This is a genomic window from Flammeovirga sp. OC4, assembly GCF_000812565.1.
Classification (GTDB): Bacteria; Bacteroidota; Bacteroidia; order Cytophagales; family Flammeovirgaceae; genus Flammeovirga.
Genome location: NZ_JTAM01000072.1, coordinates 1 through 57,671 on the forward strand (window position 1 = coordinate 1; position 57,671 = coordinate 57,671).

Below are 57,671 nucleotides of genomic sequence, written 5' to 3' on the forward strand. Positions count from 1 at the left end.
CAGTCCAAACTAATGGGGTAACTATAAATCACTATGAATATTCTCTTGATTATTATCATTGAAGTTATTATTTCAATAGCTTTTTCTTTTGTTACCTTTTTATATAAACAAATCTTTTATGGCTACGATTACAAAGATTAGGATTGGAATTTTACTATTTACATTATCAATAATTATCTCTATAAAACTCATTGAAAACAACTTTTATAAGCCTCATAAAATAAATGATTGGAAACAACTAGAATGGTCCAATTTTCAAGGAATTCCTAGACCCTTCTCAACATTTACTGCTGGAATAGCTAGTGATATCAAACTTGTAGAAGATTCAACAAGTAAGCATAAATATTATGCAAAAGCATATCAAAATGAAACGCTATCTTGGGTAAATAAAAATGACATTACTCCTAATAACTCTACTCATCTTCTAAAGCACGAACAGTATCATTTTAATATAGCTGAGGTTTTAGCAAGAAAATTAAACCAAGCATTATCTACAGATACTTCTCTTTCCGAAAGTGATTTAATAGACTCATTAGTGAGATATAATATGCTACTAAATACAGAAAACAAAAAATATGATAAGGAAACAGATCATGGACTAATCATTAGTCAACAAAAATACTGGGAATATAAAATTGATTCAGTTTTATTCCGTCAAACTATCAGTATGCAAGAAGGATTGAAAGGACCTCTTTTTGAAGATTACGAGAGATTATCTGATGATGATTTCAAAAATTACAGGTATTATAAATACAATATGGGGTTTAAATTAGGTATTCAATATTTAGGAGAAGAAGACTGGGATATTGACGATAAAATTATAACTTTTTTATCATCTGATAATATTGAAATTCATTATTTAGATAGAGAAACTCAAGCTAATAACCAATTTGGAATACATTCAATATATGTAATGAAAGAACAACAAACTAAGTATAACTTTCATTCAATCAGAATAGATGATATTGTTTATTCTATTATAACTACATATCCTTACAGTTCTGATTCAACAGGGTATGAAAGAATATCAAAATCATTTTTAAGCAGTATTACAATTCATGATAAGCCATTAATAAATTAAACACCACCACAAATACCTCAGAAATATATTTATGATGGTGTTCATTTTTTTTGCTGACAAAACCTATAGGTTTTGCCTCTTAACTTTTTTTTTACTCGCATTGCTTGATTTGGATTCAATACCGTTATCAGTTAATATCTATGCCTTTTCAGAACCGAAAGTTATTAATATCGTTTTGTTACCCTCAAAATTTTTGTTGAATAAAAAGAAAGAACCTTTGCTCATAATAAAGCTTACAAGTGATCATGGAGTGATGTGATGATTAATATTTTGAAGGCACTTTTAGAGGGTATTGAAAAACTTGATGTAAATTAGTTGGTTAAATTTTATTCTGAATTTAGATAAATATTAATCATTATTTGATAGTAATGAGTTTAAATAAAAATATAATAAGATTTTATATAAACATTTGATGTAAAGTGCTTTATTTTTTAACATTGAAAATAAAATGTTTAATATTGGTAATGCTAAACGATTTTTACAGCTAACTATTTATACAAATGCTATTACCGCCAGAACTAATTAGGGTATTATTACCCAAGTACTATACTCAACTTAATAAAAAATCAAGTGTATTATATATTACAATTTTGATTTTTGTGATCTCAGTATTATGTTCATTACCTCTGATTAAGGTCCCGATCACAGTTCAATCACTCGGGTTGATACGCCCTACCTTAGAAAAGTTTGAGTTGAAGTCTCCTTTGACAGAAAAAGTTTCTAAGGTGTTTATCACTGATAATTCTGAAGTAGAGAAAGGTGAAATAATTTTAACTTTAGATACTACAGAACTCTCTCTCAAAAGAGCTTTTAGCATAAAGCATTTTGATATTCTTAATGACCAATATTTAGACTTATTGGATCTCTGTAAAGTTACTAAAAAGGTAAATGTGCTTTCTGAAGTGAAATTTTTAAGAACGAGAAACTACCTAAAGAAGTATGAAGAGTTTTATAATGACATTTTTTTACTTCAAGAAGAAATAGATCTTGCTCAAAAACAACTTCACCGGAAAACAGCATTATTCCAGTCAAAAGCAATTCCAGAGAAAGACGTTGAAGATGCTGAGATTGTTCTTAGAAGAGCACAGACTAGTTTGATCTTGAGGTGGAAGAGGGCACACTCTGAATGGGCTATTGAATTGGATGAACATAAAATAAAATTGGAAAACCTGAACGCCGAAATTCTACAGCTCAATAAACAAATTTCAAAGCATTATATACGGTCAACGGTTTCTGGGGTACTCCAAAATTTCAATGGTATCCATGAAGGAACTATCGTTTTTTCAAATCAAAGTATTGGTGAAATCACTCCAAAATCAGACCTCATTGCCGAATGTTATATTTCTCCTAAAGATATTGGCTGGTTAAAAGAAGAAATGAAAGCTATTATGCAGATTGACGCTTATAACTACAATGATTGGGGTACTTTGGAAGGACAGATTATGGAAGTGTATCATGACGTAGTAATGATAGATCAGCAACCTGTTTTTAAGGTGAAGTGCAAAATACAGCAAGACTACCTCACTTTATCAAATGGTTACAAAGGTTACCTTAAAAAAGGAATGACATTACAGGCTAGATTCGTTGTAACAAAAAGAAGTTTATTTGATCTGATTTATGATCAAACTGATGACTGGTTAAACCCTTCAAGAAATCAATTGCATAGTGTAGCTAAAAAGTAACTTGTACTTAAGAATTTCTCAAAAACGAACTACCGATTAAAATCAATTAAAAAATAAAATTTATGAAGTTGACTAAACTAAAAGTCAAGCAGCGTGATATCACTGATTGTGGAGCTGCTTGCCTCCTCTCTATTTCTAGATATTACGGAGCAGACTACTCCGTGGCTAAAATTCGACAACTTGCATCCACTGATCAAAAAGGAACAAATTTATTAGGACTAATTGAAGCCGCTAAAGCTTTAGGGTTTGACGCTAAGGGAGTGAGAGGTGATATCAAAGCATTACCAGAGGCAACGTGTCCTTCTATTGCTCATGTAGTATTAGAAAATGGTTTACATCACTTTCTTGTCATTATTCAAGTAACTTCCAGTAAGGTAGTAGTAATGGACCCAGGCGACGGGCAATATCATGATTACTCTTTAGATAGCTTCTCAAAATTGTGGTCAGGTGTATTAATATTAATAACTCCTTCTATTTCCTTTGAAAAGAAAAATGAAACGATTTCAATAAGTAGTAGATTTTATGAATTGCTAAGCACACATAAAAGTGTGTTATTTCAAGCTATAATAGGAGCTCTTGTCTTTACTATTTTAGGGCTGAGTACATCAATATATATTCAAAAAATTGTCGATTATGTTCTTGTAGATGGTAATCATAACCTACTTTGGCTATTGAGTATTTCTATGGTCGTTATCTTATTATTTCAAACTATAATAGGTGTTCTTAAAAGCCAACTTGTTTTAAGAACAGGGCAAATGATTGATGCACGTTTAATATTAGGTTACTATCAACACCTTATCAAATTACCACAACGTTTTTTCGATACGATGAGGGTGGGAGAGATAGTGTCTCGTATTAATGATGCTGTAAAAATTAGAGCTTTTATCAATGATAGTGCGATCTCATTAGTGATTAATGTGTGTGTGCTGATCTTTTCATTTTCAGCAATGTTTATCTATTCATGGAAACTTGCTTTGATTATGCTTTTAATACTTCCCATTTCAGGAGGAATCTATTGGTATGTGAACCATCGTAATAAAAAATACCAGAGGCAATTGATGGAAAGTAGTGCTGAGCTAGAAGCTCAATTAGTGGAGTCCATAGATGCAATCCGCACTATTAAGAGATTGGGAATTGAAGATTTTTCAAACTTAAAAACAGAAGTTAGATTTGTAGACACGCTTAAAAACGTATTTAGTATTTCTCAAACCAATATCTTTTCTGAGAATAGTACTCACTTTGTCACAATCATTTTTACAGTGATTGTATTGGGAGTTGGAGCCAATTTCGTCTTATTGAAAGAATTAACACCAGGAGAATTACTTTCGTTTAATGCATTACTAAATTATCTAACAGGTCCTGTCGCTGCTTTAATTGGTATGAATGGCCAATGGCAAAATGCAAAAATTGCAGCAGATCGTTTATTCGAATTATTGGATTTAGACCATGAAATGTCAAACACGAATGAAGAACAAATAGAATTAACACCACAAAACATTGGGTCTATTCAACTGACAGATGTATCATTTAGATATGGTTCAAGAGTTGACGTATTCAAAGGCCTCAATCTTCAAATAACGAAAGGGAGATTAACTGCTATTGTTGGGGAAAGTGGTTCAGGAAAATCGACTTTAGCTTCATTACTTCAAAAAATATATCTAATCCAGAAAGGACAGATTTTAATAGGAGATACTAATATTAATTATTTTTCAAAGCAATCTTTAAGAAAAGCCATAGGTGTAGTACCACAGCAGATAGAGCTATTTAAAGGGAATGTATTGGAAAATATAGCATTAGGTGAGTTAAAGCCTAATGTTGAACGAGTGATTGCCATCTGTAAAGAGCTCGGTATACTTTCATTTATAGAAAATTTACCGAATGGCTTTCAAACAGAGATTGGTGAAAAAGGAACCACTTTATCTGGTGGTCAACGTCAACGTTTGGCGATTGCACGTGCTTTATACAGAGAACCTGAAATATTGATTCTTGATGAACCAACCTCAGCCTTGGATAGTAAATCAGAACAATTTGTACAGGATGTTATCCAAAAATTGATGTTAAAAGGGAAGACCGTTATCATTATTGCACATCGTCTTTCTACAATACAAAATGCTGATAAAATAATAGTGCTAGATAAAGGACAACTGATTGAAGAAGGAAAGCATTTTGAGTTAATGGCACAAAATGGAAAATATCAAGAATTATGGGAATCTCAAACTCCTAAAGAACTAAATCAAATGCTATTATCATAAAATAATTTCACAACCAGTTATGCTACTACAAAAACAACTAGAACGAATTGAGAGGATTGATTATTTAATTCGAAAAAGAGGTACAGGAACTCCAATTGAGTTAGCTGAAAAACTAGAGATAACAGACCGAACACTTCGCACTTTATTAACTCAAATGAGGGAAATGGGTGCGGAAATCTATTACGATCATCACCGAATGAGTTATGTCTACAAAAAGCAGTATTGTTTCTTTTTTGGATTTATTCATGAAGATGCTGTTAAAACCATTAAACAGATTAGCTAATATGAAAAAGTTATTTTCAATGCTAATAATGAGTACTTTCTCTTTTTCATTATTAGGACAATCCTATCAGTCTTTGACTTTATCAAATGCCATAGCAAAGACACTTCAAAACAACTATGATATAAAAATTGATCAGCAAGAGGTTTCTGATGCAAAACAGAAAAATACTTGGGGGAATGCTGGAAAACTTCCTCAAATCAATTTATCTAATAATAATAGGGGGACAGTTCAAGTCAATCAACCTGCTTCTCCTTTCTCTTTGGAAGGGCAAAATGATAATATACAATTAGACGTTGGTATTGACCTTCAATGGACTCTATTCAACGGTCAAAGGGTAAGGTTTCGTAAGGAACAACTAGATAATGAAGAGCAGCTTGCTTTATTAAGACATCAATTGATCATGGAGAACAAAGTGGAAGAAGTAATTTTTCAATATTATAAGGTTTTATTAGAGCAAGAAAAACTAAATGTGCTAATAAAGATTCAGCAAAATGCTGAACATAGAATTCAAAGAATAGAGAAAGGTGTTCAACTTGGTGAAAACTCAAAGTTTGAATTAACGAGAGAAAAGACCACATATTTTACAGATTCTATAAATCTAGTAGATCAGAAGCTAAAGGTTGAAAGTGATCTCCAACAACTAAATTATATCTTGGGGGAAGAGGATATAAATACTCCTTATCAACTTACGGATAGTTTAGAAGTTCCTACTTTAGATTTATCAGCTTCTAGTGTTTTTGACAAGGTCAATACTCAAAACAATCAATTGGGGGTTATTAATACACAACTGAGGCAGCAACAAGTTAATGTACAATTAAGTAAGACCAATAAAATACCTACTGTTTCATTGGAATCGGCTTATCAAGGTAATCTCAATTGGTTGACAGCAGACTACCCTACCATTGAAGGGGAATTAATCACTCAAACGAATAAAGGACATTTGTATGGAGGTTTTATAGGAATCAATGTTACTGTACCTGTTTTTAATGGAGGTCAAAATGAGAGAAAGATACAATCTTCGAAAATCCAATTCCATAAAAAGCAATTAGAGCAGAAGAAGAAAAAGCTAGAGTTAAAAAAAGAGTTCCATCAGCTTTTCTCTAATTATCATTATAACCAAGAAAAAGTAAGAATTGGCTATCTCAGCCAAAAGTCAGCGGAAGAAAACCTTCAATTGTCACAAGAGCAATTGGATTTAGGGAGTATATCAGTTTTTGATTTTCGTCAAGTACAAAACAGCTATATGAATGCTTCTTTAAATTATTTCACTGCACAATATGAATTGATTTTATCACAAGTACGTTTATTAAAAATTTCTGGAGAAATATTAAAATAATTTTCTCGCGGAAGTATTTTTTCCGTGGTAGTCAATACTTTTACAATATCAAAATAAAGCTAGCTAACTATTTGATGATCTGCTTTTAAGGATGCCGAAAATTAAAAGTGGAACAATATTTTTAGAGTAGGTATAAACTGAAAACTAATTATTATGAAATTTCAGGAATTAGAACTTGATGAAGTTCGTGAGGTTAATGGTGGTATGGTACTTGGGTCATCAGCTGCTTGGGGCAGATTTTGGACAGCTATGGGATTTGGAACAGCTGCAGGAGCTGCATTTTACATTAAAAGATACGCATAATAATGAAAGAATTAGAATTAAATGAACTCCAAGAAATTGATGGAGGTATTCTCATTTGGGTAGCTGGTTTCGTAGTTGGTTCCTTTGTTGGGTATGCAGGAATGGCATTATTAGATTATGTCGTTAGTTAATAAATTTATTTTTATTCATCACAGATTTACGTGTTAATCGTAAATTTGTGATGTCTTTATGTTAATTATATATTAAATGGAAAGTCTAAGAAAAAACTTAAAGGAATTATTAATTTATATATTTGGATTTGTAGTAGGAGGATTTATAGGTTATTATCTATTAGATTTTATCTTCAATTTTCTATAGGAGCATAACACTCAACTTTTTATTAATTTACTTGTAATGCATATTTCAACAATAAAAATGCGCATTCGAAAAATAAAACATTCAGAGGTTCATGCCTTCATTAATGAAAGATTTAATAGAAAAAGCAAGCTACTAAAGAGCTATTCATTTGTAGAAAAAATCCAAATATTATTACTCCTTTTAATTATTTTGAAGGTTTTAGTTAGCTGCTACTTTCAAAGTTATTTACCTTTATTTTTATTTGGTTCATCTATTTTCTTCTCATTTTCTATTCTTATTTTTCTGCATGAAGTAATACATTATTTTGGGTACCTAATAGTTGGGAAACGAGATGTATATTTTGGGAAAGTAAAAAAAGAAAAGATCTTTTATGTCACTACTCGGACAAGCAAACTGAATGGATATGAATATATATTTATTTTAATGTTACCTTTTATTCTAATTAGTTTAGTATGTATATTCTTTGCAATAAAATATCACAATATCGAATTATACTTTTTTACTATTCCTGTATTAGTTTGTAATTATTCTTTTTCAAAGGGAGACTTTACCTTTTCAGATTATCTCATACAAATTGGAATCTCAACATCAAGATTATGGAATAATGATAATACAATATTCATTGGAAATTCCACCTCAGAATTAAAGACAGAAAAAGCTACTAAATAAAACAAAGTTAAATGAAAGACTACTACAACTTTATTTTTCTTCTTTTTTATATTTGAAAGGAGAAGTCTTGCTTTAAATAAATTTCTTATAGATAGCTATGTAGGAATATCAAAGTAGTTTGAAATAGTATTGTCGTTTTCATCATATTCAAATTCATACTTATAAAAAATGATTAAAGGGCTTAAATATTCTCAAATTGATTCATTAGAAAAACAATACTTACCATTAACAATAGTTTATATAGTAATTGCTATATTTTGTTTGAATGCTATTACAAATGGTATAAGTTATATTCTTCAGGGAGATTTATCAGAAAATGTAATGAGAGGAGATATGACTTTAACTCAAAAGGTTTTAGGCATGACACTTATCCCAGTCATTGAAGAGTTTATTTTTAGATATTGTTTAAGTTTTAAAAGGTCTAATATTATATTGTCCTTGGCGTTATTTATCTCTTATTTAATAGTAATTATAGGAAGTAGTAATTTCGAAATTAATTTATTGATAAAATTACTTTTATTAGTTTCACTCTCCATTCTTTTGTTTATCCTATTTGATAAACTAATTCCTTTAGATGTGACTTTTAATAAGGAATATATTTTTAAAGCATCTCTGATAATATTTGCATTTATGCATTTAAATAACCTTTCTGATAATCAACTTCGCTTTACGTTCATTCCATATATTATAAGTTATCTTTCATCAATTTTTATGCTTGGTTATCTTTTGTCCTTTATTAGAATAAAATATAGTATGAAATATAGTATTCTATCTCACATGATAATAAATTTCATAGGAATATCTATGATATAATCGGCAACGGTATGTGTTTTTTAGAGAAACACCGCCAAAAATACCTTTTCAAGCATTGATGATGGTGCCTTTATATTCAATCACTAATGTGTGTTCATGAATAACAGAATAAACCAATGTTATTCATCGTATTTTTCTTTAAACTTCTTATACAACATGCTGTGTTTGTTGTTTAAGTCAAGTTGTCTTCCATCGATAAATGCATGGATGATTTTACTTGTTCTCATGTCCAATACATCACCTTGACTGACAATAAAAGTGGCCGACTTACCTACTTGAAGACTTCCGTATTGATCATCAATGCCAAGAATTTGGGCAGTATTGGAAGTAATCATTTTCAATGCATCTTCCTTGTCTACACCATAAGCGACTACAGTTCCTGCGTAGAAAGGTAAGTTTCTGGAATTGGATGGACTAGAATGTGTAAGTCCTACAGTCAAGCCCGCATCTTGTAGCATTTTTGCTCTTTTGTAGGGTAAATCAACATCATCTTGTTCACGGACTGGTAAGCGATGTACGTCAGTCATGAGGATAGAAATGTTGTTTGATTTTAAGAAATCGGTTACAAGCCAAGCGTCAGCGCCTCCTACAATGACTACTTTTTTGATATTATACTTCTGAACTAACTGTATAGCTTCTACAATACTTTTAGCTTCATCTACATGGATGAATAATTGTTCTTCACCTGAGAAAAGTCCTCTCATTGCTTCCAATGGAAAATCAGGAACGGCAGTAGGTTTGCCTTGACTGTATGCTTCCGCATCCATTAAAGTTTTCTCAATCAAAGCCACTTGCTGATGATAACTTTTCGATATAATTAATCCTTTTTCAGGGCTTGTCCATGAGTGACTGTAGTATTTGCTAGGCCAGTGTAGATGCTGACCATCATTTTCTTTAATGAGAGCATCTTCCCAGTTCCAAGCATCTAATTGAACAATGGAAGATCGACCCGAAAAAATACCACCTTTGGGCATTACTTGCTCCACTAAGACCCCATTACTTCTTACGGTTGGAATAACATGAGAGTCGGTGTTGAAAGCAATGACAGAACGTACTTCTGGGTTAATTTTCCCTGTTTCATAATTGTCGTTGGAAGCACTTACTGCTTCAATTTCAACCAAGCCTAATTCTGACGTAGGTAGTACAAAACCAGGGTATACCTTTTGGCCTGAAATATCAATTACTTCATAGCTGTCGTCAGAGAAGTTGTTACCAATGAATGTGATTTTTCCTTCATTAAATGCAATGACAGCATTTGGAAAAACGTTTCCATTTCCATCATGAATTTCGCCCCCTTTTAGAATAATTCCTTTGTTTTGGGCTTTGGCAGGAGATGGGACCTGTGCAGATGCAGTAATAGTTAATAATAAACCGCAAATGACAGAGAATATATAATATGTTTTTTTCATGTTAAATGACTTTTTGACTCAAAGATTAGTGACGTTAAAGTGGAACGTCGAAAATGATAGACCATAGCGTCTATTTCTAATCTAAATGCAGGTGATCACAATGCATATGGTGATTTATTTTTGGAGCTACGTCTTTTGCCTTTGCACCATTTTTAATGGCTTCTTGCATTTTAGCTACTAAACGTGCACGTTCAACTGTCATTTCTTTTCTCAGTTGCTCATCTTTTTCTAAAGAGAAATAAACCGTGCCATCAACCATAGTATAAGCAGGTTTTGCATAAATAGAGAGCGGGTGATCTGTCCAAAGTACTACATCAGCAGATTTTCCAACTTTAATTGACCCGACCTGATCATCAATTCGAAGTAATTTGGCAGGATTCAGCGTTACCATTTTTAGAGCTTCTTCCTCTGACATATTAGCGTATTTTACACTCTTGGCAGCTTCTTGATTTAGTCTTCGTCCCATTTCTGAATCATCAGAATTGATGGCAACGGTAACACCTTGGTCAGCCATTAATGCAGCGTTTTGAGGAATAGCTTCATACACTTCAAACTTATAAGCCCACCAATCAGAGAAAGTAGACGCACCTGCTCCGTGTTTTTTCATTTTGTCAGCCACTTTATACCCTTCTAAAATATGAGTGAAGGTATTTACTCTGAAGTCAAAACTTTCTGCTACTTTCATCAACATGTTGATTTCTGACTGAACATAGGAGTGACATGAGATAAAGCGTTCATCATTTAAGATTTGAGCTAACGCTTCTAACTGAAGATCTTTTCTTGGTTTAGGACCTTGACCCGCGTATTCCTTCTGAGCTTTGTCATAAGCTTTAGCTCTAGCAAAACCATCGTTATAAACGGCTTCAACTCCCATTCTTGTTTGTGGAAAACGATGAGACATTGGCCAGCTAGAACGTTTCACATTTTCACCTAAAGCAAATTTGATAAACGGTTTTGCATTGGGGAATAGCAATTCCTCTGGGTTAGTATGTCCCCACTTCATCTTGATGATAGCAGATTGACCACCAATTGGGTTCGCAGAACCATGTAATAACTGAGCAGAAGTAACGCCACCGGCTAATTGACGGTAGATATCAACATCATTTGGATTCACAACATCTTCCATTCTCACCATTGATGACATGACTGCAACGTCATTTACACTAAATAATGCAATATGTGAGTGCTCGTCAATAATTCCAGCAGTAAGGTGTTTGCCTTTTCCGTCTATTACTCTAGTCTTTTTATTTGCCTTTAAACCTTGACCAATTTTGATGATCTTTCCTTCTTTAATCAAGACATCCGTATTTTCTAATACACCATCGTTTTCGTTCGTCCAAACGGTAGTATTTGTAATTAAAATGTCTTCTTGTTGAGCAATTTTTGTGCTACCGTAAGCACTAAAAGGGTAGATGACCTCACCTAATTCATTGGCACTTTCAGCTTTTTCTTTCTTTGTAGTTTCGGCTTTATCGTTTGTCGATACTGCTTTTACGGCAGTCCAACTTATCCATTCACCTTTGGTATCTTTTCCTTCTCCACTAAAATTACCATTCTTATCTGTCCATCCCGAAAGACGAATTGTTCGAGCATTTTTAGTTGTGTCACTTGCAAATGAAAGTGTAATCATCCCTTGATGAAATGTGGCTTTGGATTCCAGTTTTGTGGAATCATCGATAGAAACCTCCCATTTCGGGGTAGAAGGATTTTCTCCAGAGGCTTTGAGTGTGAAGGTATCATTATTGACTTTCAATGCATAATTGCCAAGTAGGTCATCATTAGACCATTTTTCAATAATGTACTGATGGCCTCTAACCCAATTTTCTAAAACCTTTCCATCCTTAGAAAAAATATTATCTGAAGTGATAATAAAGTTGGCAATTTTACCTGGTTCTAATGTACCTAATCGAGAAGAAGCATTCATGTAGGCCGCAGGAGTTACAGTCAATGCTTCAAGTGCTTTTTCTTCTGAAAGACCTCTTTCTACGGCTAAGCGTAGATTCTTTAAAAATGCGGCTTTTGAAGGAAGTTTTGAGGCAGTAATGGCAAATGAGAATCCTTCTTTTTCTAACATTGCTAAGTTAGACGGAGCCAATTCCCAGTGTTTCATTTCTGAGAAAGGAGCATTCATTGCATCAATAGGGTCTGCAACATTAAGTGCTTGAGGATAACTGATAGGTACAATTAGAGAGGGTTGAAATTGTTTTAAAGTGACCAAGTCTTGGTACTCATCACCGTTACCAACATAGATATAACGCTTGTTGAATTCCTTTGCTACTTTGGCTGCTCTTTCTAAGTCAAAAATATCTTTGGTATCAAAAAATTGAGGGTAAGACTGCGTAGCATTAAATGCTTCTAACGTTAAGTCTGTAAACTTCTCCTTTCCACCTTCAGCATACCATTGTGCATCATAATAGGTTTGTCGGAGTAATGCCACATAGCCCATTGTAGATACAGGGTACATTTGAGCAGAAGACCCTTTATCAAAGGCATAATGAGCTCCCACTTGGTTTTCAAGAATAATTGTATTTGCTCTTCCTTTACCAAATGTCACTAAAGCAGAAGTACCTCTCGCAACACCATCGGGTAAGTAAGTTAAAGCACTTCCAAAGCCAATTTTTCGCATTGCTTCAGCTTGTTTTGAGTCACTTTTAAATAACTCAGCAGCATTATTATTCGCTCTTATGGCGTCATTGGCATTGTATGCTTTAGGGTTTTGAGGACCTATATTTTCAGGTTTGCTCCACGACCAAAAACTTCCTTTTTTTACACTTGGCATACCGTAGTGAGAGTTCGCGTCAATAAAAGAAGCATAGATATGTTTTCCTTCAGCATTAATCTCAGCGGCCCCTTTGGGTACAGAAGTACTTTTGTTGACACTGATAATTTTGCCTTCTTTGATGACCAAGGTAGCATTTTCTAATTTTTCGGAAGGAGAGATGTGAACAGTAGCATTAGTAATAGCATAATAATTACTTCTGTCGTCACGTACACCATTGATCGTAAATGTTTCTTGAGCATAAGTATTGAAACAAGAATAGATCAAGAATAGGACAACACCTATTGTGTTGAGTTTAATCATATTGAAGTTATATTTAATTGAATTGGAGGTTGTGTTATATTGAACTACTAACTTAATCAGTATTGAAAACAAAGCAAAACAAGATCATTATTTAATTGGTTATATTGATATTAAAATAACTATTCATGAAAATACTTATAACAGGAGGTTCAGGACTTGTAGGTAAGGAACTCTCTAAAAAATTAATCAGAGGTGGGCACAAAGTAAGTTGGCTCTCTCGAAAAGAAGATTTATCTAAATCTATTCCTCGTTACAAATGGGATTTAACTCAAAAAACAATAGATAAAAAAGCATTTGAAGGAGTAGATGTTGTGGTTCATTTAGCAGGTAAAAATGTTGGAGAGGGAAGGTGGACATCTAAAGCAAAAGAGGAAATCCTAAATAGTAGGGTGGTAGCCACTACATTATTAATGGAAACTATTAATGCCTTAGAGCACCCTCCTAAAGCGGTAATATGTGCATCTGCGATTGGTTATTATGGAGATAGAGCTGATGAGTTAGTAGATGAAAAAGCAAATGCAGGAACAGATTTTCTAGCGGATGTTGTAAGAAAGTGGGAAGAGACAATGGATATTTTATCTGTAAGCAGATTGGTGAAACTAAGGTTAGGAGTTGTTTTATCAAATCAAGGAGGTGCACTTTCAAAGATGATTCAACCCATTAAAATGGGAGTTGGAGCAGCTTTAGGAAGTGGTGATCAATGGATGTCATGGATTAGTCTGGAAGACATTGTACGTTTAATTATTTTTTCAATTGAAAACGATCAAATGGAAGGAACTTACAATGCGGTTACATCAACCCCTCTGACCAATAAGGAAATGACCAAAAGAGTAGCCAAGTTTTACCATCGTCCTTTAATATTACCAAACGTTCCTGTTTTTGTACTTAAATTATTATTGGGAGAAAGTGTAGCTTTAGTTTTGAATAGTACAAAAGTGAAATCATTGGATAAAAACTTGAATTTTGACTTTAAAAATGAAGAAATTGAAACAGTATTAGTTTAAACTTTTCTTTTGAGACATTTTATACTATTCTAATAAAAGAGGTGATAACATTAAGATTACTACCTCTTTTTTTTGTGATTTTTAGACATTTACACTGCTTAGTGTTATTATCGTTTATAACGAAATCGTACTTATGCTAGTTTTACTAAAATTATAGGCACTGATGCTAAAAATTGAAACCCAAATACTTTAACAACAATCAGTGCCTATAGCATGAAGTACTATCCAATCTCATTATCATGTTTATATCTAAATTAAAACCAATAGTTCTGGGCTATATCATGTATAATTGGTCCCATTCTGCCGACGAAGAAAAGCGCTTGTTTAATGTTATAAGTAGTATTTGTTTACGGATTAAAAAGCGGTAAAATTTACATTCTTATGTAAGTATTCATTGTTATGAGAATAAATAATTTGTATTAAATCAATGTAGTGTTGTATTTCAATAAGTATTGATGTTAATGTTTATCTAGCTGTTAATGAATTGATTAAATTTATGTAAGTCGAAGATGATCGTCATTTTTGGCCAATATATTAAGTCTAACATTAAATGATACACTGCCTTGAAGCAACAGTTTTTCTACTTCTTCTTTGACTCCTCTTAATTCATGAGTTATAGGTCATATGAAGTAAACAAAAATCCAAAAATGAACGAAGTGGAGTTCTTATTGAAGCTTATGTTTAGATACTAAGACAAATCTGATCGAGTATTTAAATTAAATATGAAAATGCACTCAGAATATATCAACAATCATTCGCTCCTGTTTCTGAAGTAGGCTGAAATTATCCGTTCAAAAGCTTGTCGTGGTACTTTCCTCTCAATCTTGAAGTAGAAAGACAAGCATGATTGGGGTTAAATCTTTTCTTTTCAATCCTTTTCGCGTTAGATATCTATCTCTTAATCGTGGTAGTGCTGCTTAATAATGCATTACCTTGGATTAAAATAATAACCTAAAATACCCCGTTTTCATTTGTTCAAGTTAATTAGTTAAATACTATTTCATCTTACTCCACTCAAAGCTCAATTATTTCTTCTAAATTTTTATGAAAAAAATACTTTTACTCTTAGTAGCTGTTACAATTAGTTTTGTAGGAGCATACGGTCAAGAGCGTACCGTGACGGGTACTGTTTCTGACGGAGGAGAACCTTTACCAGGTGTAACAGTAGTGGTAAAAGGAACCTCAAAAGGTACCATCACTAACCTTGATGGTGAATTCACCCTTGATGTTGGTAATGACGATGTCTTAATCTTTAGTTTTATCGGCTACTCTTCACAAGAAATAGCAGTTGGTACTCAATCAGTAATTGATGTACCTATGGAAGTAGATGCTGAAGAATTAGATGAAGTTGTAGTCACTGCAATGGGGCAAACACAAGATAAAAAATCACTTGGTTATGCCGTACAGGAAGTTGCAACAGAAGATCTGCAAAGAACAGGTAACCCTGGGTTAGCTGGATCAATGCAAGGTAAAATCTCAGGTGTGGATATTAAACCATCTTCAGGTATGCCTGGAGCTTCGACTCAAATTAACATCAGAGGAGCAAGATCTTTTACAGGTAATAACGCCCCATTATATGTAATTGATGGTATGCCTATCAGTTCAAATCCCGATTTCAGTACAGGTAGCTCCGTGACAGGTAGTGATATCTCAAATAGAGCGGTTGATATTGACCCTAACGATATTGAAAGCATCAACATTTTGAAAGGACAAGCAGCAGCGGCACTTTATGGTATTAGAGCATCGAATGGTGTAATCATTATCAAAACCAAAAGTGGTAAAGGCAACAAAATGGGTAAGCCAGTGGTGAGAATTAATAACTTTACCAGCTGGGAGACTGTTTCTCGTAAACCAGAATACCAAACAGCTTACTCACAAGGTACTGGTGGCAACTACGTTTCGAATAGTTCTCAAGCTTGGGGTATTCCAATGTCTGAACTACCTGACGATCCTAATGTAGGTGGTAATAATCAAGGGCAACCTGGGAAATATTTTGTAGCACAGAGAGAAGCTGCCGGTTTGGATCCTTGGGTAGAACCTAATACCTATGATAATTTTGGAGATTATTTCCGCACCGGTTCTACAGTCAATACATCAATTAGCGTAAGCCAGTCTACAGAAAATGCGAACTACAGTATTGGCTTGGGTAATACAACTCAAAATGGTGTAGCACCATCTACGGGTATGAATAGATGGAATGCAAAAGGTAAGTTTGATGCGACAGTCAACAACTACTTCTCAGTAGGGGTTTCGGCCAATTATGTGAATACAGACATTGATAAATTATCAGCAGGTAACGATGCGGCACTAGCGGGTGTTTATGCAGCACCAACTTCTTATGATTTGAAAGGTATTCCATTTGCAAACCCTGACAACCCTTACCAACAAATTTATTACCGTTCTCAGACGTTTGATAACCCATACTGGGCTGCTAATAACAATGTATTTAATGATAGAACAGACCGTTTCTTTGGTAATGCTTACGTACAGTATGAAACAGATATTACAGAAGATTTAGATATCAGAGTAAAATACCAATTGGGTGTGGATACTTATACTACGCATTTCCAAGATATATTTGAATATGGTCATAGAGGTGCTGAAGGTAAAATTACCAATAGAGGTGTTACCAATAATATTTTGAATTCATTGACCACAGTGAATTTGAATTGGAAAATCAATACAGATAATAACTTGACGGCCATCATTGGTAATGAAGTCAATGACACAAGAAAAAAGACGTACACTCAAGATGGTCAGCAGTTCAACTTCGGTGGATGGAGACATATTGAAAACACTAAAGTGATCACTGCACAAGAAGAACAAAGAAGAACACGTACGGTAGGTTTCTTTGCAAGTGTTTCTTACTCTTACAAGAGTCTACTTTATCTGACAGCTACAGGGCGTACAGATTATGTTTCTACAATGCCTAGAAACAACAGAAACTTCTTCTATCCTTCTATATCAGGTAGTTTGGTGTTAAGTGAAATGGACTTTATGGATAATGCCGATAAAGTATCATTATTAAAACTGAGAGCATCATGGGCACAAGTAGGACAAGCAGGTGAGTATTTTGAAAACTTTTATTCTTTGCCAACTTATGGTGGTGGATGGTTTGGTTCAGGTCCATTCCCGATCAGTTATCCTTTAGCGATCAATGGAGCAAACGTCAATTCTTATACTCAGAATGCTAAATTATTTGATCCTAATCTGAAACCACAAAATACAGCCTCTTATGAACTGGGTGCTGATTTAGGTTTCTTCAATGATAGAATTACCCTTTCATATACTTATTCGAGGCAAAATGTAACGGATCAGATTTTTGCAGTACCACTTACAGCTTCTACTGGTTTTGAAGAGTTAGAGACCAACGGTGGTAAAATTACAACCAATGCACATGAGGTTACTTTAAATGTGATCCCTGTACAAACGCAAGATTGGACTTGGTCGGTGAATGTCAATTATTCAAGAATCATCAGTAAGGTAGATGAGTTAGCTGACGGTGTAGAAAGTATCTTCTTAGGTGGTTTTACAACACCACAAGTGAGAGCAGCGGCAGGGTACGCCTTTCCTGTAATTTATGGTAGTAGTTTCCAAAGAGGACCAAATGGGGGAATCTTAGTCAATGAAGATCCAAATTCTGCTGATTATGGTTTGCCAATGGCAGGACCTGCAAAAATTATCGGTGATGTAACTCCAGATTTTATTCTTGGTTTTGGTACAAACTTGAATTACAAAACATGGTCATTGGGTGCTACTTTTGAATGGAAACAAGGAGGTCAAATGTATTCTGGTTCAAATGGTCTGATCAATCTTTACGGTGTAAGTGAAGTCACTGCCGATAGAACGAATCCATTTATCTATCCAGGTGAAAAAGCAGATGGTTCACCAAATGACATTCAAAGAGGTGGCGAGTCTGACACTGGTGCTTACCAAAGAAGATGGGATAATGTGGAAGGTAATATTGATGAGGCTTACATCTATGATAACTCATTTGTGAAACTAAGAGAACTTTCGTTAGGCTATAAGTTCCCTAATAAAATCATCAAAGGCACAACAAGTATTGGTTTGTCTGTATTTGCTAGAAATATTTTACTATGGACAGAATTACCAAACTTTGATCCTGAATCATCTCAAGGTAATAACAATATGGGTGGATCTTTTGAAAGATTCTCTATGCCAAATACAAACAGTTTTGGTTTCGGTGTTGATATCACTTTCTAATCTAAAATCTTAACAAGAAAAATGGAAAAATTTAAATATATAAAATTGCTCCTGATTGGGGTAATGATCTCCTTAGCATCTTGTTCAGAAGATGTGTTGGATGAAATAAATAGAAATCCCAATAACCCTCTCGATACGCCTTCGCAGTTTGTAATAACTGATGCAATGAACGCCTCTCTAGTAAGAGTAGCCAATGGTGACTATGCTTTTTATGCTTCTCTTTTTATCGAGCATCAAGTAGGTGTTTTTAATCAATTCCATCAAGCAGAAATTAGATTGGACGCATCTTTGACTCAAGCTACTACTTATAACTCCGCTTGGGTAGGGTCTTATCAAGCGATGAGAAACTTGAAAGATGTAATTACTAAATGTTCAGAAGGAGGTGCAGAGGTAGGCAATAATCACACACTTGGTGTGGCTCAGATATTAATGGCTTACAACCTATCTGTTGTGACAGATATGTGTGGAGATATACCTTGGTCACAAGCTCTTGATCCTGTTAATTACCTAAGACCAGAATTGGACAAGCAAGAAGCAATTTATACGGATATCTTTTCATTATTGGATGAAGGTATTGCGAACCTTGAGAAGGACAATGATGGTAATTATGATGCAATAGGAGTTCATGATATGATTTATGGTAGCCTTAGACCTACTTCCTCAAATGGAAATGATCAAGTTTCATGGAGACAGGCTTGGGTAAAACTAGCTTGGGGATTAAAAGCACGATTTACGATGCGTTTATCTCATAAAACACCTAATTATGCTGATGTCCTTGCTCATGCTGCCAAATCGTTCACATCTGCAGACGAAGAAGCAAAGTCTACCTATAATGGTTCAACATCTTATAACCCTTATTATCTAATGTATACTCAAAGGGATTATTATGGATCTAGTCAAAGTATGCGTAATAATATGGATGATAATGACCCTAGAATTGCTAATTACTTTATTCCTTATCCGAAAAGTGACCCTGCAGATGAACAACTTGAATTTGCTCCGAATGGCGATATTGATCAAATACAAGGTGTATATGGTATATCGAGCTATTTCAATAATAGAACAGAGAATACTTTTATCATGAGTTATCATGAGTTGCTGTTCTTGATTGCTGAAGCAACCGCTAGAAATAATGGAAGTGCTGCTGAGATCCAAACAGCTACAGTTGCAGCAGTGAGAGCAGCTTTAGCTTCAGCAAGTATTGCTCAAGCAGACATTGATAACTATATCACATATATTGAGGGAAATAAAACTTTTGATGTAGATTATGTGATGAAAGAGAAGTACATTTCTCAGTATATCTCAGAATCATTGGAAGCCTATAATGATTACAGAAGATTGAAAGCAATGAATGGTGGTACTGTTCCGGCGTATGTTACTTTCTTAAACCCTCAGCCAGCAAAGTTTCCTTTAAGAATGACTTACGGTGCTGATGATGTAAATAATAATCAAAATGTAAGAGATGCCCTGGGTGATGGCCAGTATGTTTATACAGAAAATGTATGGTGGGCTGGCGGTAGTCGCTAATCTTAAACAGTAGAATAAAAACAATAAAAATAAGTCTAACAGATGTTTTCTGTTGGGCTTATTTTTTTGTCATTTTCTATTTCCCCCCCTCTCTTCTAATATTTAGATAATCGAGGAGGCTAATAGTTTATTGTATGACAAGTAAATCATAAAATGGTATTTCAGATTAAAAAGGTAGTGAAATAATACTTGTACAGGTTAAAATATTTCCTTTTGCGTAATTCGCTAAATATAACATAGAGTAAATAGTGTTGTAGCCATATAATATAGTATCTATTAAACAATGTTATGAGATTATATAAATAATACGTTATTGAAAGCTTTTTTTATTTTTAAATAATTGAATTTTAGAGTTTTGTGTAAAGTTGTTTTCGGTATTTAAAACCATTAACTAAAAATATTAAAAATCGAAGAGTTAAAAATTAGATATTGCAATACAAACAAAGGTTAAATTTTTAAATATTATCCTTTTTTAAGACTAAACCGAAGGGTTATTTAAAAATCAATCAAAACTTAGTATTAAACGTTTTTTAGACTTCCATTTCAATTATTAATCTGTTTAAAACGCATACTACTAACCTTAAGCTTAATTTAATTAATTTATGAACAAACGACTTCTATCATTGATAGTACTTACGTTGATGACAATTGTAAGTACTTTTGCACAGGACCGTACCGTTTCAGGTGTGGTTACTGAAGGAGGTGAACCACTTCCTGGTGTTACAGTATTATTAAAAGGCACGACAAAAGGTACTATCACAGACCTAGATGGTAAGTACCAAATCACCATCGGAGATGATGCAACCTTGGTTTTTAGTTTTGTAGGTTATACAACACAACAAATTACGGTTGGCCAAAGATCAACTCTTGATATTGCATTAGAGCAAGACTCAGAGCAATTAGAGGAAGTAACCGTAATGGGTTATGCTAAAAAGGATATGGCATCCAATACTCCTGAAATTGAAAATGTAACAGATATCGTAACTCCTAACGTTGCGAACTCTTTACAAGGTAAAGCAGCTGGTGTAAACATCAACGCTTCTTCAGGACAGCCAGGAGCGAAAGCAAATATTGTTATTCGTGGTGTTGGTTCAGTAAATGCTTCTTCTGATCCTTTATATGTAATTGACGGTGTAATTCAGACATCATCTGATATTATTGAAGCCAACCAACAAGGTAAAAGAGACCCATTGGCAAATATCAACCCTGAGGATATTCAAGATATTAAGATCTTGAAAGATGCCGCAGCAACTGCTCTTTATGGTGCTCGTGCAGCTAATGGCGTTATCTTAGTAACAACAAAAGGTGGTCAAGCAGGAAAAACACAAATCACATTCAGTACAAAACAAGGTGTTTCTTCTTTGTACGAAGGAAATTCTAAAAAAATGAATGCGGATCAATTTGTTAGTGCTAGATCTCAAGCTCTTGCTTTCCAAAACGGTACTACACCGGAAAGTGAATTAGGTAATGTTGCAGGTGTTCAAATGGTAGATGGTGTTCCTGTATATACAAATACAAATTGGGTAGATCATGCTTACCGTCAAGGAAGTACTTCTTCTTATGAAGTATCAATGAAAGGTGGTGACGAAAAGACAAGATTCTTAGTTTCTGGTGGTTATTTTAACCAAGAAGGTATCTTAGTAGGATCTGACTTTACTCGTTATTCAACTCGTTTTAATGTAGATCATAAATTCAACGATAGATTAGATGTTCAATTTATTGGTAATGCTTCATACATTGATCAATTAGATGCATCAGATGGTAACTTATTCTCATCACCTCTTTTGGGTGAGTACATGAATATTCCTACAGTAAATCCTTACAATGAGGATGGTACTCCAAAAAGTATTTTAGCTAACAACCCAGTTGCAGCAAACTTTGTTCATGATGTTAACTTGAACTCTCGTAGAACAAAGTCAACTACAGGTCAATTGATTGGTAAATTGAATTACCGTATGACTGATTGGTTGACTTTCCGTCAAACTAATGCAGTGAATGTAGAAGACGTGAAGTTTGGTAATTATAATTCAGCTTTATCTTATGATGGCAGATCTTCATCAGGTTCTAAGTCAAATAGCTGGGCTGTAAGTACTACCTTGACAAATACATCAATCTTTTCTTTTGATAAGACTTTTAATGGTGTTCATAATGTAAGTGCTATTGGTGGTTTTGAATACCAGTCTAACAAAGTGACAGGAATCAACGCTTATGGTCAAGGAATGCCTGAATTACTTCACAACTTAGACAATGCTGCAAATCCAGTATCAATGGGTGGTTACGAAACGGAGTATCGTTTTATGTCATTTATTGGTCAAGCATCATACAACTATGATGGTAAGTATTATGCAACTGCATCGTACCGTCGTGATGGTTCTTCAAAATTCGCAAGAGACAACAGATGGGGTAACTTCTATTCTGCTTCAGCTTCTTGGTATATTTCAAGAGAAGATTTCTTAAGTGGAAATGAAACTGTAACAGATGCAAAGATCAGATCATCTTATGGTGTTACAGGTAATGCAGAGATTGATAACTTCGAAGCAAGAGGATTATATGCATACTCTAGCTACAACAATGCTTCAGCTGCTTACTTCACTCAGTTATCTAACCCTGATTTAACTTGGGAAAAAAGAAAGAAATTCAACATCGGTGCTGATGTAACTTTCCTTGATAGATTCACTTTGAATGTTGACTACTATATCGAAAATTCAGAAGACTTATTATTGAACCAACAGTTGTCAGGTACTTCAGGCTTTATGTCTGCTCGTCGTAACATTGGTGCTATGAAAAACTCTGGATGGGAATTCCAATTGAATACTCAAAACTTAAAAGGTGAGTTTACTTGGAATACAAACTTCAACATCTCATTAAACAAAAACGAAATTACTCGTTTAGACAACGGACAAGATATTCAAATCAACGGTCAGCAAATTGCAAGAGAGGGTTCAGCAATGAGAACATTCTTCTTAAGAGAGTGGGCTGGAGCAGATCCTTCATCAGGTGCTCCTGCTTGGTATGCTAATGATGGTGAAGATCACACAGGTAAAGCTGGTTACTTCATGAGAGATGGTCGTTGGGCAACTACTACTTATGGTAAAGCAGAAAGAGTAGAAATGGGTAATCCTTATCCAAAAGCAGTGGGTGGTATTACGAATACATTTGCTTACAAAGGATTTGACTTCTCATTCTTCTTTACTTATTCTCTTGGTGGTAAAATTTATAACTCTACTCGTAGATTTATTGATTCTGATGCAGTGTACCCTTATAATATGTTAGAATCTGCTTACACAGCTGATAGATGGCAACAAGAAGGTGATATGGCTGATAACCCAAGATGGGGTGTTGGTGGAGGACAACAGCACTCTTCACGTTTCTTAGAAGATGGTAGTTACTTAGCTTTAAGAAACATCACTTTAGGTTATACTTTACCTAAGCATATTGTAAAGAAAGCAAAATTGAGCAACGTGAGAGTTTATGCTTCAGCTCAAAACTTATGGATCTTATCAGATTACAAAGGATTCACTCCTACAACTGTTGATCCAACAGGTATCAACTTCTTTGAATACCCAGAAGGAAAAGTATTCACTGGAGGTTTAACAGTATCATTCTAATCTAGTTTAGAATTGATCGTTTAAATGAAATTTTTCAGATACTTTTAGTTAAGAAAATAAGATGAAATTATATAAAATATTAGTAGGAGCAGCATTAGTAGGTGCAATGACGTCTTGTTCATTAGATGTTGAACCTCAACAACATGTAGACGTTGATAATATTGAGGCAGTTTCGCCTCAGGATTTAATTGGAGGTCTATTCAATAGAATGCAGGCTTTAGGGTATTATGGTCGTAACTTCAACCTATACGGTGATATCGGTACAGATTTAATCTCAGCTACTCCATATGATGGTGGTCGTTTTCAAGATCATTATAATTTGAGAAAGAACTTTACCACAATTGGTTCAGATACAGGGAGTGAGACTAATAAAAACACTTTCGATGCGATCTATGAAGTGATTTATAATGCAAACTTGATCCTTCAATCGACTGTTTTGGACAAGGAAGATCCGGCGGTACAAAATGCTATGGGTCAGGCTTATTTTGTAAGAGCGTTTGCTTATGTAGATTTATTGAAAGCTTATGGCAATGTGCCGCTAATTACAGTTGCACCTGTAACAGTAGAAGAAGCAATTGCATTAAAGCCAGAAAAAGCAGAAAGAGCTGCAATTTTTACTCAAGTATATGCTGATATTGACGAAGCAATAAATTATATCACAAATACTTCTACAAAAATTAACGCTTCAGTTGATGCCGCAAAAGCATTGAAAGTACGTGCTTTATTATTTGAAATTGAATCAGACGAAAGTAAAAGAGAAGTTAATGCTGACATGATCATTAGCTTGGCTGATGAGTTAGGAAGTACTTATGCTCTTACGCCAATCGATAAGTTATTTGATTACTATCAAGGAGAAGGTGGAGAAGAAACTATCTTCGAATTAAAATTCGCTTCTAATCAAGGTAGAGGCTCAAATAACTATGGTAATATCTACGGACATAGAAATGCAGGTATGTACGGATCTTACCAAGTGTCACCAAAATTATTTAACCTAGAACATGACTCTGAAGTAATTTTAGGTGGTGTATCTGCTGATGCTAGATTTGAAACCTCAAAAGAGTTCGGTAAATCACTGATTTATCAAGAAGATTTTGATTTAAGATACGATACAATTAGTACTGACCCTATCGTGGTTGATACTGTTCGTTCGCAGCACCACTATATCATGAAATATTACAGTCATGATAACACGATTGGCCTTCATACTCCTAAGTTATTACGTTTTGCAGAAGTATTGCTTACAAAAGCTGAAGCTTATTTAATTAAGAACGACCCAGCAAAAGCGGCAGAAGCAATCAATATGTTGAGAGAAAATCGTATTGTTGGTTATACAGATGTAGCCACTGTAACTTTCCAAGATGTTTGGGATGAAAGAGCAAAAGAGTTTGCTTTTGAAGGTCAAAGAATGTGGGATTTAAGAAGAACAAAACAAAAAGTAACAGTCTCTAATCGTTTAGGTCAAGTGATTGCAACTGAAGATCCTACAATTATTGGAGGAGAGAAAGGTATAGGGCAACAAACTTGGTTCCCTATCCCAGAACGTGAGATGTTAGCTAACCCTAATATTGGTGAAAACAACTGGGGATACTAAAATATTGACAAATTATTTGAACACTGTATTCTAGTGTTCAAATACTTTTGTATTAGGATTTAATAAAAAATTAAGCCCAATGGAAAACAATTCCATTGGGCTTTTTGTTTGTTAGTGATATTACATTAAATACCTCTAAGGACTGTGAATTTTTAAGTTTATTTCAACTTGTCAAAAATTCAAGGCCTTACGACTATGTCTAATTTGACAAAACAATAATGGTAGTTATTAATTTTTGATTAAAACTATCATTTTTTTTAACTAAAAAAATACTTGTTTATATAAATTGTATTTTTTTTATAAAAAAATTAAATAATAGTAATATTGATAGGATTTTTTTTAAGATAAAATGAGATGTCATTCTTTATAAATGAAAATAAAAGTTAAAAAAATGCTAATTTTTCTTTACATTTTAAGAAACTTTCTACTACATTTGAGATGCTAACGAGTAAAAATCTTTAGCCAAATAGAATTTTACATTATCTATGAACTACTAATTTTAACAGAACATTTTTTGCTAATTAATTCATTTCAAAGCAGAATAATTTTTATACTAGGAAAGGTTTTTTAGACTAAGCCTAACCGATACCTTAAGTTCCAATTCAATTTAATTTAATTATGAAAAAAGCAATTATGCTTATTTCTCTTCTTATGAGTATTTCCCTATTCTCATTTGGACAAGAGAGAACTGTATCTGGTGTAATCACAGATATAAACGGAGACCCTCTTCCGGGTGTAGCCGTAATCCTAAAAGGTACAACACAAGGATCTGTAACAAACATTGAAGGTAGTTACAAACTCGCAGTTACTGGTGAAAACCCTACATTAGTGTATAAACTAGTAGGTTTTGTGGACGCTGAAAAAGTAGTTGGTTCCAACACTACTATTTCATTCTCAATGGAAGAAGATTTACAACAACTAGACGAAGTAGTTGTAATTGGTTACGGTACTCAGCAAGATAAGTACATGACGCAGGTAGTAGACGTTGTAAGAGCTACAGATATTGAATCTATGCCATTAACATCCACACAAGAACTTTTACAAGGTCAAGCAGCAGGTGTACAAATGGTTTCAACTTCAGGTGTAGCAGGATCTTCAGCAACTGTAAGAATTAGAGGAGCAGCTTCAATTGGTGCAGGAAACCAACCATTATACGTAGTAGATGGTGTACCGTTGAATGATGGTACTTATTCATTAACTAACGGAGCAGAGGCATTGAACCCAATTTCAGATATTAACCCGAATGATATTGAATCTGTATCTATCTTAAAAGATGCAGCTGCAGCAGCAATCTATGGTTCAAGAGGTGCAAATGGTGTAATCATCATCACAACAAAAAAAGGTCAATCAGGTAAAACAAATATTAACCTTGACTATTACACTGGTTGGTCAGAACCAACTAATATGGTAGACATGATGAATGGTGAGCAGTTTGTTGAAATGAAGACAGAGCATGCTCGTGCTCAGGGAAATACTTTACCAACATACCCTGAAGATTCATTTGATTGGGTAAACAATGCAATTAGAACAGGACGTGTATCATCATACAATTTATCAGCATCAGGAGGTAATGAGAAGACACAATTCTTTATGGGTGGTACTTATTTTGACCAGTCTACTTTTACAATTGGTAACGAGTTCGAAAGATTAAACGGACGTTTAAACTTATCGCATAAAATTTCCGATGGAGTACAAGTAGGTACGAATATCTCACTTTCTAGATCAGTGAATGATAGAATTGATTCAGATAACTCTACTGCGGCTCCATTAACATCATCTTTATTAATGCCTCCTTACGAGTTGCCTTACAATGAAGATGGTACATACAGAGATACAGGTTTTATTGAAAATATTATTGCTTTAGAAGAGTTAGCACAAAGTGAGCTAATCACAAATCGTATTATAGCAAATGCCTTCTTAAGTGTTGATTTGTACAAAGGTTTAACATTAAAAACTGATTTTGGTATAGATCTATTAAATACAGTAGAAACACAAAGAGATCCAGAATTTATTACGCCAGGGGGTACAGGTTATAAAAGAGATATCAAAGATAACAAATGGTTAAATACTACTACGTTATCTTATGGTAAAACAATTGGTAATCATACTTTTGAAGGTGTAGCTGGTCTTAGTTATGAAACTGCATCGCTTAAGGCTATAGCAGTTGGTGGATCTGGTTTTGTAAGTGACGCTCTTCCAAACGTTGGTTCAGCAGCTAACCCTACAACAACTAGTGCAACAGGTTCTGATTGGGCTTTATACTCGCAATTTATCAGAGGTAGCTATAGATTTAAAGACAAATATTTATTTGAAGTATCAGCAAGAAGAGACGGATCTTCAAGATTTGGTGCTAACAAGAAATATGGCTTTTTCTGGGCGATATCAGGTGGATGGGTATTATCTGAAGAGGCATTCTTAAAAGAAGTGTCTTGGTTGAACAACCTTAAATTATCAGCTTCTTATGGTTTATCAGGTAATGATAGAATTGGTAGATACGATTACTTAGCGTTATATGAAGGAGGCCCTGATTCAGATTATAATGGTACTGCGGGCCTTAGACCTACCACACCTGCAAATCCAGACCTTGGTTGGGAATCATCAGGAATGTATGATTTAACTTTAAATGCTTCAATGTTTAATTCTAGATTATCAGTAGAAGCTAGTATTTGGCAGAAAAATACAACTGAACTATTGTTAGATACACCACTTCCATTGACTACAGGTTTTGCTACAAGAAGTGAAAACGCTGGTGAAATGATGAACAGAGGTTTGGATTTAACGATTTCAGGTGATATTATCAGATCAAAAGATTTTACTTGGACATCTAGCTTAAATGTTGGTTTCTTGAAAAACGAAATCACGTCATTACCAGGAGCTTCTAAAGATGCTGAAGGTAGAGGTTTTATCGCTGGTACATCTTCTCAAAGAGCTGTAGAAGGACATTCAGTGAATGAATTCTTCTTAATTCGTTACAAAGGTGTAAATTCTGAGACAGGTGATGCTGAGTGGTATACAAAAGATGGTGAAGTAACAACAACCCCTTCTGCTGATGATAGAGTAATGGTAGGTTCTGCTTTACCTGATTTTACAGGTGGTTTTAGAAATAATCTATCTTACAAAGGTTTTGATCTTACAGCCTTCTTTACATTCTCACAAGGTAATAAAATTTTCCACGGTGATATGAGATTCTCTGAAAACTTGGCTTCAGGTTTTAACAAGAGTACTGCAATTTTAAATTACTGGAAGCAACCAGGTGATAATGCTTATTTCCCAAGTTTATCTAGCCCAACGTCAAATTCATTTGCACAAAGATCTACAAAACAGTTGTCAGATGCTTCTTACATCAGATTAAGAACGTTATCTATTGGTTATTCTTTACCTGCTAGTGTATTGGATAAAATGAAGTATGTTTCTAGAGCAAGATTCTATGTACAAGGAACAAACTTATTGACAATCACAGCATATGAAGGTTGGGACCCTGAAGCAAATGGTTTTGGTAACGATCCATTGGCTCAAGGTGAAACATTCTTTACACCTCCACAACCTAAAACGATTCAAGTGGGTGTAAGCTTAGGCTTATAAGAAGAAGATCAATTTTTGTAAACTGATACAATCAAAGAAATTAAAATGAAACTAAATATAATAAAGACTTTTGCAATGCTATCTCTTGGTGTTGCAACCTTCTCATCATGTGATGATCGCTTGGACTTGTTGCCTCAAGATCAGATTGCAGCTGACTTAGCTTTCGTAGATGAAAGATCAGCTAGAGGTTCTCTGATGGGTGCTTACAGTAGAATGCAAGACTTGGAAGTTTTTGGGTCTATGCCGGCGGTAATTAATGAGTACATGTCTGATAATGTTAATTTTGCAGGTTCTTTTGTGACTTTGCAAGATATCAACAATTATGTGACAAGAGCAGATAATGGTACTGTTGAAGGTATTTGGAGAGATCACTACAGAGTATTTTTAGCAGCTAATGCTGTAATTGCTAATACTCCAAATGTTGAAGATATCGGCTTTACAGACGAAGAGAAAAATCAAGTGGTAGCGGAAGCTAAATTTGTAAGAGCAATTACTTATTTCCAATTGGTTAACTTATTTGCTCATACTTATACTTTTGATAATGGAGCAGGTTTAGGAGTTCCAGTTGTTACTGAACCTTTTACAGGAGAAGTTACATTACCTGCAAGATCTACAGTAGCTGAAGTATATGCACAGATTATCAAAGATTTAGATGAAGCAAGTACATACTTATCTACATCTACTGATCCTCAGTTAGCTACATTAGGAGCTGCTGATGCCTTAAGATCTCGTGTGTACTTATACATGGGTGATTGGGCTAAAGCAAATCAATATGCTGATGCTGTAATTGCAAACAAAGGATATGTTTTAGCAACAGATTTTACGTTCTTTGGCGATAAAAACACTGCAGAGCACATCTTCAACTTACAAAATTCTGCTACTGATAACGGTGCTACCGGTTCTGGTGGATGGGCTTCTTATTACAATGCAGCTACAGATGGAGGTAGAGGAGATGCTCCGATCGCTCAAGCTTTCATTGATGCATATGACGCAACGGATTTAAGATATACAAGTCTTATTCAAGAAGATAAAGTAGATGCACAAGGACAGCCAGCAACATTTACTGCTAAATTCCCTGATGGTGTAACGGATGCTGATAATGCACCTTTATTAAGATTAACGGAAGTTCATTTAAATAAAGCTGAAGCATTAGCAGAATTGAATGGAGTAAACCAAGCTTCTCTTGATATTATCAATGATTTAAGAGAGAGAGCAGGTTTGTCATTGTTAGCACTTTCTGATTTTGCAGACAAGGCTGCGTTTATTGATGCAATCTTAGAAGAAAGAAGAAAAGAGTTAGCTTTTGAAGGTCACCGTAGACCAGACTTATTAAGAAAAGGAAAAGATTTAAGAGCTGGTAACCCTGATGCAGCTTACGGTGCTAACAAAACAATTTTACCAATTCCTCAAGATGAAATGGATATTAATCCTAGCTTGGTGCAGAATGATGGTTATTAATAGATAAATGGAAGTACAAAGTCAACGTTAAAAGCGTTGGTAAATAGACTTTCTTACTCGAAGGGGTTGTTTCAAAATTTGAGACAACCCCTTCTTTGTCGGAGAATAATTTCCGCACTCATTTTTTACGTTATAAATAGAATTATCAACACTATTAGCTATAAAAGTTAATTATACCTAATTGAATTTGATCTATTTTTTTTAAGAAAAAACCTAAAAAATAAATTTTATATCAAAATTGTATAATTTTCATCTTTATTGTTGTTTTTCATAGGTATTCATTGTAATATTTCTATAAATTATTTTGTTTAATCATATTGTTATGTTAAAAAACATAAATATTTTTGTAACATATATTTAGAAAAAAGAAGTTAATGTTATACATTAGCGGCATGGTAATTAGAAAAATAGCTAATTATCACATCAATCAACTTTCCAATTTCAATTTATTTTTAAACTAATTTTATACTATGATCAAGCTTACTTTTTTATTCGTTCAACTTTTAAAACCGTAAATTTTAAAATCAATTTCCATTATCTCAGAAAGATAATTTTAGAGTTAACTTTTTAGGCTACTCAATCTAGGTCTAATTCAAACTTTTTAAGTTCCAATTCAATTATTTTATTATGAAAAAAACACTATTATTAGTGTCTCTTATGCTGTCAGTAGTATTTGCTGCACTAGCACAGGAGAGAACAGTGTCTGGTGTAATTAAAGATCCTACAGGGGAGACTTTGCCGGGTGTAGCTGTTATTGTAAAAAGTACTACTCAAGGTACTGTTACTGGTATTGACGGATCCTACCGTCTAATGGTATCTGGTGAAAATCCAATTTTAGTTTTCAAATTAGTAGGTTACAAAACGCAAGAGGTAGCAGTAGGAGCTCAATCAACAATCTCAATTTCTCTTGAAGAAGATGTAGAACAACTTGATGAAGTTGTTGTAACAGCATTGAACGTTACAAGAGAAAAAGCTTCTTTAGGCTATGCAACTCAAACTGTTAAAGGTGAGGATGTAGCAACTGTAAAAGAGGCTAACTTTGTAAACTCATTATCAGGTAAAGTAGCTGGTGTTCAAATCAGAACAAACAACAACTTTGGTGGATCTACGAACGTTGTGATTCGTGGTACTACTTCGATTACTGGTAATAACCAACCTTTATTCGTAGTTGACGGTGTGCCGATTGACAACAGTACTGGAAACACTTCAACTCAACAAGGTGGTGGCCGTGGTTATGACTATGGTAACGCAGCTTCAGATATTAACCCTGAAGATATTGAGTCAATGAACGTATTAAAAGGTGCAGCTGCAACTGCTCTTTATGGTTCAAGAGCATCAAACGGTGCAATTGTTATTACGACTAAAAAAGGTTCAAAAAGAAAAGGTATCGGTGTAAACATCTCAAGTGGTGTTACAGTAGGTAAAATTTTAAAGAGTACATTCACTGAGTACCAAAATCAATATGGTGCGGGTTACGGTCCTTACTATGGTTCTACAGGATATTTCTTAGATGATGATGTGAACGGTGACGGTAACTTAGACTTTGTAGTTCCAACTACAGAAGATGGTTCTTACGGTGCAAAATTTGACCCAAGCTTAAATGTTTATCACTGGGATTCATTCGTAAAAGCTTCAGAAAACTACGGGAAAGCTTATGCTTGGACGGCTGGAGCAACTACACCAGTAGATTTCTTCGAAACTTCATATACTTTCAATAATAGTATTTCATTAGAGGGTGGTAATGAATCAAGTACTTTCAGATTAGGCTATACAAACTACCAATCTACAGGTATCTTACCTAACAGTGAAATGAAGAAAGATATCTTCTCTTTGACTGGTACAACAAAATTACATGAGAAATTAGAGGCGTCTGCAAGTGTGAACGTTAACATGAACTCGACTACAGGTCGTAACTCTACTGGTTACTCAGATAACTTAATGTCTCAATTTAGACAATGGTGGCAAACAAACGTTGATGTAAAATCTTTAGAGAATCTTTACCATTCAACGAATAGAAATATTACTTGGAACGCAGCAGATTACTATGATCCTGAAACTCCAATCTATTGGGATAACCCTTATTGGACTCGTTTCCAAAACTACCAAACTGACTCAAGAAACAGAGTCTATGGTAACGCATCACTTAACTATAAGCCAAACCAATGGTTAAGCGTATTAGGTCGTGCAACTATGGATCAATACACTGAATTAAGAGAGGAAAGAAGAGCAGTAGGTTCAATAGCTACACCATTTGGTGTTGCAAACAACGATGAGAAATCAGGATATTCAAGATTAGAAAGAAATGTAAGCGAGTTTAACTACGACTTAATGTTAACAGCGAACAAGTATTTCAATGATGACTTCTCTTTATTTGCTTTATTAGGTTCAAACATTCGTGTGCAAAACTTCGAAAGTGTTAATTCTTCTACAAATGGTGGTTTAGCAGTACCAGGTATTTATGCATTAAGCAACTCAGTATTACCTTTATTAAACCCAATTGAGAATAAAACAGAAAAGCAAGTTTACGGTATCTTTACAAATGTAAGTGTAGGTTATAAAAACATGTTATACTTAGACTTAACAGCAAGAAATGATATTTCATCAGCTCTACCAACTTCTAACAATTCATACTTATACGGTTCAGTTGCAGGTTCATATGTCTTCACTGAAATGTTAAAGACAGATTGGTTAAACTTTGGTAAATTCAGAGCTTCATATGGTAAAGTAGGTAATGATACTGACCCTAACAGAACTTCAGATTTCTACTACAGAAATGATAACTTTGGTAGCTCAATCATTTATACATTACCAACAAGAAAGAATAACCAAGAGTTAAAACCAGAAGAAACTTACAGTTTTGAAACTGGTATTGAATTGTCGGCTTTAGATAACAGAATTGGTTTAGATGTAGCTTACTACAAAATGAACTCATTCAATCAAATTTTCAACGTATCTACTTCAAGAGCAACAGGTTATACAAGTAAGTTCATCAACGGTGGTGAGATTGAAAACAGAGGTTGGGAAATTGCTTTAAAAGGTACTCCGATCGTGAAAGGTGGATTCAAATGGGATGTTGCTGTAAACTGGTCTAGAAACAGAAACGAAGTAATCTCATTAGTTGATGATGTTGACAACTTAGTAATCAGATCTTTCCAAGGTGGTATCAGTGCTAACGCAACTGTAGGTCAACCATACGGTATCTTAAGAGGTACAGGTTATACTTACCACGAAAACGGTGAGAAAATCGTTGATGCAAACGGTTACTACAAAGCGACTGCTGATCAAGTTATTGGTGATCCAAACCCAGATTGGAATGGTGGTTTAACAAACACATTCTCATATAAAGGAGTAAGATTAAGCTTCTTATTAGATATGCAAAAAGGTGGAGATGTTTATTCACTTGATATGCACTATGGTCAGGGTACTGGTATCACAGCTAACACTGCTGGATTAAATGACCTTGGTAACCCTGTAAGAAACTCATTAGAAGATGGTGGTGGCGTTCTTAACCCAGGCGTTCAAGAAGATGGTACTCCTAACACAGTAAGAGCTAGAGCTGATTACTATGGTGGTGCTTTCTACTGGGGTAATGGTGACAGAAACCCAGGTGAGATGACAGTTTACGATGCAACTTACGTGAAATTAAGAGAATTGTCAGTATCATATACTTTACCTAAGAAATTAGTAAGCTCATGGGCACAAAACGTAACAGTATCATTTGTAGGTAGAAACTTAGCGATTCTATACAAAAATACTCCTTACTTTGACCCTGAATCAGGTTTATCAGCTGGTAACGCACAAGGTTATGTATCAGGTGCATACCCAACAACTGCAACATACGGTTTCAAGTTAGACCTTTCTTTCTAATCTACTAATTGACAAAAAACAATGAAAAAAATAATTTTATCCTTATTAGTCGCTGGTTCATTAGTGAGCTGTAGTGATAATAAGTTTGAGGAGATTAACACACCTGTTAAGAACCCAGCGGAAGTACCAGGTTACGCTCTTTTTACAAATGGAGCAAGAGAGATGTTTGATATGATGGTTAACACAAGTGTAAACCAAAATCCATTCAGATTGTACTCTCAGTATTGGGCACAAACTACTTACCCTGAGGAAAGCCAGTACCAAATGGTACCTCGTCAAATTCCAGATAGTTACTGGGCAAATGGTTATGTGAATGTTTTAAATAACTTGACACAAGCTAAAAAAGTTACAGAGCCATTATTGGAAGATGTAAGTGTTAATCAAGAAGAGATTAAAAACCAATTGGCGGTTATCGATATTTGTATCGCATATACTTATTTATCGTTAGTAGATGCTTTTGGTAATATTCCTTACACAGATGCACTTAACATTGATATCTTAACACCTAAATACGACGATGCAGCAAGTGTTTATGATGCAATGATCGAGGTGCTTAATGGTTCAATTGCTAATATTACTGATGGAACTGCAGCTTTTTCTGCTGTTCAAGATCCAATTTACAGAGGAGACGCTACAGCTTGGAAAACTTTTGCTTACACTTTAAAGTTCAAAGTAGGTGTAATGCTTTTAGATGCTGATCCAGCAAAAGCAGCTACTTTAATTTCTGAGTCTAAAGATCATATCTTTACAAGTAATGCAGACAATGCATCAATTGAGTACTCTAGTACATCACCAAGTACAAACCCAGTTTGGGAAGCTTTAGTACAAAGTGGTCGTAAGGATTACATTATTGCAAATACAGTAGCAAATAAGCTAAATGATTTAAATGACCCAAGGTTATTTGTATTTGCACAAGATCCTATTGCATTCCCTTTCAGAACGGAAGAAGATGGTGCAGGTGAAACTGTAAAGAAAGACTCTGTATTCTCAGCTGACGATGTAGTTGGTAAGGTACTAGTTTATGAAGCTGTAGACGGTTCAGATTCAGTTGTATATAAAAAAGCACCATTTACTGTTACGGTAGAAGAAGAAAAGAAAGGTGTAAGTTTAATTGAAGGTGGTGTTTATGGTACTGCCAATTCTTACTCTAGTTTCTCTCATATTGGTAAGGCATTCTATGAGCCAGATTTGCCAGGTATAATTTTAAGTTACTCAGAAATTGAATTCTTTAAAGCTGAATTAGCAGAAAGAGGTGTTGCAGGTTATAGTGCTGCTGATGCTGAAATGTACTACAACAATGGTATTACTGCATCTTTAGCGGAGTGGGGAATCACTGATGCAACTGTAGTTGCTGATTACTTAGCTCATCCACAAGTAGCTTATGCAACAGCTGAAGGTGATTGGAAACAAAAAATTGGTTCGCAATTATGGTTAGCTTTATATAACAGAGGTTTTGAAGGGTGGACATCATGGAGAAGACTTGACTTTGAAGGTTTCGTAGCACCTCCAGGTTTATCTTTATCTGATATTCCTACAAGATTTATCTACCCAATTCAAGAAGGTACATTGAATGGAGCAAATAAATCATCAGCAGCTTCAGCAATTGGAGGTGACGAAAAAACAACAAAACTATTTTGGGATAAAAACTAATTTAGTTTGACAGATAATAAAGAAAAAAGGTTACTCTTCTTGAAGGGTGACCTTTTTTCGTTTCCTATGTAGAGAGTGGAAATAAATGATTCATTATTATCACTTTTCAATAAAAAACAGCATCTTTGCACGATCAAAAATAATCTCTGAATACAACCTTTGTTATGGACAAGATCCTAATTTACGACTTCGGTTCACAGTACACTCAGCTGATTGCAAGACGCATCAGGGAGTTAAACGTTTATTGTGAGATTTTCCCTTACAATCACGAACCAAAGATTGATCACTCTGAGTATAAAGGTGTTATCCTTTCTGGTAGCCCACACTCAGTTTTAGAAGACGATGCACCAAACTTTGATGTTTCAGACATCAGAGGAAAAATGCCTTTATTGGGTGTATGTTTCGGAGCGCAAATGTTAGCTCACCAAAATGGAGGAACTGTAGCACGTTCAGAGCACCGTGAGTACGGTCGTGCAAACCTTGACTTCATTGACCACACAAGCCCAATGATGAAAGGTATTCCAAATGACACACAAGTTTGGATGTCACACGGAGATACAATTCTTAATCTTCCTTCTACTTTCAAGGTGATTGCAAGTACAAACAGTATTCCTGTTGCGGCTTATAGAATCATCGGAGAAGATACATTCGGTTTACAATTCCACCCAGAAGTAACACACTCAAAGGATGGTAAATTCATGTTACAAGACTTTGTAGTGGGAGTTTGTGGTTGTGACCAAAGCTGGACACCAGAATCTTTTGTAGATGCTACTGTAGCATCTTTAAAAGAACAGTTAGGTGATGATAGAGTAATTCTTGGTTTATCTGGAGGTGTTGACTCTTCAGTGGCGGCAGTATTACTTCACAAAGCAATTGGTGAAAACTTATATTGTATTTTTGTTGACAACGGTTTACTTCGTAAAAATGAATTCGAATCAGTATTAAAATCTTACCATGGTTTAGGTCTTAATGTAAAAGGCGTAAATTCGAAAGATAAGTTCTATGCTGAATTAGAAGGTAAAACAGATCCGGAAGCAAAGAGAAAAGCAATTGGTAAAGTTTTCGTTGATGTTTTCGAAGAAGAATCTAAGAAAGTTGAAAACGCTAAATGGTTAGGTCAAGGTACTATTTACCCTGACGTGATCGAGTCTGTTTCTGTAAAAGGACCTTCAGCGACAATCAAATCTCACCACAACGTAGGTGGTCTTCCTGACTACATGAAATTAAAAGTAGTGGAGCCATTAAATACTTTATTCAAAGATGAAGTACGTTTGGTAGGTAAAGCATTAAACATCCCTCAAGAAATCTTAGGCCGTCATCCTTTCCCAGGTCCAGGTTTAGGTATTCGTATATTAGGTGACGTTACAGCTGAAAAGGTTGAAATCCTTCAAGAAGTAGATCATATTTTCATCCAAGGTTTAAAAGACCACGGCTTATATGACGATGTATGGCAAGCAGGTGCAATGCTTCTTCCTGTACAGTCAGTAGGTGTAATGGGTGACGAGAGAACTTATGAAAAAGTAGTTGCACTTAGAGCGGTATCATCATTAGATGGTATGACTGCCGATTGGGTACACTTACCGTATGAGTTCCTTGCTGAAATCAGTAACAATATCATCAATAGAGTAAAAGGTGTAAACAGAGTGGTATACGATATCAGCTCTAAGCCACCAGCAACTATTGAGTGGGAATAATTTGTAGGGGTAGACCTACGCGTCTACCCGTAATTTAGTAGATCCAATTATCTATCCACATTTAGATAGATGTGTCTACTAATAATATAAAAAGGTATAAGGTAAAATGATATTACCCTATACCTTTTTTTCGTTACAGAAAAATGATTAAATTGCATTTACAATTATTTAGAATTGTATTTGATTTGTAATGTATAATCTAGTCTTATCTAATAACTAGCAAAACCACTCTTTAAACCGGAGTGGTTTCTTTATAAAAAAGGTTCGGTTTGTCTCAACTCAAACCGAACCTTTTATCTTGAAAAAGAACTATGAAGTTTTTACTTTATAGGAAAAGGGTCTCCTCCTGAGCAACTTTGAGTATATGTACTTTTGCTGAAAGTTTTTGTGTATCCATTTTTGCTTAACGTAACCTTGACGGTCATACCACCTACAGAAGTTGGTCTCACATGACATTGGTTGCCAGAAGCTAACATAATTACACCTGTATTTACAGACCAAGATACTGATGTACCTGATGGTACAGAACCAGAGTATTCATATCTCGCATATGGATGCCCCATTGGATAACATGGAGAGATTAATTCATTGATTGTTAAGTTGACATTGGTGAAAGGATTTCCATCGTTACCGCCAGAAGATTCAACATTAAATGTTTTTTCATCCCCACACGGAACATCTCCCTCGACAATACATCTCACAGTCAATTTTGTAGATTTAGAATTTACTTTTACAGTAATTGAACTCCCAGTTGTAGAGCCAGTGATTACACCGCCTATAACTGTCCATCTATACGATAATGGACCGCCAATGCCAGAAGTAACCATACTAAAATTAGTATGATATCCTTGTTTGATGATACCAAGTCCCTGTTGAATATTACAATAGGTCTCAGAAATTCTAAGATTAGAAGATTCTTTTTCGTTAATTGGTTGAATAGCTTCTTCTTGTTGCTTGTTCAAGGTACAAGACATAGTAATTGCTAGCATTAAAGTTAATGCATAAGTTAGCTTTTTCATTGAAATTTAAATAATTAAAAGAGTTTTAGCTTGAGTTGAGAAGTCAGTTTAATGTTTAAATAATTGATTTATTATACTATACACCAAGCTTTTTAAAATTAATAATTAGTTTTGTTCTTTTTCGAAGTACAATTTAGTTATCTCATTCTAATAAAAAAATAAAAAGCTATTTATTTTGCGTTTACTTTGTTATTAGTAAAGTTGAGGCAAAATAAATAGCTTATTCTATTGGTCAGGTACTAACTTAACTTCTGCTGTAATACTTGCCACAATACAACCCCTAGGGTAACAGAAACATTTAATGAGTGCTTCGTACCAAACTGAGGAATTTCCAATGCAATATCCGATGCTTCAATCGCTTCTTGACTTACACCCATCACTTCATTACCGAATATCAAGGCTACTTTTTCTTCCGCAGTAGTCTGAAAATCTTGAAGAGAGGTAGAACCTTCCACTTGTTCAACAGCGATAATTTTATACCCTTCTTCTTTCAAACTTTTAATAGCCTCTACTGTATCGTCAAAATGTTCCCAAGTGACAGTATCTTGTGCACCCAAAGCAGTTTTGTGAATATCACGATGAGGAGGTTTACCGGTAATACCACATAAAACGACTTTTTCAATAGCAAAAGCATCGCCTGTTCTGAAAGCAGAGCCAACATTATTAAGGCTTCTGATATTATCAAGAACAACAACAATATTATTTTTCTTCTGACTTTTGAACTCTTCAGCACTTACTCTGTTAAGTTCATCCATGCTTAATTTTCTCATATATATTAATCTCCTATTGGATAATGACTCATTCTTCTTCTTTCAATCTTATTGATAGCCAATTCACGGTTACTGAATAACGTGTTGTAAGTAGTTTGATCTTCAATCAATGTGGTATCTTTCTCCATATAATTAAAGATTGTCTCTACAATACCAGAAATTTCTTCTTTAATAGAATAAAAAGACCATTGATCCACCTTTCTAACATTAAGTAGGCCAGCATTTTTCATATAGATCAAATGTCTTGAGGTTTTAGTTTGGGTATAATCTAAAACCAGTTCAATATCTGAAATACACATCTCTTCATTTTCATAAAGAAGGTGCATGATACGTATCCTAGACTCCTCTCCAAGGGCCTTCATAATTTGGGTTCCGATGGAAAGGTTAAAGTGTTTAAGTTTCATATAATAGTCTTCGCATTAATTTGCATTAGCAAATATACTAATCTTGAATTCAAATAAGAATAATATCTATATTTTACATCTTGTTAAGGAAAACAGCCTCTTAATTGAAGATTTATGGAAATATCATATTAAAATTCCAAGAAAATCATTTTTATTTCTAAAAATGTTTCTAAATAAACTTTCTATACATTATTATTGTTATAGGTAAAGATAATAGGTTAGTCACCTATTATATGGCATGATACACCAGTAACATTAACCAGTTGTGGAAAGACATTCGATACATATTGAATGTCTTTTTTTTGTATTCCATTATAAGACCTTTATTTTGAATTTCTTAGTGTGTATCTTCGCAACATTAGAAAGATACAACTATGGCAGAGAGAATAATAAAAATCGGTACTCGTAAAAGTAAGCTCGCTTTATGGCAAGCTTATTATGTAAAAGAGCTTTTAGAGAAAAATAATCATAAGGCTGAACTTGTACTGATAGAAACAAAAGGAGATAAAATTTTAGACCGTTCACTTTCAAAAATTGGTTCAAAAGGTGTTTTCACTGAAGAATTAGAAGAACAATTAAGAAATGGAGGGATTGATATTGCGGTTCATAGTGCAAAAGATATGCAGGCCTCTTTAGGTGATGATTTTGAATTAATTGCCTTTACTGAAAGAGAAGCGTGCCATGATGTATTTGTGAGCCATAAAGAAGGATTAGAGATCAATTCGTCTTCAGCTATTGTGATTGGTACTTCTTCTGTACGAAGAGTAGCAATGCTTAAAAGCCAATTCCCTAATGCAAAAATTGTTGACGTTAGAGGGAACTTACAAACAAGAATTCAGAAAATGAAAGATGGTTTGTGTGACGTATTGATGTTGGCGTATGCTGGGGTTCATAGAATGGAATACGATGATATGATTGTTCACGAATTGCCATTAGATACTTTTACTCCAGCAACGGGACAAGGGTGTGTAGCTATCGAATCTGCGGTAACATTGGATGCAGAGGTTAAAGAAGCAGTAAGAAATGCAGTCAATGATGAGGATACAGAGCGTTGTGTAAGAGGTGAAAGAGCCTTTTTGAGAGAATTACAAGGTGGCTGTAGTATTCCTGCTTTTTGTTTGGCAACATGGACAGAAGATAAACAAATTAATATCACAGGAGGTTTAGCAGTACCAGAAGGCAAGCCTCAAATTCGTTACACCTATACTGTAGATGCTGATAAAGTAGAGGAGGCGGGAACTCAAATTGCAAAGGAAACTTTAGCAAGCGGTGGTGCCGAAATATTAGCAGCATTAAAAAACTAAACTTTATTACATATCGCTATGAAAGGACTAATGGACCAAAACTTCGGTCAAGGAGAAATAGTTATATCAAAAGTAGACGACCTCATTAACTGGGCTCGTTTGTCATCACTTTGGCCTTTAGGCTTTGGGTTAGCATGTTGTGCTATTGAGATGATGAGTACCTTTGCTTCCAATTATGATTTGGATCGTTTTGGAGTATTTCCAAGAGCAACACCAAGACAGTCGGATTGTATGATTATTTCGGGAACGGTTACTTTCAAAATGGCTGATAGAGTGCGTCGTTTATATGAACAAATGGCAGAACCTAGGTATGTAATTTCAATGGGATCTTGTTCAAATTGTGGCGGTCCTTATTGGGAACATGGCTATAATGTAGTAAAGGGTGTAGATAGAATTATTCCAGTGGATGTTTATGTACCAGGATGCCCACCAAGACCAGAAGCGTTGATTGGTGGAATATTAAAGTTAAGAGATGAAATCAAAAAAGAAACTTTAATGGCTCCAACTGCTGTAGAAAATCTATTAAAAGAAAAAACGGCTTAGAAATGACAACAGAAGAGATATTAGCTTTTATCAATGAAAATCTATCAGATTGTAAATTGACTTATAATCCTATTAAGCCACAAGATGAAATCATAGTGGAAGGAGAGAATATTGCAACAGTTTGTCAGTTTTTGAAGGAGAATAAAACTACTTATTTTGATTCACTTTCTTGTTTGACAGGTGTAGATAATGGCCCTGCAAAAAAAACAATGGAAGTGATTTATCACCTTTATTCAATCCCTTTCGGTCATAGATTGACATTAAAAGTAATGTTGGACAGAGAAAACCCAACTTTACCGAGTGTGACTTCTGTTTGGAGAGCAGCGGACTGGCATGAAAGAGAAGCTTATGATTTAGTGGGTATTCGTTTTGAGAATCATCCTGATTTAAGACGAATTTTATCGCCAGATGACTGGGTTGGTCATCCGCTTCAAAAAGATTATGAGCCTGAAGAGAGGTATCATGGAATTAAAATCAAATATGAAAAAGATTAGATTTTAAATCACTCAAATTTTCAAGAAACAAAAAGAGCAATTGTGATATGAAGTTACAATTGCTCTTTTTGTTTCTTGAAAAGGATGAAAAAGAAATTACTTTTTTCGCTTTCCTTTTCCTTCACTGATACTAAATTGCCTTCTTGACATCTCAAATAATATTAAGAACAATAAGGTAATAGCTACTCCTAATGTATTGATGGCGCTCATATCTTTAGAGAATACAATGATTCTTCCAATCAAAGAAAGGAGTGTCATGGCCATACCAATTGTAATAATATTTTTAGTGAAATATATAATGCCTATCGATGCGAAAAGTAATTGGAAAAGGACATTGACATTGGTTCTTAAATTGGATTGTCCCATCCAAATATCTGCAAAGTATAAGCAGAAAATCATAAAGTAAAAGATCAATTGAGCGTTTTGGAAACCAGGAGTAATGACCTCTGCTTGATTGCCTTCATGGTCATTTTTGCCAGAGAAAATAGTAAATAAAAGGTATCCAAAAGCTAATCCAAAGACATAGAATAAAGCACCCCAAAGTGCTTGACTCACAATTTCCTCAGTAGCTAAGCTATCACTGAACTGTATAAATGAGCTTGCAGTAGACATTATCACATATATACCAAAACCAAGGGCCAGGTGTAAAAGGTTTTTGGTAGCGATGAAATGACGAATGATTAATAATGAAATAATCAGAGCAACTAATTTTCTAGAAAGTGTATGTAAAATAGATTCTAAATACACCACTTCTCCTCCTTGCTGAATGTAAAGGTTGAGCATTACATTCATCCACAATCCCATGATGCCTACCCAGAAAATTGCTTTTTCTTTATATCCTTTTAATAGTCCGATACCTAAAAATAGGATGGCAGGTGAGCTGAAAAGACTTGTGACAATGAGCCCAATTGTAGTCCACGTGCTTGCATTTCCTCCATTAATTAATCCATAAATAAGAGGGAAAATCTGTACAATAATAAAACCTAGTCCGAAAGCGAAACCAAAGTTTTTGTACTCTTTCTCAGATTGTAATGTTAGTTTATTCATAAAAATAAAAAAGTAGTGAAAGTTTGTACGAACAATTCTAAATCTAAACTTTATCTTTTAATAATTCAATTAATTTAGAAACTGCTCTGCCTCTGTGGCTAATTTTATTTTTTTCAGCAGAAGATAATTGAGCAAATGTTTTCGTTTCATTTTCAGGCTGGAAAATAGGATCATAACCAAATCCTTGATCACCTGTTCTTTCAGAAATAATTTCACCTTTCGCTTCTCCCTCTACTTGTTCCACATTTCCTTCCCAAAGCAACGTAATGACTGTTCTGAACCTAGCCGATCTGTCTTCTTTTCCTTCAAGGTTCTTCAATACCAAATCCATATTATCTTCAGAATCACGTTGAGGGCCTGCGTACCTTGCTGAATAAACCCCTGGCTCATTATTAAGTGCCGTTACTTCTAAGCCTGTATCATCAGCAAAGCAACTTACTCCATAATTATCCCAAACGTATTGTGCCTTTTGCAGAGAATTTCCTTCTAAAGTTTCTTGTGTTTCAGGCAGCTCTTCCTCACAACCAATTTCTTTAAGACTTACAATAGTGTAAAGTCCATCTAATTGCTGTTGTATTTCCTTTAATTTATTGACATTGTTTGTCGCAAAACAGATTTTTTTCATCTCGTTGTTAAATTAATTACACACACTTTTAAAATTGAGTCACTAATTACGGAACTTTTCCTTAAACTCTTTCAAAAAATCCTCATCATAAGGTTCCTCATCCACTTCTTCTTTATAAACTTCAAACCCAGCTTTTTGATAGACTTTAATTGCTGAAGGATGATCATATTCACAAGTATGCAACCATACATTTTCCACCTCCTCTAACTTTTCGATATAATGAGTGGCATGAGTGAGGAAAGGTAAGCCCAACTGTTTTCCGATATAATCTGGCATTAGTCCGAAGTAAACGATTTCGGGTCTTGTTGCATCTTTAAAATCAAACTCTATAAAACCGGCTGTTTCTCCCTCCACTTCTAGTAAATAGAATTTAGACTTCGGTGAGTTTAGCCAGTCACTTAGTTCTTCCTCGGCCATTAAAACTCTTCCGGTCCAGCCCCAGTCTTTTCCAATAGCATTGTACACATCAAGATATTCAGAGTTATTTTTAGGAAGCCATTCTTTGATTTCTCCCTTCAAAGAAAACTTTAAATGTGTTTGTACCTTTTTATCTTTCTGTAAATACCATGTTTTTACAGGAATAGTGATATAAGCCATGACTTTCTCATTTTTTTTATTTAGATCTTCAATATTAATGAAAACTTTTGTTGAGATTACCGCATTATATAAGTAATTTAATTAAAGCTAAGTACAAAGCCGGCAATTTAAGCCTATTAAAACCTAAATATTAAAAGTGAGAATTCTATTTGTAGGTCTTATTAAAGGCGGTTTGAAAAACAGAGATAGACTATTGATCGTTTTTAAGTCATCGTTATCACGAGAAATACTAATTAATAGCATGAAATAGTTTTTGTCTTGGTACTTAAAGATTATCTTCACTCCTTTAAAAGTAAAGCCATGGCAGAATTTTTTAGAATCAATGCAGATAATCCCCAAGAGAGGTTGCTCAATCAAGTAGTAAATATCTTGAGAAAAGGAGGGTTAATTATATATCCAACAGATACAGTTTACGGTGTAGGGTGTGATCTTATGAATCAAAATGCACTTAAAAAGCTTATCCGTTTTAAGGGGTTGAAACCAAATAAAATGAATCTTTCTTTTATCTGTTATGACCTTTCAGATATTACAAACTATGTAAAGCATATTGAAACACCTACTTTTAGGGTATTGAAAAAGGCTTTACCTGGACCTTTTACCTTTATTATGCAAGCGAGTAATTCAGTACCAAAATTGGTCGACTCCAAGAAAAAAGAGGTAGGTATTCGTGTTCCAGATCATAATATTCCAAGAGATCTAGTCAATCTATTAGGCAATCCTATTGTTACCACTTCATTAAAAATGAATGATGATATACAAGAATATCCTACCGACCCGGAACTTATTTATGAGGAATATGGTCATTTAGTGGATGCTGTTATTGATGGAGGATATGGAAACATTCATTTATCGACAGTAATCAACTTAGTTGGCGGAGATTTTGATGTAGTTCGTCAAGGTTTGGGAGACATAGAGGATTATTTATAATCAAAATCAGAAGAATTTCAATAAGAAATTATAAAGTCTGATTATTAGTGCTCAGCTACAGTTAAGACAAAATTTTACTTATTTAATATATCATGAAACGAGTATTAATCACGGGAGCCGCAGGTTTCCTTGGCTCACACTTATGTGACAAATTTTTAGCAAATGGTTTCAAAGTTGTAGGAATGGATAATTTCTTAACAGGTAGTGAAGACAATATTTCACACCTTTTCGGAAATCCAAACTTTGAATTTTACCACCATGATGTAACAAAGTTTGTTCACGTATCTGGTGATTTAGATTACATCTTACATTTTGCTTCTCCAGCAAGCCCAATCGACTACTTAGAAATGCCAATTCAAACCCTAAAAGTAGGTTCATTAGCACCTTACAACTTATTAGGTTTGGCAAGAGTGAAAAAAGCACGTTTTATGATCGCATCGACCTCTGAGGTATATGGTGATCCTAATGTACACCCTCAGAAGGAAGATTATTGGGGTAATGTAAACCCAATTGGACCAAGAGGCGTATATGATGAAGCAAAGCGTTTTCAAGAAGCGATTACTATGGGATACCACACATTCCATGGTGTAAATACAGGTATGGTAAGAATCTTCAATACGTATGGTCCTCGTATGCGTCTGAATGACGGTAGAGCATTACCAGCATTTATGAGTCAGGCATTGAGAGGTGAAGATATTACAGTTTTCGGTGACGGTTCACAAACAAGATCTTTCTGCTATGTAGATGATTTAGTAGAAGGTATTTATAGATTAACAATGTCTGATTACCATGATCCAGTAAATATTGGTAACCCTCAAGAAATCACTATTAAGGATTTTGCAGAAGAGATTGTGAAGTTGACGAACTCAGGTTCTAAGATTGTTTATAAAGATCTTCCTAAAGATGATCCAAAACAACGTCAACCAGATATTACAAGAGCAAGAGAAATTCTAGATTGGGAGCCAAAAGTAGATCGTTCTGAAGGCCTGAAGCGTACTTTGGAATATTTTATGGAAAAAGTGAAGTAGTTTTTGACTTTAAAGTCCATAATACTGTATCTTTAGTTTAGAAAATAGTTTGGAGCATGTTGAATGTATTGTTTTAAAGGACGTTACATAGAGCATGCTCTGAATAGTTTTTTTATTTTAATCGTTAACGTTTATTTGCTTGAACTAACATTAATGTTATATTTGTCTAGACAAAAACCTCCAATTACAAAAAATGACTAGTGAAGAGAAAAAAGCTTATCTATTAATCAAATCGGTGATATTCCATTATCACGGACTAGATGAGGATGAACAAGCAATCTTGGAGGAGACTGCCACTAACATTCAAGGTCATGAAGAATTGGAATGGGCAACGCAGTTTATCGGAGAAGATTATGTCAATGCTTTTGATAGAGCAAAAGATTATCTCTCTGATGTAATGATGGATTTTCCTCCAGAAACGAGATTAAAATACATACGTCTTGCATGGGATGCCAACAATAGAAAAGGGTATATCAGTGAGATGGAAGCTACTGCTATGCTTAAATTAGCGAACACTTTGGGTGTCCAAGGTGACTTCTTAGCTTATATTAAGTCTGCGAATTAGAAAAAAAAGATACTTTTTAGTAGATATGAACCTCTTCTTTATAAAGGAGAGGTTTTTTTTGTGCAAATTCGCATAAATATTCGTGAGAATGCAGAAAGTGTTGAAACAGAAGTAATGTTTTTGTACTCAATGACTTCATGTGATGCATTGCAAAAGAAAAAGAGAGGAACATGAATAAGAAAGTTGAATTTCAACATATCGGTAAGATGCCTTATGCTAAAGCATGGGATTACCAAACAGAATTGTTTGATGCTATTGTTCAAACAAAATTGGAAAATAGAAGGAGAACAGACAGGGGAGAAGAACCAATTGAAACAAAAAATTATTTATTGTTTGTGGAACACCCTCATGTTTACACTTTAGGTAAAAGTGGTAAAGAAGAGCACCTTTTGTTGGATCAACAAGGATTGGAAAAGGAGCATGTTGAATTTTTCAAGATTAATAGAGGTGGAGATATTACTTATCATGGTCCGGGACAGATCGTAGGTTACCCTATTTTGGATCTGGATAATTTCTTTACGGATATACATAAGTACCTTCGCTTTTTGGAAGAAGCTATTATTCTCACTTTAGCAGATTTCGGTATAAAAGCAGGGCGAATAGATGGTTTAACAGGTGTTTGGATTGGTGAAGATAATGATCCAAACCCAAGAAAAATATGTGCGATGGGTGTGAAAACAAGCAGATGGGTGACCATGCATGGTTTTGCACTTAATGTTAATGCAGACCTTAAATTCTTTGGTAATATTGTTCCTTGTGGTATTTCTGATAAAGCAGTGACTTCTATGGAACAAGAATTAGGTCATGCAGTCAATATGAAAGAAGTGGAAGAGGTATTGAAAAATCACCTTGCAACACTTTTTGAAATGGAAATTTTTGAGAACCAAAATCACTAACAGACAAATGAAAATTTATCACCCTACAAAGAAAGTAAGTTTAGATGTGCCTTTGGTATCTTCTAAAAGTGAAAGTAACAGAGCGCTGATCATTCAAGCATCTGCAAAAGAGGATATTCAGTTAGATAATATCTCTATGGCTAGGGACACGCAAACTATGATGCGTTTATTGGGTAGCGATGACTTAACTTTGGATGTGTTGGACGCAGGTACAACGATGCGTTTTTTAACAGCTTATGTTACTGCAAATAACCGTCAGACAATTATGACGGGTACTCCAAGAATGCAAGAAAGACCTATTGGAATTCTTGTAGATGCATTACGCTCTATTGGTGGAAATATTGATTATATGAATAACGAAGGTTATCCTCCACATAAAATAAAGAGTTTTGCTCAAGCTACAGATACAGTAAATATTAGAGGTGATGTTAGTAGCCAATATATTTCTGCATTGCTTTTAGTCGCTCCTTCACTTCCTCAAGGGTTAAAAATTGTATTGGAAGGAGATGTAAACTCTAAACCTTACATCATGATGACATTAAGCTTGATGGAGCGTTTTGGAGTGGAGTATAAATGGGAAGACAATGTAATTACTGTTGCTCCTCAAAACTATAAGAGTGGTGCTTATACCATTGAATCAGATTGGTCTGGAGCAAGTTATTGGTATAGTATTGTGGCTCTTTCTGAGGAAGCAGAGGTGAAAATCATGAACTTGAGAGAAGATTCTCTACAAGGAGATAAGGCCATTGTGGAAATTATGGAGCAGTTGGGTGTGAAGAGTACTTTTGAAGCAGATGGTGTTCGCTTAACAAAAACAGCATTAGCAGATAAGTTCTACTATGATTTTACACACTGTCCAGATTTAGCACAAACGATCGTTTCTTTAGTAGCTGCTTTAGGGATGGAAGGAAGAATGATTGGCCTTCAGAGTTTAAGGATCAAAGAGACTGATAGAATTGCTGCACTTCAAAACGAGATCAAAAAATTAGGATTAGAGATTGAAGTAATTGGTGACGAAGAAATCAGAGTTCCTAAAGGAGGAATCAAGATTGAAGGTCAAACAATCGATACATATGATGACCATAGAATGGCAATGGCATTTGCTCCTTTGTCTATTCTTGGAGAATTAGATATTGAAGAGCCAGGCGTGGTTGCAAAATCATACCCTAGTTATTGGGAAGATTTAAAAAGTGCAGGCTTCGTCATGGAAGGCGAATAGTTAGATATAAATCAAGGTGCTCAGATAAAAATAATAAGAATATCAAGGTAAAGTATCATTTACATCAATCTTGATATTAGAGGGTAGTTATTCATTATTTTTGAAAGAGTACAACGCATTCAAAATGCACTAGAAGTGGTTCTATTCAATTTTTGAAATCAGTGATCACAAAAAATAATAAATGGTTAAATAAATTTTGTCTGAGTACGTATGGAATTAGATGTTAGTTTCAAAGCAATAGTGTCTGTATCACTTATCCTTTTTTCTGTAATTGATATTGTGGGATCAATTCCGATCATTATCGACTTAAGGGAAAAAGAAGGGAAAATTGAATCAGGAAAAGCAACCATTGTAGCAGGAGTTATCATGGTGTTGTTCTTGATTGTAGGTACGCAGATTCTAAGCCTTTTTGGGATTGATGTAAGTTCTTTTGCAATTGCAGGTGCCATAATCCTTTTCCTTTTAGGAATTGAAATGATATTAGGGATTGTGCTTTTTAGAAGTGAAGCAGATGAAGGAGGTACAGGATCAATTGTTCCTTTGGCCTTCCCATTGATTGCAGGAGCAGGAACAATGACAACAATTATCTCATTGAAATCCGAGTATTCTACTTTAAGTATACTTTTAGGGATTTTCATCAATTTGATATTTGTATATATTGTATTGAAAAGTTCAGGGTGGATTCAAAAGAAGCTAGGGCAAGGAGGTGCCAATATTTTGAGAAAAGTATTTGGTATTATCTTATTAGCAATTGCGATTAAGCTCTTCAAAACGAATATATAATAGGTAGGGGTAGACCAATGTGTCTACCCTTTCTCTTTTACAATAACTGTATTCAAATTATTATTACGTTTTACTTCATTTCCTCAGCATAGAAGCAAACTGATTAAAGGCATTTTTCAATTAAGGGTGCTGTAGAATTGAAAACTTCATTTTTTTGCATTAACTTCTATTATCCCTAAAAATGAGATCTATAGAACATCTAATAAGTTTAATTGATGAAACAAACTGTTAAAATGATAGCAGTAGTATTCATTGGAATTATTACCCCATTTATACTACAAGCTCAAAGTGTATCTAATTTCACTGTCAATCTAGGAAGTACAGCAAAATATGTTCGAGTAGGAGAAAATTTCACTATTCAAGGTGACAATGCCCAACGATATTTTGTATATCACTTTTCTACAGACTTTATGCCTGCACCTCCACCAATGGTTGAAAATGCAAGTACAGGTAACCCAATGATTGTTGATTCTACTTTTGAGGTAAAAGCAAATGAACCGATAGAAATAGCAACAACGGGTCTGTATTTTATTCAAACAGATACGACAAGTAGAGATGGAGTAGGTTTTACAGCCATGCCTTCTGATTTTCCTAAATACCGGAAAATGAGAAATATTTATCCTCCTATGGTTTATATTTCTACACAAAATGAAATGATGTCTTTCAAAACAGGGAAGCGACCAAGGGAGGCATTTGAAAACTTTTGGATCAATGTAGCAGGGTCACCTGATAATGCAAAACGACTGATCAAATTGTATTTTGAAAGAGTTTCAGAAGCAAATACACAGTTTTCAGAATATAAAGAAGGTTGGAAAACGGATAGAGGTATAGTTTTTATTATTTTTGGAGCACCAGATGAAATCTCTAATATAGATGGCGGAATTCGATGGTCTTATGATAGCAACTTAAATCATGGACAGGTAGAATTTGACTTTATTGAAGATATTAATCAGTTCACTGGAACGCATTATGTTCTGAAGCGTTCTTATGATTATAAACGTGTGTGGTTTGATACTGTCAAAAAATGGCGTAACGGTACCATCCAATAACTTTCTAACGAACAACAAACTTTAAGATGAAAAAAGCATTATTTATAGACCGTGATGGGACAATTATTGTTGAACCTCCTGTAGATTATCAGGTAGATTCATTGGAAAAACTAGCATTTGTTCCTCAAGCAATCTCTCAATTGCAGAACATTGTAGAAGAATTGGATTATGAATTGGTGATGGTGACCAATCAAGATGGACTAGGAACAGATAGCTTTCCAGAAGATACTTTCTGGCCTGCTCAAAATAAAATGTTAGAAACATTAAAAGGAGAAGGCATTGAGTTTGATGATATCTTAATTGATAAAACATTCGAGCATGAAAAGGCTCCAACAAGAAAACCAAGAACAGGCCTGATGACTAAATACATGTCTGGTGAGTATGACTTGGCAAATTCTTTTGTAATTGGAGATCGTTTGACAGATGTTGAATTAGCGACAAATTTAGGAGCTAAGGGTATCTTAATCGGTGATGCACAAAAGTCAGATGCTGTTTTAACGACAAAATCTTGGAAAGAAATTTATAGTTTCTTGAAGAACTATAAGGCAGGTGGAAGAACCGCTAAGGTGGAAAGAATAACAAATGAGACAAAAATTCTCATCCAAGTAAATCTTGATGGTACTGGTAAATCAGAGTTATCAACAGGAATTGGTTTCTTTGACCACATGTTGCACCAAGTCGCAAGACACGGTAAAGTAGATTTGACAGTTAAAGTAGAAGGTGATTTACATATTGATGAGCACCATACTATTGAAGATACAGGTTTAGCAATTGGAGAAGCTTTCAAGCAGGCATTAGGTGATAAGAGAGGAATTGCAAGATATGGATTCTTTATTGCTCCAATGGATGAGGTATTAGCACAAGTAGCATTAGATTTTTCAGGTAGACCATGGTTTGTTTGTGATGCTCCTTTGTCTAGAGAAAGAGTTGGAGATTTCCCTGTTGAAATGTTTTCACACTTCTTTAAGTCATTCTCAGATACTTCTGGATGTAATTTAAACATCAAAACTTCAGGAGATAATGATCACCACATTATTGAAGGTACATTTAAAGCTTTTGCAAAAGCACTAAGAATGGCCATTCAAGTAGAAGAAGGTAATAATGAAATTCCAAGTACAAAGGGCGTACTTTAAAATTTCTTTACGATATTTGAGCGGACATTATCATTACGGTAATGTCCGCTTTTTATTTTTACAAGGAGATGATCAAAAATATATACACATTATTACTACTGTTTTCACTTTTAAGTATCAACGTATTTGCTCAAGAATTGGAACATAAACCAAGAAAGAGTGAAACAGGTTTGGCTACTTATACCATGAAAGATGGTACTTATGTAAAAGTGACGTATGGCAGACCAAAGATGAAATCAGATTTTGATACCAAATTTGGAGTATCGGTGCCATGGAGAAAACTTTGGCGTTTTGGAGATGATGATGCTACCGAAATCACGGTGACCGAAGATGTAACATTGGCAGGGCAACCACTTGAGGCCGGAACATATTCTTTATATGCTATTCCGGATACAGCGGAGTGGACATTAATTGTCAACAAAGCAGTAGGGCAATGGGGAACTTTTAAATATGACCAATCCAAAGATGTTTTTAGAGTGAAATTACCCTCACTGAATTCATTTAAAATTTTCAGAAAGTTCTCTATCTTCCTTCAAGAAGATGAAGAAGGTTGTAATTTGGTAGCTATCTGGCAGAGAGTTTCTATTGTAGCTCCAATCAGAAAAGAGGAAGAAAGTGAATGATTTTCTTTTATTTAATAAAGAAAAGCTAGAACTTTATTATAAATGTTGGTCATCCAACAGCAAACTACTTCACAAAACTTTCAGGTTATCTTAAATTGTAGTCTCACTATAACATTAAAATGCCTATTTATTAAATGATTTACTAGCATGTTTGTACCCTTTTTAAAACGACTTGCCGTTCTAACGATTATCGCTCACATTTCATTTTTTGCATATATAGCATTAGGTTCACTTTATGTAAAGTGGGCAAACCCCTCTATGTCTATGTTCATGTGTGTGAGGTCTCATTTTGATATCACAAATATTATCACTCCTAAGTTTATTCCAAAAGAAAGTATTCCAACAGATTTACAAACAGCAATCGTAGGTTTGGATGATCCTTCTTTTAAAATACATAAAGGCTTTTCAATGGAGTCATCTCCTAACACTGCTACTATCTCTCAAAAAGTAGCGAGAACAATGTTCTTATTTCCACATCAAAATAACCTTGGGTCTTACTTAGAGACCTTGGCAGCTGTTGAAATGGAATTGATATTAGATAAAAACAGAATATTGGAATTGTACCTCAATTATTCCGAGTGGGGTGACAATATTTACGGTGTTGGTGAAGCCGCAGATTATTATTATAAAAAAGATATTCAAAATCTTTCAAGAAGACAGAAATTGAAATTAGCTTCTGTACTAGCAAAGCCTCTTGAGGTGGACCCAAGTACTTATGATAAAAATAAAATTGTCGAAGCACGTTTTAACCTATTGAATAAGTTAATGGATTAGGTGTTAACTTAAGTTCAATGAAAAATACAATCAGTTGTGTAATGATGAGGACAACTGTACTAAACATAAAAATGACGGAGACGTGGTGATTAAAACTACGTCTCCGTTGTGCATTTAATTGATCAATAAATTCCCGTTTTTTATGGAATAGATGATTATATTTAAAAATTATGGATTATAAAGAAGAGTTGATGAAGGTTGTCAAGAACCTTCCCCTTCAGCCAGGAGTTTATAAGTACCTCAATGAGGAAGGGAAAATCATCTACATAGGAAAAGCAAAAAAACTGAAAAACAGAGTTTCTTCTTATTTTCTGAAACAAGCCGGTATGAATCGTAAAACCAAAAGGTTAGTTTCTGAAATTAGGGGGATAGAATATACAGTAGTAGACTCTGAATATGACGCACTTTTATTAGAGAATAATCTTATCAAAAAGAATCAGCCCAAGTATAATATTCTTTTGAAAGATGATAAAACCTATCCATATATCTGTGTTACAAAAGAAAGGTTTCCTAGAGTTTTTTCCACAAGAAATACATCAGATAAAAGGCATCGTTATTTTGGGCCTTACCCCAATGGGAGAGCAATGTCTGCTTTGTTAGATCTTTTCAAGCAACTTTATAAGATAAGAAACTGTACTTATAATCTTTCGGAGGAAAATGTAGCAGCGGCTAAATACTCAGTTTGTTTGGAATACCATATCAACAATTGTCTAGGACCTTGTGAGGGAAAACAAACCGAGGAGAGTTATAATGAAGATATTAAGCAAATTCTTAATATTTTGAAGGGCAATCTGAGTGTTGCTAGAGAGTATTTTACTCAGAAAATGGAAGAAGCAGTTGCCGCTTTAGCTTTTGAAGAAGCAAATACTTGGAAGCAAAAACTAGAATTGATCACAAATTACCAATCGAAGTCACTTGTTGTTTCCCCTACTTTAAAAGAAATAGAAGTATATGCGATTATTTCTGATGAGCGTTTTGCTTACGTCAATTTCATTAAAATCATGAATGGGGGGATCATCTATGCAGAATCTAATCAAATTACAAAAAGGATGGATGAGGATGATGAAGAAATTCTTCTCCAGGCAATAATGGATTTCAGAGAGAGGTATAAAACATCAACTCGCAAAATATATACGAATATTGAAATCACTTCTTTTGATGAGGAAGATGACCGAATGGAATTTTCAGTTCCGAAAATTGGAGATGGAAAAAAACTTATTCAACTGTCTTTCAAAAACGCAATGTATTTCAAGCGTGAAAGAGAAACTTCAAGAGGAGAGATCAGTGATAAGAAAAGTAATTACCAGACATTACTACAGTTAAAAAGCGAATTGCAACTCAAAGAGGTGCCTGTACATATCGAATGTTTTGATAACTCAAATATTCAAGGCACTAATCCTGTTTCTGCTTGTGTAGTATTCAAAGATGGTAAACCATCCAAAAAAGATTATAGACACTTTCATGTAAAAACAGTAGAGGGGCCAGATGATTTTGCATCTATGGAAGAAGCGGTATATCGCCGTTATAAAAGGTTGTTAGAAGAGAGGCAAAAGCTTCCTCAATTGGTTATTATTGATGGAGGAAAAGGACAATTAAGCTCGGCTTGTGAAGCACTCAAAAGTTTAGGACTTTATGGAAAACTACCAATTATTGGTATCGCAAAGAAGCTTGAGGAGATATTTTTCCCTGAGGACCCAATTCCATTACATTTAAGTAAAAAATCAAGATCGCTTCAATTAGTGCAGCGATTAAGAGATGAAGCACACCGTTTTGGTATTACATTTCATAGGAATTTGAGAAGTAAAGGAAGTATTCATTCTAAATTAGAAGATATACCTGGAGTAGGCCCCAATACCATTCAGAAGCTCTTGAAACATTATAAGACAATTACGAATATTAAAGCGGCTCCTGTGGAGGAATTGGCAGATTTAATTGGGAATAGTAAAGCACAAAAAGTAAAGGATGGATTGTCCTAAAATATTTACGGCTATTACTTCATTTAAGTAATAGCCGTAATTATTAAAGTTATTTTTTCTCTTCTTTGGACGGAAGCTTATCCGTTAAATGGATATCTTTTACACTAAGAATGATATCCCCCGATTCATCAACATGAAAGTTTCTAACGAACCTTCTACCTTCCACAAAATCTGTCGCAAAATAAGAGTGGTAGGTATAAGTATCTTGCCCAAAAGTTTCATCAAAGCCTTTTAATACAATAAGGATTTCTCCATTTTGATGGATCAAATCATCTAATGTTAAATTATAGAGAGGACTTTTTTCATCAATCATATGTACAATGGTCCATGAAAGAGGCATAAACATAATGTTAGACCTTTCTAAGGAAATATCATAAAACTGTCTTCTAAATACTTCATTACCGTTTGTATCCGTTTGTTTTTTTTGAATGGAAACATAAACAGATGCCTCAAGGTTAAGTAAAGTGTTTGCTCTACTGTTGGTCACTCTAAATTGTAAACAATCTTTGTCAGTATCCTTGAATTTTGTCAATAAAGCATTCTTTGAGAAGACAATTTTGGAAATAGGTCTTGAAAAACGACCGTAAAGAATACCGGTAGAAAAAGCAGATAAAAGTAATCCGTTAAAAGCTTCTAAACTTGCAATTAAACTAATGGCATGACTTTGAGGAGACATTGCTCCATACCCCACTGTTGTGAAAGTTTGTACACTGAAGAAAAAAGCTTGTACAAATTCATCCCATATACTATTGGTTTGGAAAACACCCGTGATGTGCTCTACTCCACAAGCCATATATAAGAATGCATAGATCACATTTGTAGCAACAATTACACTCCCAATCACTGTGATAAAAGGAAGCCAATTAATCGTAATCAACCAATGGTAAGCATCGCGTACAAAGTTGGCAGTGCCGATTCTTTTTACATTAAAACTACCATCAGGATTAATAATACGCTTAGTTTCATGTTCATATTGAACACCAACGCCAGGGTCTTGAATTTTTGAAGTTTTATCAGACATACTATTTATTTCACCTAGGCTACCTCATGACCTTCAGCAGCCTCTAATATTCTAAACCAATCTTCTCTCTCTAATTTTACATTCATTGCTTTTGCAGCATCTACAATACGGTTAGCTTTTGTTGTACCAAGAACTGGAACAATCGCTGTAGGATGTGTAAGGTGCCATGCGAAAATGGTTTGGTCGATACCAAGATTATATTTCTCCCCAACTTCTTGTACAACTTTCTTCAGGTGTAGAATTTCAGGTGAAGATTCTGTAAATATTCTACCATTTCCTAAAGGTGACCATGCCATAGGTTGAATATTATTTTTCAAGCAATTATCCAATGATCCATCATAAAGTGCCTTTGTTTGAAGTGGCGAGATTTCAATTTGATTAATGCTCAAAGGAAATTCCTTTTGTAGCATATCTACTTGATGAGGCAAAAAGTTACTTACCCCAAAAGCTTTCACCTTACCCTCTTTTTGTAAAGAAGTAAAAGCTTCAGCCACTTCAGCAGGATTTAATAAAGGATCAGGTCTATGGATCAATAAATAATCAATCACTTCAACTCCTAATACTTTAAGAGAGTTTTCTGCAGACTGAATAATGTGGCTCGCACTTGTGTCATAAGACTTGATTTGATGGTGTGGTCTGTTAGGTGTAATCAATTTTATACCACACTTAGTTACGATCTTAAGTTTCTGTTGCAAATCAGGCTTTAAAGCAAGTGCTTTACCAAATTGTTCTTCAATCGTATAACCTCCATATATATCAGCATGATCAAAGGTATCTATACCGTTGTCAATACTTGTTTCAATTAACTTTAGAATTTCTTGAGAACTAAGTGCACCCCAGTTCCAAACACCGGTTACAATTTTTGAGATCATTTGTTTTTTTTTATTTTAGTATATAAAATTAATAATATCGGAAATAACTAACCGTTTCTCGTAGAAAAAGCTTCTACTTATGAGTAACTAATATAATTACGCTATGTATAAAGAGACTTTCCTTAATTTAATAGAGAAAGACAAAAATATTCCTTTTTTTATAATTGAAAAAGAGAATTATTCTTTCTTAGAAAGTCACAAAACCCAAATGATTTTAGGTATTGAATATCCGGAAGGAGATGAGATAATTAATTTTTTTGAGTTTTGTCCAAGGGAGTGGCATGGCATTTTTAGAGGTACTTTTCTAGAATTAGAACAACTGAACTATGGTGCATCATTAGAGCAGAAGCTATATTATGAAAACGGCACCTATCAGAAAATAGAAATCATCAATGATAAGAAAGCCTTTATCATTAAAAAAAAAGAAGAAGATTTAAACCATAATGTTTCATTTTTAAAGTTAACCAATCATCTTTTATTAAAGCATTCAGATGATGCTATTTTCATCATTGACAAAAACTTTAAGGTATTATTTTACAATAATGCATCAAAAGCTTTAGGGAGAAGAT

At 34.5% G+C, this 57,671-nt stretch carries 44 protein-coding genes (1 of these 44 running past the window's edge); 34 read left to right on the forward strand and 10 right to left on the reverse strand.

The window, feature by feature from the left end; genetic code table 11:
* Nucleotides 1-118 precede the first annotated feature (118 nt).
* The 9 genes from PL77_RS24710 (at nt 119) to PL77_RS24745 (ending at nt 8,737) form a co-directional block, all read left to right on the forward strand.
* Nucleotides 119-1,081, forward strand: coding sequence for a hypothetical protein (locus PL77_RS24710; protein WP_044211402.1), 963 nt, complete (start codon nt 119-121; stop codon nt 1,079-1,081).
* A gap of 599 nt (nt 1,082-1,680) precedes the next feature.
* Complete coding sequence (locus PL77_RS24720; protein WP_172665945.1) at nt 1,681-2,763, forward strand: HlyD family secretion protein; 1,083 nt, start codon at nt 1,681-1,683, stop codon at nt 2,761-2,763.
* Between the two features lie 62 nt (nt 2,764-2,825).
* On the forward strand, nt 2,826-5,015 hold the full coding sequence (locus PL77_RS24725; protein ID WP_044211407.1) for a peptidase domain-containing ABC transporter: 2,190 nt from the start codon (nt 2,826-2,828) through the stop codon (nt 5,013-5,015).
* Between the two features lie 19 nt (nt 5,016-5,034).
* Nucleotides 5,035-5,298 (forward strand): HTH domain-containing protein, encoded by a 264-nt coding sequence (locus PL77_RS31895; protein WP_044211408.1) that lies wholly within the window; start codon nt 5,035-5,037, stop codon nt 5,296-5,298.
* A gap of 1 nt (nt 5,299) precedes the next feature.
* On the forward strand, nt 5,300-6,634 hold the full coding sequence (locus PL77_RS24735) for a TolC family protein (protein WP_172665946.1): 1,335 nt from the start codon (nt 5,300-5,302) through the stop codon (nt 6,632-6,634).
* A gap of 153 nt (nt 6,635-6,787) precedes the next feature.
* Entirely contained in the window at nt 6,788-6,937 is a 150-nt protein-coding gene (locus tag PL77_RS31900) for a hypothetical protein (RefSeq protein WP_156152528.1), read from the forward strand.
* A 2-nt stretch (nt 6,938-6,939) separates the two neighbouring features.
* Complete coding sequence (locus PL77_RS31905; RefSeq protein ID WP_156152529.1) at nt 6,940-7,068, forward strand: class IIb bacteriocin, lactobin A/cerein 7B family; 129 nt, start codon at nt 6,940-6,942, stop codon at nt 7,066-7,068.
* Between the two features lie 244 nt (nt 7,069-7,312).
* On the forward strand, nt 7,313-7,924 hold the full coding sequence (locus PL77_RS32575) for a DUF3267 domain-containing protein (protein ID WP_371199261.1): 612 nt from the start codon (nt 7,313-7,315) through the stop codon (nt 7,922-7,924).
* A 168-nt stretch (nt 7,925-8,092) separates the two neighbouring features.
* A complete protein-coding gene (locus tag PL77_RS24745) occupies nt 8,093-8,737 on the forward strand; it encodes a hypothetical protein (RefSeq protein ID WP_044211415.1) in 645 nt (214 codons plus the stop codon).
* Between the two features lie 119 nt (nt 8,738-8,856).
* On the opposite strand, the gene PL77_RS24750 is transcribed toward PL77_RS24745, so the two are convergent.
* Nucleotides 8,857-10,146: an amidohydrolase family protein gene (locus PL77_RS24750; protein ID WP_044211417.1), complete on the reverse strand. Its 1,290-nt coding sequence runs from the start codon at nt 10,144-10,146 to the stop codon at nt 8,857-8,859.
* Nucleotides 10,147-10,222: 76 nt separating this feature from the next.
* The gene (locus PL77_RS24755) at nt 10,223-13,228 is read right to left on the reverse strand and encodes an amidohydrolase family protein (protein ID WP_044211419.1); all 3,006 of its coding nucleotides are present in this window, start codon (nt 13,226-13,228) and stop codon (nt 10,223-10,225) included.
* A 125-nt stretch (nt 13,229-13,353) separates the two neighbouring features.
* Here PL77_RS24755 and PL77_RS24760 point away from each other — a divergent pair, with 125 nt between their 5' ends.
* The 10 genes from PL77_RS24760 (at nt 13,354) to guaA (ending at nt 37,433) form a co-directional block, all read left to right on the forward strand.
* A complete protein-coding gene (locus PL77_RS24760) occupies nt 13,354-14,232 on the forward strand; it encodes a TIGR01777 family oxidoreductase (protein WP_044211422.1) in 879 nt (292 codons plus the stop codon).
* 1,044 nt (nt 14,233-15,276) lie between these two features.
* Nucleotides 15,277-18,456 (forward strand): SusC/RagA family TonB-linked outer membrane protein, encoded by a 3,180-nt coding sequence (locus tag PL77_RS24765; protein ID WP_044211423.1) that lies wholly within the window; start codon nt 15,277-15,279, stop codon nt 18,454-18,456.
* A 21-nt stretch (nt 18,457-18,477) separates the two neighbouring features.
* The gene (locus tag PL77_RS24770) at nt 18,478-19,983 is read left to right on the forward strand and encodes a SusD/RagB family nutrient-binding outer membrane lipoprotein (protein ID WP_044211425.1); all 1,506 of its coding nucleotides are present in this window, start codon (nt 18,478-18,480) and stop codon (nt 19,981-19,983) included.
* Between the two features lie 602 nt (nt 19,984-20,585).
* Nucleotides 20,586-23,591: a TonB-dependent receptor gene (locus tag PL77_RS24775; RefSeq protein ID WP_082026719.1), complete on the forward strand. Its 3,006-nt coding sequence runs from the start codon at nt 20,586-20,588 to the stop codon at nt 23,589-23,591.
* A 61-nt stretch (nt 23,592-23,652) separates the two neighbouring features.
* On the forward strand, nt 23,653-25,182 hold the full coding sequence (locus tag PL77_RS24780) for a RagB/SusD family nutrient uptake outer membrane protein (protein ID WP_044211429.1): 1,530 nt from the start codon (nt 23,653-23,655) through the stop codon (nt 25,180-25,182).
* 618 nt (nt 25,183-25,800) lie between these two features.
* A complete protein-coding gene (locus PL77_RS24785) occupies nt 25,801-28,764 on the forward strand; it encodes a TonB-dependent receptor (protein ID WP_253274017.1) in 2,964 nt (987 codons plus the stop codon).
* Between the two features lie 45 nt (nt 28,765-28,809).
* On the forward strand, nt 28,810-30,222 hold the full coding sequence (locus tag PL77_RS24790; RefSeq protein ID WP_253274018.1) for a RagB/SusD family nutrient uptake outer membrane protein: 1,413 nt from the start codon (nt 28,810-28,812) through the stop codon (nt 30,220-30,222).
* Between the two features lie 627 nt (nt 30,223-30,849).
* The gene (locus PL77_RS24795) at nt 30,850-34,089 is read left to right on the forward strand and encodes a SusC/RagA family TonB-linked outer membrane protein (RefSeq protein ID WP_044211430.1); all 3,240 of its coding nucleotides are present in this window, start codon (nt 30,850-30,852) and stop codon (nt 34,087-34,089) included.
* Between the two features lie 21 nt (nt 34,090-34,110).
* Nucleotides 34,111-35,739 carry a SusD/RagB family nutrient-binding outer membrane lipoprotein gene (locus tag PL77_RS24800; RefSeq protein WP_044211432.1) on the forward strand — a complete coding sequence of 543 codons (1,629 nt, stop codon included), beginning with the start codon at nt 34,111-34,113 and terminating at the stop codon, nt 35,737-35,739.
* A gap of 164 nt (nt 35,740-35,903) precedes the next feature.
* Complete coding sequence (guaA, locus tag PL77_RS24805) at nt 35,904-37,433, forward strand: glutamine-hydrolyzing GMP synthase (protein ID WP_044211434.1); 1,530 nt, start codon at nt 35,904-35,906, stop codon at nt 37,431-37,433.
* A 320-nt stretch (nt 37,434-37,753) separates the two neighbouring features.
* On the opposite strand, the gene PL77_RS24810 is transcribed toward guaA, so the two are convergent.
* From PL77_RS24810 to PL77_RS24820, 3 genes are all read right to left on the reverse strand, one after another.
* Nucleotides 37,754-38,452, reverse strand: a complete 699-nt coding sequence (locus tag PL77_RS24810) for a hypothetical protein (RefSeq protein ID WP_044211436.1) — start codon at nt 38,450-38,452, stop codon at nt 37,754-37,756.
* Between the two features lie 239 nt (nt 38,453-38,691).
* Entirely contained in the window at nt 38,692-39,222 is a 531-nt protein-coding gene (locus PL77_RS24815; RefSeq protein WP_044211437.1) for an RNA methyltransferase, read from the reverse strand.
* 5 nt (nt 39,223-39,227) lie between these two features.
* A complete protein-coding gene (locus PL77_RS24820; RefSeq protein ID WP_044211439.1) occupies nt 39,228-39,626 on the reverse strand; it encodes a metalloregulator ArsR/SmtB family transcription factor in 399 nt (132 codons plus the stop codon).
* A 374-nt stretch (nt 39,627-40,000) separates the two neighbouring features.
* On the opposite strand from PL77_RS24820, the gene hemC reads away from it, so the two are divergent.
* Genes hemC through PL77_RS24835 form a run of 3 tightly spaced genes read left to right on the forward strand, consistent with a single transcriptional unit; the run spans nt 40,001 to nt 41,967 of the window.
* The gene (gene hemC / locus PL77_RS24825; protein ID WP_044211441.1) at nt 40,001-40,930 is read left to right on the forward strand and encodes a hydroxymethylbilane synthase; all 930 of its coding nucleotides are present in this window, start codon (nt 40,001-40,003) and stop codon (nt 40,928-40,930) included.
* An 18-nt stretch (nt 40,931-40,948) separates the two neighbouring features.
* On the forward strand, nt 40,949-41,473 hold the full coding sequence (gene nuoB / locus PL77_RS24830) for an NADH-quinone oxidoreductase subunit NuoB (protein ID WP_044211443.1): 525 nt from the start codon (nt 40,949-40,951) through the stop codon (nt 41,471-41,473).
* Nucleotides 41,474-41,475: 2 nt separating this feature from the next.
* Entirely contained in the window at nt 41,476-41,967 is a 492-nt protein-coding gene (locus tag PL77_RS24835) for an NADH-quinone oxidoreductase subunit C (protein WP_044211444.1), read from the forward strand.
* Between the two features lie 96 nt (nt 41,968-42,063).
* On the opposite strand, the gene PL77_RS24840 is transcribed toward PL77_RS24835, so the two are convergent.
* From PL77_RS24840 to PL77_RS24850, 3 genes are read right to left on the reverse strand one after another with little or no spacing between them, the layout of a single operon-like run.
* Nucleotides 42,064-43,014 carry a hypothetical protein gene (locus PL77_RS24840; protein ID WP_044211446.1) on the reverse strand — a complete coding sequence of 317 codons (951 nt, stop codon included), beginning with the start codon at nt 43,012-43,014 and terminating at the stop codon, nt 42,064-42,066.
* Nucleotides 43,015-43,057: 43 nt separating this feature from the next.
* On the reverse strand, nt 43,058-43,639 hold the full coding sequence (locus tag PL77_RS24845; RefSeq protein WP_044211447.1) for a non-canonical purine NTP diphosphatase: 582 nt from the start codon (nt 43,637-43,639) through the stop codon (nt 43,058-43,060).
* A 42-nt stretch (nt 43,640-43,681) separates the two neighbouring features.
* Complete coding sequence (locus tag PL77_RS24850) at nt 43,682-44,236, reverse strand: GNAT family N-acetyltransferase (protein ID WP_044211449.1); 555 nt, start codon at nt 44,234-44,236, stop codon at nt 43,682-43,684.
* A gap of 300 nt (nt 44,237-44,536) precedes the next feature.
* Between PL77_RS24850 and PL77_RS24855 the strand changes: the two genes are divergently transcribed.
* The 11 genes from PL77_RS24855 (at nt 44,537) to uvrC (ending at nt 55,209) form a co-directional block, all read left to right on the forward strand.
* The gene (locus PL77_RS24855; RefSeq protein WP_044211450.1) at nt 44,537-45,163 is read left to right on the forward strand and encodes an L-threonylcarbamoyladenylate synthase; all 627 of its coding nucleotides are present in this window, start codon (nt 44,537-44,539) and stop codon (nt 45,161-45,163) included.
* 92 nt (nt 45,164-45,255) lie between these two features.
* Nucleotides 45,256-46,191 (forward strand): UDP-glucuronic acid decarboxylase family protein, encoded by a 936-nt coding sequence (locus PL77_RS24860; RefSeq protein ID WP_044211451.1) that lies wholly within the window; start codon nt 45,256-45,258, stop codon nt 46,189-46,191.
* A 193-nt stretch (nt 46,192-46,384) separates the two neighbouring features.
* On the forward strand, nt 46,385-46,756 hold the full coding sequence (locus PL77_RS24865) for a hypothetical protein (protein ID WP_044211452.1): 372 nt from the start codon (nt 46,385-46,387) through the stop codon (nt 46,754-46,756).
* Between the two features lie 170 nt (nt 46,757-46,926).
* Complete coding sequence (gene lipB, locus PL77_RS24870) at nt 46,927-47,652, forward strand: lipoyl(octanoyl) transferase LipB (RefSeq protein WP_044211454.1); 726 nt, start codon at nt 46,927-46,929, stop codon at nt 47,650-47,652.
* Between the two features lie 7 nt (nt 47,653-47,659).
* Entirely contained in the window at nt 47,660-48,871 is a 1,212-nt protein-coding gene (locus PL77_RS24875; protein ID WP_044211464.1) for a 3-phosphoshikimate 1-carboxyvinyltransferase, read from the forward strand.
* A gap of 210 nt (nt 48,872-49,081) precedes the next feature.
* Nucleotides 49,082-49,654, forward strand: coding sequence for a MarC family protein (locus PL77_RS24880; protein ID WP_044211455.1), 573 nt, complete (start codon nt 49,082-49,084; stop codon nt 49,652-49,654).
* A gap of 215 nt (nt 49,655-49,869) precedes the next feature.
* Nucleotides 49,870-50,703, forward strand: coding sequence for a GWxTD domain-containing protein (locus tag PL77_RS24885; protein WP_044211456.1), 834 nt, complete (start codon nt 49,870-49,872; stop codon nt 50,701-50,703).
* A gap of 26 nt (nt 50,704-50,729) precedes the next feature.
* Nucleotides 50,730-51,836 carry a bifunctional histidinol-phosphatase/imidazoleglycerol-phosphate dehydratase HisB gene (gene hisB / locus PL77_RS24890; RefSeq protein ID WP_044211457.1) on the forward strand — a complete coding sequence of 369 codons (1,107 nt, stop codon included), beginning with the start codon at nt 50,730-50,732 and terminating at the stop codon, nt 51,834-51,836.
* Nucleotides 51,837-51,904: 68 nt separating this feature from the next.
* Nucleotides 51,905-52,459: a DUF2911 domain-containing protein gene (locus PL77_RS24895; RefSeq protein ID WP_172665947.1), complete on the forward strand. Its 555-nt coding sequence runs from the start codon at nt 51,905-51,907 to the stop codon at nt 52,457-52,459.
* 147 nt (nt 52,460-52,606) lie between these two features.
* Nucleotides 52,607-53,233 (forward strand): transglycosylase domain-containing protein, encoded by a 627-nt coding sequence (locus tag PL77_RS31015; RefSeq protein WP_052444706.1) that lies wholly within the window; start codon nt 52,607-52,609, stop codon nt 53,231-53,233.
* A gap of 170 nt (nt 53,234-53,403) precedes the next feature.
* On the forward strand, nt 53,404-55,209 hold the full coding sequence (gene uvrC, locus PL77_RS24905) for an excinuclease ABC subunit UvrC (protein WP_044211459.1): 1,806 nt from the start codon (nt 53,404-53,406) through the stop codon (nt 55,207-55,209).
* Between the two features lie 49 nt (nt 55,210-55,258).
* Here the strand turns inward: uvrC and PL77_RS24910 are convergent, their stop codons facing one another.
* Nucleotides 55,259-56,230, reverse strand: coding sequence for an ion channel (locus PL77_RS24910; RefSeq protein WP_052444707.1), 972 nt, complete (start codon nt 56,228-56,230; stop codon nt 55,259-55,261).
* A gap of 14 nt (nt 56,231-56,244) precedes the next feature.
* Entirely contained in the window at nt 56,245-57,102 is an 858-nt protein-coding gene (locus PL77_RS24915) for an aldo/keto reductase family oxidoreductase (protein WP_044211460.1), read from the reverse strand.
* A 103-nt stretch (nt 57,103-57,205) separates the two neighbouring features.
* Between PL77_RS24915 and PL77_RS31020 the strand changes: the two genes are divergently transcribed.
* Nucleotides 57,206-57,671, forward strand: partial view of a PAS domain S-box protein gene (locus PL77_RS31020; RefSeq protein ID WP_052444708.1) — the 5' portion only. Its footprint extends 2,447 nt past the window's final position; the window shows 466 of its 2,913 coding nt (coding positions 1-466); its start codon is at nt 57,206-57,208; its stop codon lies beyond the right edge, outside the window.

Excerpts from the sequence above, each read along its gene's own strand:
- PL77_RS24710 (WP_044211402.1), top strand. The coding sequence starts at position 119 with ATGGCTACGATTACAAAGATTAGGATTGGAATTTTACTATTTACATTA.
- PL77_RS24725 (WP_044211407.1), top strand. The coding sequence starts at position 2,826 with ATGAAGTTGACTAAACTAAAAGTCAAGCAGCGTGATATCACTGATTGT.
- PL77_RS31895 (WP_044211408.1), top strand. The coding sequence starts at position 5,035 with ATGCTACTACAAAAACAACTAGAACGAATTGAGAGGATTGATTATTTA.
- PL77_RS24735 (WP_172665946.1), top strand. The coding sequence starts at position 5,300 with ATGAAAAAGTTATTTTCAATGCTAATAATGAGTACTTTCTCTTTTTCA.
- PL77_RS31900 (WP_156152528.1), top strand. The coding sequence starts at position 6,788 with ATGAAATTTCAGGAATTAGAACTTGATGAAGTTCGTGAGGTTAATGGT.
- PL77_RS31905 (WP_156152529.1), top strand. The coding sequence starts at position 6,940 with ATGAAAGAATTAGAATTAAATGAACTCCAAGAAATTGATGGAGGTATT.
- PL77_RS32575 (WP_371199261.1), top strand. The coding sequence starts at position 7,313 with ATGCGCATTCGAAAAATAAAACATTCAGAGGTTCATGCCTTCATTAAT.
- PL77_RS24745 (WP_044211415.1), top strand. The coding sequence starts at position 8,093 with ATGATTAAAGGGCTTAAATATTCTCAAATTGATTCATTAGAAAAACAA.
- PL77_RS24750 (WP_044211417.1), bottom strand. The coding sequence starts at position 10,146 with ATGAAAAAAACATATTATATATTCTCTGTCATTTGCGGTTTATTATTA.
- PL77_RS24755 (WP_044211419.1), bottom strand. The coding sequence starts at position 13,228 with ATGATTAAACTCAACACAATAGGTGTTGTCCTATTCTTGATCTATTCT.
- PL77_RS24760 (WP_044211422.1), top strand. The coding sequence starts at position 13,354 with ATGAAAATACTTATAACAGGAGGTTCAGGACTTGTAGGTAAGGAACTC.
- PL77_RS24765 (WP_044211423.1), top strand. The coding sequence starts at position 15,277 with ATGAAAAAAATACTTTTACTCTTAGTAGCTGTTACAATTAGTTTTGTA.
- PL77_RS24770 (WP_044211425.1), top strand. The coding sequence starts at position 18,478 with ATGGAAAAATTTAAATATATAAAATTGCTCCTGATTGGGGTAATGATC.
- PL77_RS24775 (WP_082026719.1), top strand. The coding sequence starts at position 20,586 with ATGAACAAACGACTTCTATCATTGATAGTACTTACGTTGATGACAATT.
- PL77_RS24780 (WP_044211429.1), top strand. The coding sequence starts at position 23,653 with ATGAAATTATATAAAATATTAGTAGGAGCAGCATTAGTAGGTGCAATG.
- PL77_RS24785 (WP_253274017.1), top strand. The coding sequence starts at position 25,801 with ATGAAAAAAGCAATTATGCTTATTTCTCTTCTTATGAGTATTTCCCTA.
- PL77_RS24790 (WP_253274018.1), top strand. The coding sequence starts at position 28,810 with ATGAAACTAAATATAATAAAGACTTTTGCAATGCTATCTCTTGGTGTT.
- PL77_RS24795 (WP_044211430.1), top strand. The coding sequence starts at position 30,850 with ATGAAAAAAACACTATTATTAGTGTCTCTTATGCTGTCAGTAGTATTT.
- PL77_RS24800 (WP_044211432.1), top strand. The coding sequence starts at position 34,111 with ATGAAAAAAATAATTTTATCCTTATTAGTCGCTGGTTCATTAGTGAGC.
- guaA (WP_044211434.1), top strand. The coding sequence starts at position 35,904 with ATGGACAAGATCCTAATTTACGACTTCGGTTCACAGTACACTCAGCTG.
- PL77_RS24810 (WP_044211436.1), bottom strand. The coding sequence starts at position 38,452 with ATGAAAAAGCTAACTTATGCATTAACTTTAATGCTAGCAATTACTATG.
- PL77_RS24815 (WP_044211437.1), bottom strand. The coding sequence starts at position 39,222 with ATGAGAAAATTAAGCATGGATGAACTTAACAGAGTAAGTGCTGAAGAG.
- PL77_RS24820 (WP_044211439.1), bottom strand. The coding sequence starts at position 39,626 with ATGAAACTTAAACACTTTAACCTTTCCATCGGAACCCAAATTATGAAG.
- hemC (WP_044211441.1), top strand. The coding sequence starts at position 40,001 with ATGGCAGAGAGAATAATAAAAATCGGTACTCGTAAAAGTAAGCTCGCT.
- nuoB (WP_044211443.1), top strand. The coding sequence starts at position 40,949 with ATGAAAGGACTAATGGACCAAAACTTCGGTCAAGGAGAAATAGTTATA.
- PL77_RS24835 (WP_044211444.1), top strand. The coding sequence starts at position 41,476 with ATGACAACAGAAGAGATATTAGCTTTTATCAATGAAAATCTATCAGAT.
- PL77_RS24840 (WP_044211446.1), bottom strand. The coding sequence starts at position 43,014 with ATGAATAAACTAACATTACAATCTGAGAAAGAGTACAAAAACTTTGGT.
- PL77_RS24845 (WP_044211447.1), bottom strand. The coding sequence starts at position 43,639 with ATGAAAAAAATCTGTTTTGCGACAAACAATGTCAATAAATTAAAGGAA.
- PL77_RS24850 (WP_044211449.1), bottom strand. The coding sequence starts at position 44,236 with ATGGCTTATATCACTATTCCTGTAAAAACATGGTATTTACAGAAAGAT.
- PL77_RS24855 (WP_044211450.1), top strand. The coding sequence starts at position 44,537 with ATGGCAGAATTTTTTAGAATCAATGCAGATAATCCCCAAGAGAGGTTG.
- PL77_RS24860 (WP_044211451.1), top strand. The coding sequence starts at position 45,256 with ATGAAACGAGTATTAATCACGGGAGCCGCAGGTTTCCTTGGCTCACAC.
- PL77_RS24865 (WP_044211452.1), top strand. The coding sequence starts at position 46,385 with ATGACTAGTGAAGAGAAAAAAGCTTATCTATTAATCAAATCGGTGATA.
- lipB (WP_044211454.1), top strand. The coding sequence starts at position 46,927 with ATGAATAAGAAAGTTGAATTTCAACATATCGGTAAGATGCCTTATGCT.
- PL77_RS24875 (WP_044211464.1), top strand. The coding sequence starts at position 47,660 with ATGAAAATTTATCACCCTACAAAGAAAGTAAGTTTAGATGTGCCTTTG.
- PL77_RS24880 (WP_044211455.1), top strand. The coding sequence starts at position 49,082 with ATGGAATTAGATGTTAGTTTCAAAGCAATAGTGTCTGTATCACTTATC.
- PL77_RS24885 (WP_044211456.1), top strand. The coding sequence starts at position 49,870 with ATGAAACAAACTGTTAAAATGATAGCAGTAGTATTCATTGGAATTATT.
- hisB (WP_044211457.1), top strand. The coding sequence starts at position 50,730 with ATGAAAAAAGCATTATTTATAGACCGTGATGGGACAATTATTGTTGAA.
- PL77_RS24895 (WP_172665947.1), top strand. The coding sequence starts at position 51,905 with ATGATCAAAAATATATACACATTATTACTACTGTTTTCACTTTTAAGT.
- PL77_RS31015 (WP_052444706.1), top strand. The coding sequence starts at position 52,607 with ATGTTTGTACCCTTTTTAAAACGACTTGCCGTTCTAACGATTATCGCT.
- uvrC (WP_044211459.1), top strand. The coding sequence starts at position 53,404 with ATGGATTATAAAGAAGAGTTGATGAAGGTTGTCAAGAACCTTCCCCTT.
- PL77_RS24910 (WP_052444707.1), bottom strand. The coding sequence starts at position 56,230 with ATGTCTGATAAAACTTCAAAAATTCAAGACCCTGGCGTTGGTGTTCAA.
- PL77_RS24915 (WP_044211460.1), bottom strand. The coding sequence starts at position 57,102 with ATGATCTCAAAAATTGTAACCGGTGTTTGGAACTGGGGTGCACTTAGT.